The following is a 55,769-nucleotide window of genomic DNA, read 5'->3' as shown; positions in this document are numbered from 1 at the left end:
CAAAATGGAGAAATCAGTTAAGCGTTTTCTTTTAGGCATCGCATTGTTGTGCACATCCATTTTTCTGATCGGATGCGGTGCGGGTTCTACAAAAACAAGCAGTTCAGGCGGGGAAGATATTGGCGGAAAACGGAAATTGGTCGTCGGGACAGATGCAACATATGCACCGATGGAGTATATGGATGCAAAAGGCAATATTGTCGGGATTGATATTGAAATTGTAGATGCGATCGCAGAAGCTGCTGGCTTCGAAGTGGAATATAAAAACTATGGGTGGGAGCCGTTATTTCCCGCACTGGATAACGAAGAAATTGACTTTGCTGTCTCATCTATAACAATAGACGAGGAACGTAAGCAATCGTTTGATTTCTCTGATCCTTATTTTGTAGCTAATCAATTAATATTAGTTCAAGAGAGTTCGGATGTAGCCTCTTTCAATGATTTGAAAGATAAAAAGGTTTCCGTTCAAATAAATACTACAGGACATAAAGCAGTAAAAGACCTGCTAGGGAAAACGAGCAAAAATATCGTCGCAGCTGAAACAATGCCACTTGCAATCAGTGAAATGATTAATGGAAATGCCGATGCCGCTGTTGGAGATAATGCCGTCATTCTGGAATACAAAGTGAATAATCCGAAAGTGAAATTGAAAACTGTGGAAGATGATAGCTTTGAAAAAGAATATTATGGATTGATGGTTAAAAAAGGGAACAAGGAGATAGTTGATTTACTGAATGAAGGAATTCAAAAGATCAAGGAAAATGGAAAACTGAAAGAAATCACTGACCAAGACATGGAGTAATTGTTGGCATGTAAAGTACCATACACATCTTGGAGGTGATGATCATGGATTTTTTAGGTTTACGAATTGACATGTTCGAAAATATATGGAGTTACCGGGAGCTTTTCATCCGAGGAATTTGGGTAACACTTGGATTGACAGCGGTAGGATATGTCGGGGGATTCATTTTAGGCTTAATCGTCGGGATGGGCAAACTGTCGAAACGGAAGTGGATTCATATTCCTGCAAAAATGTATGTTGATTTTTTCCGGGGAACTCCATTACTCGTGCAAATCCTATTGATTCATACAGCGTTAATCCCTAGTATGTTTGGGCATTCTCTAGGATTTTTTGTGTCAGGATCACTTGCACTTATGCTGAACAGTGCCGCCTATAACGCAGAAATTATCCGTGCAGGGATTCAATCTCTCGATAAAGGGCAGATGGAAGCAGCCCGTTCACTTGGTATGCCGCATAACACCGCTATGAAATTGATCATTCTTCCGCAGGCATTTAGAAGGATGATACCACCGCTCGGTAATGAATTGATCGCTTTGCTAAAGGATTCCTCTCTAGTCACGGTCATTGCGGCGGGCGATCTGCTCTATGCAGGGAAAGTAGTCGCGGGCGCCTACTCAAGGTTCTGGGAGCCGTACTTAACGGTCGCCATCCTTTATCTACTATTGACATTTATCTGTGGGAAGCTGATCAATTATGTCGAAGACAGGTTCAGTAATAGTTACGTCCCATCCCCAAGAAGGCCATTGAAACGCTCGGTAGTGGGAGGGGGACCACGATGATAAAAATAAGAGATCTGCATAAATCATTCGGACAATTGGAAGTGCTGAGAGGCATTGATTATGACATTAAAGAAAAGGAAGTCATCTGTGTTATTGGTCCGAGTGGATCGGGGAAAAGCACTTTTTTGAGATGCATCAACCTACTTGAAGAAATTACTGCGGGCGAAGTGTTCATAGATGGCGTGAAGATCAATGACCCGAAAACGGATATTAATGATATCCGGCGGGAAGTCGGAATGGTCTTCCAACAATTCAACTTGTTTCCTCATATGCGAGTCATTGATAATATTACGATATCACCAATTAAAATTAGGAAAATGAGTCAGCAAGACGCGGAGGATTTGGCTCACCAACTGCTGAAAAAGGTCGGGCTGTCCGATAAGGCAAACGCCTATCCGGAACAACTATCCGGCGGGCAAATGCAGCGTGTTGCCATTGCAAGGGCGCTTGCAATGAAGCCAAAAGTCATGTTGTTCGACGAACCTACATCTGCATTGGATCCGGAAATGGTGAAGGAAGTGCTGGATGTCATGAAGCAGCTGGCCATGGAAGGGATGACGATGGTCGTCGTCACACATGAGATGGGATTCGCAAAGGAAATGGGAGATCGGGTGCTTTTCCTGGACCAAGGGTTACTAGTCGAGGAAGGGACGCCAGATGAAATCTTTTCGAATCCGAAAAATGAAAGAACGAAAGCATTTTTCAGTAAAGTTCTATAAAGAAATTGAGGGGCTGTCCAGAAAGTAAACTTTCTGCGACAGCTCTTTTTGTTATTTGAAAGGACGACGTCCAAAGCATCCGGTAATAATTTTCGCATCCCTTCCGGCATATCATGAATAAAGATCAAAAGTACAGGAGGGAAACCGTGTACTATCCATATATCCGTCAACAAGCCAGACAACCAAACCGTTCCATAACCGTTGTCGGTCAAGGGGAGGTTTTCGCCAAACCGGATATCGCAACAATCCAATTGGAAGTTAATACGACAAATGAACATCTTAGCGAAGCGCAGCGGGAAAATTCAACAACCATGATTAATATAATTCAATCATTGATTGCAATGGGCATTCCACAGGAAAATATCCAAACCGTCAATTACTCGATATTTCCAAGATACGATTATGTAAATGGCGAACAAATATTTAGAGGATATGAAGTCTCGAATTCTATCTCGGTGAAGCTTACTGATATTCAGCATGTAGGGAATGTTATCGACACGGCGGTTGAGCAGGGAGCAAACCGGGTTTCCAATATACAATTTTCAGTGGAGGATGTTGACCGGTATAAGCAGGAAGCAATCGTCCACGCTTTACAGAATGCACAGATGAAAGCACGTACCATTGCAGACACTTTACAACTCCAAATTGCGCCCCAACCTGTAAGAATAACTGAAGTTGAAAATGGTGGTCAGCCTACTCCTTTATTCAAAGCAACCATGTCAGAAAGCGTAATGACACCGATCGAAGGAGGACAGATTAGCGTCCGATCGACCATGAGAGTGCAGTATGAATATTAAGGATGAGCCAGGTTCTGCTACGAACTGGCTTTTTAAGTTAAGTAAATAATTAGGGATTTAAAGGTTTTTTGGGAAGCATTGTTGAATGAATACACAAGACACTAATTTACAGGGGGAGAGGAAATGGAATACATCGTCGAGCGGATAAACGATTTACGGGAAGTGGATATAGAAGAACTTGTTCAAGAAAGTGAAAAGGAAGGCTATCGTTTCGTCACCCGACTCGTAAATGAATTCGAGGACGGCAGCAATACCTTCAACAAGCCAGGCGAAATATTGTTTTGCGTCAAAAATAACGAAGGTTCTGTAGTGGGCATCGGCGGCATCAATCAATCGCCGTTTTCACAAGAAAGCGATGTGGGACGCCTGCGGAGATTTTATGTACTGGATGCTGTTCGACGCGAAGGGGTCGGTACGTTATTGCTTCAATCAATCATTGAACACGCGAAACAGTATTTCAAGGAAATTACCGTTCGAACTGATTCAGCAAAGGCAGATGCTTTTTACAGAGCATGCGGTTTTTCGTTCGACGATTCTGCTTCTGAAACGACACATATTTTGCGGTTTGGTTGAGGGGGATTTGAATTGCGTAAGGAGTACAAGGAATACGGCAATAAAGAAGGTCCGCTCCTCGTGTTCATTCACGGGGGCGGCGTAGGAGGATGGATGTGGGATAAGCAAATTGCCTATTTCAAAGAATACCATTGTCTAGTTGCGACATTGCAAGGGCATGGCGATAGAAGTGATGAAACCTCCTTCTCAATCCGTGAAAATGCACTGGAAATCATTCGGTTAATCGAGAAGAAAAGAGATAAGAAGCACGCATATATTATCGGTTTTTCAATCGGAGCTCAAATTTGTTTGGAAATCATAAGTCTGGAACCAAACTTGATAAAAACAGCGGTCATCAATAGTGCAGTTGTCATTCCTATCAAATACATGATCCCCTTCATTTCCCCGACAATCAAGATGACTTTTCCACTTATCAAGAACAAAACGTTCGCAAAAGCCCAAGCAAAACAGCTGTATATGGATGTCGAGTATTTTCAGCAATACTACGAGGATAGTTTGAAAGTGAAGCCAACTACATTGGTTGAAGTTCTTAAAGAAAATATGGCTTATTCACTCCCGGAAAATTTATCGAAAAGCTCAGCACAAATTTTAGTGACTGCCGGTGAAAAAGAAAAAGGGCTAGTAAAGAGATCGGTTCAGAAAATTGTAGAGGTGAATGAACATTTCGAACACTTTATCGTCCCTACTATAGGACATGGTTTTCCGGTAGCTGAACCGGAATTGTTCAATCGAGTGGTTGAAGATTGGATCATGCATCAGCAAGTACATAGGCAATAACGGAGGGAAAAGCGTTGGGGAAATGGAAAGTGTTGAACAGTGAATATAAGTATCAATCACCATTTGGCAATTTAAGAAGAGATACTTGTCAAATGCCCGATGGAAAAGTTATTGAAGATTACTACGTGAATGAGTATGCAGACTGGGTGAATGCAATCGTATTGACGGAGGAGGATGAAGTTGTTCTTGTTGGTCAATATCGTCATCCTGGAAACGATTTTTATCTTGAAATACCCGCAGGGAAAGTAGAAGAAGGCGAATCGTATGAGCAGGCGATTCGACGTGAAGTCTGTGAAGAGACTGGCTATGTTTCGGAACAAGGGCTGATTCATTTGGGGGAGTTCATGGTTAATCCTGCCACTCAGACAAATAAAGTGATTACTTTTTTAATGTTAGACGCAAAACGTTTATATGAACAGGAATTGGATGAAGCAGAAGTTGTGGAAGTGAAAGTCTTTCCTTTTGATAGTATTAGAGAAATGATCCTGAACAAGGAAATCACACAGTTGTTCACTGTGACAGCATACCACTTAGCAAAAGAATTCCATCCATCCAGTGAAAGACCGAGCTAGGGGGACGATTGTGCTAAAACGCAAATACGGCAGTCGATATGATTGGAAGCGAATTGTGAAGAGGGGATATGCTGAAAAATACATTTCCACACCACAATTCACTGGATATATAACTCTGCTAGAAATGAATGATGTAGCTGAGCCCCTTTACAAAACATATAAGGGAAGGGAAGTTTGCATCGCTGACAAAGGGTACAGCTGGCTTCAGCATTTTCCGGATGGAAAGCATTTTTCCGTGACGACGGTGTTTGATTCAGCCGGCCAAATTGTCCAATGGTATGTCGATGTTTGTAGGGAAAATGGCTATTGTTCAACGAATGGGCCGTGGATGGATGATTGGTTTTTGGATCTAATTCTACTGCCTGGCGGGGAAATAATAGAGAAAGATATTGACGAATTGGAAGCTGCGCTGAACAGTCAAGACATATCAGAAGATGAGTTTGCACTCGCCTGGGCAGAGTTTGACAGAATTAAAACGATGGTAGCTGAAGATAATTTTGAGCTTCTTGAGCTCTCAAAAGTTCATTTCGATGATATTTCTGCAATCAACTCATAGGAGGGCCAAGCTTTGAAACGACTATTGTTCGTCATCTTTTTTGTCTATCTAAGTCTATCGGGCTGCTCCAGCGTACAAGAGGCTTACAAAGGGAATCCTACTCCGAAGGATTTCCTTTCTCATGACAATGCCGATATTTTTATGTACGAAGGAATTGTTTATTCAAATGTTGAAGGAGTCAAATGGGTGCTTGAATTGGATTATACAATTGGTGAGCAGATACTGGAGATAAAAAAACAGAAAAAGAAGGCTTTTGGTTTCCGAAATGGTGCCGCAAATAAGCTTCCTATTGGCACCGTTATCTATGAGACAAATACACCAGTGTATATTGCAATTGTGGATGGTAAGGAAATACCTTACTTAGCAATGATTGAAGGATAAGAAAGGGAATGAACGATGGTGAAACTTAAAAAAGCTGTTTTATTGAGAAATGAAGGGAAACTCACCGAATCGAATGAAATTCTCGCAGCAATGGCAAAAGATGATCCGAAAAGTGCCGAGATCAACTACCAATGTGCATGGAGTTTTGACATTTTGGGAAAGGAAGCGGAAGCCGTCCCTTATTATGAAAAAGCGTTACGATTGGGGTTGAACGACGAAGATGCCTTAGGTGCAATTATTGGACTCGGAAGTACATACCGAACGTTGGGAAGGTTTAAAAAGTCAAAGACTGTCTTTGAAAGCGGGTTAGCGCGTTTTCCTGAAAACAATGCATTGAAGACGTTCTATGCCATGACTTTATATAACGTAGAAGAACATGTAAAGGCAATGGAAATCCTCCTCACTTGCCTTGTCCAAACTTCAAATGATCCGGATATTTTGTCATATAAGAGAGCGATTGGTTTCTATGCGGACAAGTTGGACAAGACATGGTAGGTTAGGTGACTACCAAAGATAAATACAAAGGAATGATTGAAATGGAAGATAGATTTCAAGTTACAGAATTAGAACGAGAGAAAGTATTGAAAAACTATTTTAGAAAAGGATTGAATGGTCCTCTTGATACGTTTCCAAGCAAAGACAAAAGAAAGTACATCATTGCCCAAGAAATAATAAAGCGATTTGAAGTTGGAAAAGTGTATTTGGAAAAAGAGATTAACGCAATTCTTAAAGAGATTCATCCTGATTTTGCAACGATTCGACGCTTTTTCATCGACTATGGCTTCATGAATCGCAGTGATGATGGGAAGGAGTATTGGGTTGAAAATTACGAAGCTGAAGCAAAATAATAAGGATGAAATGAATAACCTAAGTATTTTCATCAATAAAGTATTTTCCGAGAATAATGATTTGGTGGCGCGGATGAACAGTAGTATTTCAGCCAAACTCCATAATGATATATATTCTGTTCGAAAAAACGACGAAATACTTGCCATAGCTTCGACACATCAATCTACATGGCATCCAAATTGTATATATGTCCAACTTGCTTACGACTTGGATGGAGTCGATGAACAAGCACTTCAAACACTGATCACGGTCTTGGAAAATAAATATGAACAACCTTTGTTTTTTCTGCTGGACGAGAGATTTTACTTATTCAAAGAAATTCTTTCCCAAAATCAGTTCAGGATAATCAGAAAAACGGAAATCATACATATCGAGCTGCCTCCATCAAAGGGGGAAACAGTGCAGGATGAACGAATTTTCTCAATTAGAGAGATTCGTACGAATGAAGCAATAATGGATAGTTTTGTTCAGCTATGTGAAAAGACGTATACAGAAACACATACCGATAACCCCGTTGCAGACTTGCCGATTGAGAGCTGGAGGCATGCTGCAATGGATGGATTGTTGGAAGAACATAGTTATGTTGTTGTAAACGGATTTGAAGTTATTGCTTTTAGTCTTATGTATGAGTCTGATAAGAACAGCTGGGAGCTGGGATGGGTAGGCGTGGATGAAACTTCCAGAATCAATGATTTGAATAAGTTGATTCGTAAACAATTAGAGGACGCTGTAAAGCAAGGTGTTTCATTCATTGAAAAAGAAGTAGATTCAACTTGTCCATATTCGCTCCATATTTGTAAATTCGCCAAGTATGATGTGGCGGAAACATTATATGCTTACATGAAATGAGGAAAAAAGAATGAGTATCGTGTTAGAATCTCCAAGAAATAATCATGATTTGGCCGCATTTCTTGCGAAAATGAATTCAGTAACGAGCCGACATATCGGTTATTGTGGAGAATCAAAAGAGGAAATATACGACACACTCACAAGCGATTTTTCAGACTTGGACTTGGCTAACTCTTTTATAGTCGCTTATGAGAAAGAAGAAATTATAGGTGCAATCGGGCTAGATATTGATTTGGAAGACAGGAGCGCGGAAGTATGGGGTCCATTTGTAAGTGAGGCGTTTATTCGAACTGTTCTTGCCAACGAACTGTGGGAGAGAGTGACTGCGCTATCCGCATCGCAAGTGGATCGGTATCATTTTTTCCTCAACATCGAAAACGTACAGGCTAAAGAATTCTCCATTTCACAAGGGGGGAAATCCCAGGGTCAACATACAATTCTAGCAGCCAAGAAAAGTGATTGTAAGGAAACTGTTGAAGAAGGAGTAATAAAATTCTACTCCGCTTATGAAGATGGCTTTGCAAAATTGCATGGACAAGCTTTTCCTTCTTCATATTACAGCGCACAAACGATTCTTGAACGAATAAGTGAAAAAAATCGATTGTACATCGCCAGTATGGGCGACCAACTAACCGGTTATGTCTATCTCGAAGCCGATCCTCAACACGGGGAAGGCTCTATTGAATATATTGCAGTTTCGGATAGATTCCGTAGACAAGGGATCGGCAAGAAGTTGCTGACTTTTGCATTGAACCATTTATTTGCATATGAGGAGATTAAAGAAATCACCCTGTCTGTTGATAAAGAGAATGAGAAAGCAATAAAACTCTATCAAGCCGCAGGATTTAAGGTGAAGCATCAATTGATACATTTAACAATTGATAAAAAGGTAGTTAAATTATGATTCATAATGAGGAGGATGTCATCCGTTTGGTTTCTGAAGACGAATGGATGATGGATATTTTACGGAGAACACAATCTTTGAATTTACCGGATTGGTGGGTGTGCGCGGGTTTTGTGCGATCGAAAATTTGGGATGTGCTACATGAGTTTGATGAAAGAACACCTTTACCGGATATCGATGTGATTTATTTTGATCCATCCAACGTAGATGAAGAAACAGAAAAAAATTATGAAAATCTATTAAAAATGAGTCAGCCAACTATTCCATGGTCTGTAAAAAATCAAGCAAGAATGCATGCTGTAAACAATGACCGACCCTATTTATCATCCACTGAAGCAATAGCTAAATTTCCTGAAACAGCTACTGCATTAGGCGTAAAACTCGAATACGGAAAGGTAGTGTTGACTGCTGCGCATGGAATTGAAGATGTTGTCAACTTCCACATAAAACCAACGCCTTACTTCAGTGAAACAGTAGAGCGGATGAAATATTATCATCAACGCGTTAGCAAGAAGAATTGGAAGTCGATATGGAATAAGGTTGAACTATTACAAATGGAATAAATAGTAAGGGGCGTACTCCATGAAATTTACTATAAAAAATTCACTGTTTACAGCGATCGTTTCCGAATTGCATAAGATCTGTTCGAATAAAAGTCTTCTTCCGATTCTGTCTGGAATTAAAATTGAAGCAAACGATGCAGGTGTAGTGCTAACTGGCGGGAATTCAGAGTTATTTATTGAAAAGAAAATTCCTTTACAGATAAAAGGGGAAACTGTCGTTCAGGTGCATGAAGCAGGAAGTGTAGTTGTAGTGTCAAAGCATTTTATGAATCTCTTAAAAAAACTTCCTGATGACATTGAGATATCATCTGACCATATGCAAGCGGTACTCATCAAGTCCGGTGATATTGTAACGAGACTTAATGGCTTAGCTGCAGTCGATTATCCAAAACTGCCGGAGATTAAAATTCTTCATTCTGTTGAGGTTGAGTTTTCATCATTAAAAGATGTGATCAAGCAAACGATATTTGCTGTCTCTAAAAGTGAAGCAAAACCGGTGCTTACTGGTGTGAAGATGGAGTTTGATAAGAACAAACTTATTTGTACTGCAACTGACTCCCATCGCCTATCGCGTAGAGCGATACAAATCACTTTCCCAGAAGGGTCTCATTCAGTCATTGTTCCAAGTAAAAGCTTAATGGAACTATTGCATTTGAAGGAACCTAGCTTTGCAACCGTACATATCTCGATAGCGAATCAAATGATTTTGTTTTCGATAGAAAATACGATTTTGTATTCCATATTAATTGAGGGGAACTACCCTAATACCCAGTCATTAATTCCGACCGACTTCGTAACAAAGGTCACGACGAATACGAGAGCATTGATGGCAGGAATTGACCGAGCTTGTGTTTTCTCCGAGGAGTGGAAGCATAACAATGTACACTTATCTCTGATCGACAATAGCATTTTGAAAATAACAACAAACTCAGCGGGAATCGGAATGATTGAAGAACAGCAAAAAACAAGCAAGGTGGATGGGATACCCGCTATTGATATGACCTTCGACGGTCGATTTTTTCTTGAAGCGCTAAAAGGGATACAGGAAGAACAGGTGACAATCAGTTTTTGTGGTGTGATGAAACCGGCGGTCATTGAGCCGGAAAATGATGCATCTTACGTACAATTGATCTCGCCACTACGAACATAATTCAGGAGGTTTGGGAAATGGGGTATATTGGATGAATTTTTATTGAAGCATTATCCGGTTTTAAGCACGGTTAACTAGTATCCGTGAAAAGGAGATGTATTAATGAAGCAGTGGACTAAGGAAATTGAGATTGATGCGCCGATTGAGCATGTTTGGAAGTACCTAAATGGCTCGTTGGAAGACATGCAAAAAATCATGCCACAAGTTGTTTCGAATAAACCGGTCACCATTACAGAAGGAATGGTTGGAAGTGTGTATTTGCAGAAATATAGAGAAGGCAAGCGCGTAATGGAGTATGAGGTCGAGACACTCGACTATTTAGATACTCCGAATGAAAAAAAGATGAAAGTCGGTTTTACACTTGGTGGGATGTTTGAGATTACGGCGCAATATGAGCTTTGCCAGGTGAATGATAATAAAACCCGATTTATTTATTCGACTACAAATAAGCCACTGAAATGGTTTATAAAGTTATTATTACTATTTGCAAATGACAAAGTCGTCGTCGATTTTGTACAGCGAGTGAAGAGGGTTGCGGAAAATGAGAATAAGGAGGACAACTAATGAATCAAGTTGCAAAGGATTATTGGGAGCAATTTTGGGGAGAGAAAGAACGTCCTGCGTTAGTCAGTGCATGGAGGTTCGGCGAAGCACAGGACGAATTAGCGCAAGCGGTAATAGAAGGGAGAAAGACGGCGACTTGTTCAGCGCATATATTATATGAACTGGAAAATGAACCGATTCCAACAGTTGAGGAATACAGCATCATCTTGAATAGCCATGACGAGCCGGTTGCAATCATCAAAACAGTAGAAGTATCCGTAATCCCGATGAATGAAGTGACGGAAGAGTTTGCTTTGGCGGAAGGTGATGGATCGTATCGGAATTGGAAGGAAATCCATGAACGCTTCTTCAAACGGGAACTAGGCAAAGTTGGAATAGAGTTCACAGAAGATATGTTGCTTGTCTGTGAACGATTTGAATTGGTTGATGTGAAAGATAAGAGTGGGCTAATGAATACTAGATTACTAAGGGTTGGCACTACGTATATTCCTGTCTCCAATGTTGACCGGGCTGCAAAGTGGTATGTTGAAAAGCTGGATGCGCAATTGAATTATCAGGATGAAGACAAAGCGATCTTGAATCTTGCCGATCAAAGTTTCTTTCTCGTAAAAGCGGGAGAAAATGAGACTGCTAATTTTTACGATGTCAATGGAACTGAACGTTTTTCGCTCACTTTTGAAGTGGGCGGTCAGGAGGCATTAAGGGAGTTACATCAGGATTTTAATAAACGCGAGATTACTGTTGGAGAAATCGAACATAGAGGACATTCGGGAATTAACTTCGTTTTCAAAGACGTGGATGGAAATAAATTCGATGTTTGGAGCGAATTGAGCCCGTCGTTTAAGAAAGCAAATCATTGAAAAATTAGGGGGAAGGGTATGGGGTATATTAGCGAATTAAGGGAACTGATTGGATCTCGACCAATCATAATGGTCGGTGCGAATGTAATAGTAGTTGATTCAGAGGATCGATTGCTTTTACAACTACGGGCAGATAATAACTGCTGGGGGTTGCCCGGTGGTTCAATGGAACTCGGTGAATCCCTGCAAGAGGTGGCAAGGCGGGAGTTATATGAAGAATGCAATTTAGTAGCCAATCAACTAACCTTTTTGAATATTTTTTCAGGTGAGCAATATTATTATAAATATCCTCATGGAGATGAAATTTTTAATGTCATTGCCACTTTTATTTGTGCAGATTATGAAGGTGAATTAAGGGCAGATCAAGATGAAGTGTTGTCTTTACAATTTTTTTCGATTGACGAACTGCCAAGAAATCTAAACCCCCCGGAAATTTCAATAATACAAGAATATATTCAGACGAGGGGAATAAAGTTTGATAATAATTCGCTTAGATGAATTTTGGAAAAAGGAAAGGCCATGAAACGACAACAGATAAGGGAATGAAAGCAATTGTCATTGAACCCGATGAAATGGATATAGGCTTGTTTTAAATCGCTTAGTTATGATGATAGGGGTTGGTAAAATGAAGTGTTTTATTTGCGAAAAACATCGGGGAGAATTACAAACAGATGGCATTACAATCTATGAAGATGAATTCGTTTACGTAGGACATATTGATAATGATGGGGAACCCGGTTATCTCGGGCATCTGATGATAGATTTAAAAAGACATGTGCCGACACTTGGAGATATGAACGAAGAAGAAGCAAAAGCTTTTGGAAGTATAATGGCGCGAGTTAGCAAGGCACTTTTGGTGACTGAAGAGGCGGAGCATATTTACTCTCTCGTCTCCGGAAATTCTGTACCTCACTTGCACATGCATATCGTCCCGCGTTACCCGGGCACACCTGAACAGTATTGGGGACCAATGTCTGTTCGAGAATGGTCCGACGCTCCGAACGGAGGAAATAGTGAAATCATCGAACTGTGTGAACGAGTACGCTCATACTTAGGAGAAAACAATGGATAATAGGTTTTCATGGGTTGGAAGTGAAAAGAATTTTATCGATTCGAAAGATATTCAATCGATTGGTTGTATGACGGTTGGCCGATTTGGTGGAAACTCTTCCGCCGGTCAATATAAAAATGAAGATGGCTGCATTGTTTGGGTAGAAGAGGACTGGGAATTTGCTGTGATTTTAGACGCGCATGACAGTGCTGAAAGTGCTGAGCTTATCATTCATACATTAGAAGAATTTGAACATGAACTTATAGAATCGACATCTAAGCCAGGATTCCACCATGTGCAGAAAAAGCTTTTCGACATCTTCCAAAGTGATGAATTTCTTGATCAATGCAAGCAAGTCAAAGGAGAGACAGCCTGTCTGATCTGCATCCGAAAAGAAAACTACCTTTGGTGGTTTTCTGTCGGGGATTGTGTAGTGTTTGTTTTCCATCCTGATTTTATGGCACTAAACCAATTCCAGTTGAATCAAAGGCAGTTCTATGAATGGATCGGTCAAGTGAATACGTTCGATAAAGCTGTTACATGTTTCTCGTCTGGCGTTCGGGAATTACGGAAAGGCGTCAATCGCATCTTCATGACGACGGATGGATTGCTTGAATGTCCGGGAGAACCCTTTTCGGATCCAATTGACTTAGCGGAAAGTTTGGATACTGATCGACTTGAAGTGGCCTTCACCTTGATTCTGAACGAAATTGAAAGAAACAATGTAAGGGACAGTACGACTATGATTGGATGGACCGTTGATGTTTCGCAACAAGGCAGCATTCCAAGCGATGTTGTTGAAAATAAATGATTTATGTAATAAAAGCCTAATTCCTTGCAACTATGAAATTAGGCTTTTTAAATAACGTTCTACGATACAAGTTTCAGACCAATTGCTGCTCCCAAAACCATGCCTATAAAAACAAGTCGTTTCCAGTCTTTTGATTCCCCGAATAGCACCATTCCTAAAATTGCTCCGCCAGATGCGCCCATTCCCGTCCAAATTGCGTAAGCTGTGCCCATCGGAAGGGTTTTCATCGAATAGGCTAGGAAGATAAAACTTGCTCCAAACCCAGCAATCAATAACACTAATGATCGCCAACTTCGGTTCTTATGCAGTTGATTGATCATGACGACACCAAACATTTCACATAAGCCTGCTGCGATTAAAGAAATCCATGCCATTATGATTCATCTCCTTCCTTAATTTCGTCTGCTGTGACTAATTTCAAGCCAACAACGCCTGCTAATAAAACAACAATAAAGAGCACTTTTTCCACTTTGAATGGCTCCCCGAAAATTAGAATTTCAGAGAAAACTGTTCCTGCTGTACCAAGACCGACAAAAACCGCATACACCGTTCCGACGGGGAGCTTCCGTCCCGCCATGATCATTAAATAAAAGCTAGTAAAAATTGCAATAGCAGTTCCTATCCAAGTCCAAAAGCCATTTGCGTGTTTCAACCCAATCACCCAAAAGATTTCGAAGAATGCGGCAACCACTACTTTGATCCATTCTTTATTCATCTAAAGAGACACCTCCATAATTATTGATGACAAAAACAAAAAAAGCCTGGGAGACAACTGATAAACAGTTTCTCCCAGGCTTTTATCCTTCCGTGACACAGCTGAGCCGTGAGTTTTCTCTCGGACCAGACCGGCATTTGCCACGGAACCCTAGAAAACATTTTTACTTATACAATTCCTTTTGATTATACACGGTACATGAAGCTAGTCATGATGCTTCAAAAATATATCAATCATTTCCCAACTTATATGGTCATTTCGTGACTTTTAAACCACGCTTTTTGCCGTTTGCTAGAAGCCATGACTAAAAAAATTCATCAAGGGCATACTTGACATGACACTTGAAGGTGTCGTATTATAATCTCGAATAGGACACCTTTAAGTGTCGTGTTGAAAGATCAGGAGGAGAATGATCTTGAGCGAGACGAGACCTACAAGAGATGTGTATGAAGCAGTGGCCGATCCAACGCGTCGAAAATTGCTTCGTTTGTTGGCTGACGTGGAAGAATCGCCTCTCAATGAGCTAACGGTTCATTTCGAAATGGGTCGTACTGCAGTTTCAAAACATTTGGCAATCCTGAAAGAAGCGGGCCTTGTTACGAGCAGGAAAGTCGGCCGGGAAACGCGATTTAAGTTGAATGCCTCTCCGCTCAAAGAAATTCAAGATTGGGTCGCTTTCTACAACAAATTCTGGAGTGCGCGTCTGTCGCGACTGCAGCAACTTTTAGAGGAGGAAGAAGAATGAGTTTATCATTGGAAATGGATTTTCAGTACAACAAATCGATCGACAAAGTGTGGCATGCATTAACGGATTCGGATATGCTTGAAAAGTGGATTTGGAAAAACGACTTCAAACCTGTCGTTGGACATCAATTTACATTCCGCGCCGAGCCAAGTGAGTGGTGGGATGGCATCGTAAAAGGTGAAGTATTGGAAGTGGACGAGCCGAATAAGCTTTCCTACACTTGGGCGAGCGGTGGCGAAGAGCATGTTGTCACTTGGACGTTAACAGAAACGCCTGATGGAAACACTAACCTCCACCTCGATCAAACCGGAATCCATACAGAAGACGGATTAAAAGGTGCACAATATGGCTGGACCAATATGTCCGAACAACTTACAAAAGTGTTAGAGGAACAGTAAAAAATCGATTATAGGGCGCTTTTCGGTAATACGGAAAGCGTCATTTTTATGTGAACAGAAGGATTGGAAGTCTTACATACATGGCAATACTAATGTCAGAGATTGGAGAGGATGTCACAATGAAAATCAATCAATTAATCGCGAACAATATTAAACGATTGGATGCAGATCTGCCCGAAGATAAGTCGTTAGGGATTGCCGGATTGTCTGGATCCGGAAAAACGACATTTTGTCAAACGATCGGGGAGGAGTCGAAGAAGCGTCTCGTTTCCTTATTGCCAAAGGCTGAATACCAGTATTTATTCCCAAATATTATGGAAACCAATTTCAGCGCAATCAAAATGGAAGAGATGCCTTTAGTGCTTTTTCTCGGAAGATCATCAATATCCTCCAATCCGCGTTCGACAATCGGCACACATACCGGCGTATTCAAAGAAATTCGCGTATGCCTTGCCGACAAATTTAATCTTTCCCCGGAAGTCTTTTCATTCAACAATGAATTAGGCTGGTGTCCGAAATGTAAAGGGCGCGGCAGTACAAGCAATGTAGAATGTAAAACGTGTGGCGGTAAACGATATAATCCAAAGGTCGAGCAATATACAATCGAGTTATTTGGTAAACCGCATTCCATTTCCGATATTAACGACTTAAGCGTGGAATCCATCCTCTCGCTTGCAGAAGAGTTACAGATTAGTGAAGCGAAACAACTTATCCTTCAAAATATACTTAATATGAATGTCGGTTACTTAACGTTAAATCGTATTATGGGAACTCTTTCAGGCGGAGAGTTAACGCGCCTGTACTTGGGGGAATTCATGGCTGCAAGTGAGAATACCGTCATTATCATCGATGAAATTTCAGTTGGTCTTGATCGTCAAACGCTCCTGAAAATTTTGGAGCAGATTAAACGATTAGGTTATAAAAATCAAATTTGGCTTATCGATCATTCTGACACAGTGCTCGATCTAACGGATGAGCAATTGTTTTTTGGACCGGGCAGCGGAAAATACGGCGGAAGAATTGTCGAAGAATCACCGCGTCCGAAGCCTGTTTTCCAAGAACGGAATGAAAAGAAGCCGACAGAATTTTATCGGTTTGAGGATCTTTACTGCCGTAATATACAAATGGCTGAATTTGAAATTCCGAAAAATAGACTTGTAACAGTCACCGGCGAGTCTGGCTGCGGGAAATCCACACTCGTCAATGAATGTGTAGCGAAGGACTTTCTGAATCGATATCCAAAAGATAAATTAGTCATGGTCGGACAGGACCGAAACCAATCGATTACAAGCCGGTCCACCGTTGCAACTTTTCTTGACATCAAGCAGAAATTGAATAAATACAGTGAAGAAATTGACGATATTTTTGAGCGCTCGATTGAAGATATCATTGATGAATTACCAGAAGGAGACATCGCTCATAAACGATTGAGCTTATTGATCAAACTCGGACTCGGTTATTTGACGTTGGAGAGAAAAACACAGACGTTGTCGACTGGTGAATTCCAATGTGTCCATTTAGTTTCGGAGCTATTTGCGAACTCGAGAAAACCTCACACGCTCTTTATTTTCGATGAGCCTTCAAAAGGTTTATCCCAAAATATATTGAACCAATTCATTGATAGCATTCGGTTGATTTTGCAAGATGAAACCGTTTCAATCGTCATGATTGAGCATAATGAATATATGATGGAAAGCTCCGATTTCATCATCGACTTCGGGAAGCGGAAGAGTGAACCCGTCACGCATTTGGATATTGTCAGTCATCATGACTATTATGATCATAAAAATAGAGAGGATGCCGAGCTGCCGTTACCTATATCCTCCGCACTCAAGCAGCAAAACGGCATCCGCTATTTAAACGAAAATCATATCGATTACTATAAAAACGCGGAGAATATTTATAATGGCGGCATCTTGAAAAGCTTGTCCTCAATGGCCCATTTAATTTACGGCGAATATGAATCCGACACGATTGCACCTGTCATTGCCATTGACCTTGAAAGGCATTTGTATAGCCAATATAGCTTTCTTTATGAAATCGGCGGGTTGATCAACCATATCGTGGTGGCTCATCCGACGAACAAAGACACGAAAAGCTTCGATTTCTATAATAAAGACAATCATTGTCCATCATGCTCCGGACGTCTTCAGATAGAAAAATTTGATAAAGATCTTGTCATCCAAGACAAGGATGTTCCATTCTGGGATGGAATGTTGCATCCAGACGTAATGGAAGTATTAAAGTTTTATAAATACGAAAAGCTGGAGTTTCTATTTGGAGAAATAAAGAACGCATTAGGCCGTGATCTGACGAAAAGTTATAACGAGATGTCCGATGAAGAAAAGCACACATTTTGGTATGGATATTTTGATGAGTCATTTTACGATAAGGAAGGCAAGACGCGCAGAACGTGGGTTGGCTTCAATACAATCCTTGGGATGTATATGGTCGTTTCGAAATCTGAGATTAAAGAGCATATGAAAGCTTCAAAAGAAATGATTACATGCCCAATTTGTGAGGGGACTGTTTTAAACCACCATAAGCCTCTTTCATTTGATGGGACAGATATTCGTGAATTAATTAAACAGCCGATTGATAACGTATTGAAAACTGTGGGAGATGTACCCGTTCTCTTGAAACTGAAATCGATTGTCGGCGGCGACATGAGTTTGACGGAGGATGTCTCTTTGCTGCCTAGGGAAACCCAGGTTGCATTGAAAATGTTGGAATTGGACCAGGCCAGCTTTACGGGATATGAAATGGTATTGCAAAATGTCTTGCCGTTTTGGGATATCGTCAAGGGCAATATTGAATCGATCAGCAGCAATAACCAAGTGACGATCTGTGATTTCCCAACTATTAATGAAACAAGGGAAATGATCATCGATAAGTATTTCACAAACGGGAAATACAAAAAACTGACGTATGTATATGAAGCATTTGGCTACAAAAAATTAATTACCCAAATTAATAAAATCAGAAAGGCCAATCCATGTCCTTTCTGTAAAGGGAAAAAGGTGATTACCGAGGATAATTTACATGATGGCGTGTTCAAATTGACTATTCCGTGTGCAAGTTGTCAGGCGACAGGCATCAATGGGGAAGGTTTGAAGGAAATCGTCGATGGGGTTGACGTTCAAACATGGCTTTTGGGCAATGTAAGTGACGTCGTGGATGAAAGCTTGTATACAGAAGCTGTTTCTGACATTCCCATTTTCAATCGGATCCGGGAATTAGACAAACGGGAAATGATGGCGGTTTATGACTGTCTCGAGGATGGTGCAAAGGTCACCAGATGAGCATAACTTTGTGAGATTGCGCCATAACTGGTCCGAACTCGAGCAAAACCGACCCAAACTCGCGCAAAATTCCACCAAGTTGCGCCATAACACCCTTAAACTCGAGCAAAATATAAAACAAAGCCCCTACATCTGGGTAGGGGCATACGATTAAGGCCATCTAAAATTTTTCTTCTTTTTTGCCTGACGCAGCTCTGCGAATTCCTTTGCGATTTCCTCTTTCATATCACCGGGTTTTATCTTCTGATTTTTTGGCGTTTGCGGCAAGGAGTTAGTATTATTTCCGGTCTTATTGTTGTGATTATCTCTTCCCATAATTTTTCGCTCCTTTCATTCATCGTCGTTATTAATATGGCGCCCTTCAAACGTTTTATGCTGAATCGGACATCTGCATTATGCAGATGTGCCGTTTTAGAATCGAATGGAGAGGGTATGCTTAAAAGAAGCATATTATGAGGAGGTTCGGGATATATGTCACTTAGTGAAGAGCTGAAAAAACTGAAGGAATTCGAATGTGATTCCCGCTGCGTGTTGAGTGTGTACTTGAATACGAACCCTGCCGATCCGGAACAACAGAATGGAGCGTGGAGAATCCATTTGAAAAATGGATTGAAGCGCCTCGATGAGTATTTAGAAGCTTCCCAAGATGAAAAAGAAATGAAAGCGTATAAAAAACTGAAAGAAAAAGTGACGAAGGAAATCGAAGGCAATCAAAACGACTTGAATAAAGGGGTCGTTATTTTTGCGTCTGAAGATCCTGAATTATGGTCCGTCCACTATGTGCAAGTGCAAGTGAAAACAAGTTTCCACTGGGAGGACCATCCGGTAATTGAGGAAATGGAGTATATGTTGAAGGCGTATCCAGAGGCTGGCATCATCATGCCGAGCTTTGGGGAAGTTCGCATCTTGGATACCGCGATGGGATTCGTCAATGGTGAGAGGACTTACGAGTTCGACTCGGGTCTGGAAGTTTGGAAAGAACAAAAAGGCGTGCGATCATCCATATCACGCAGCACCGGAGGAAATCATAGCGACGGATTTGATGATCGTTTAAAAGAAAACCTCGAGCGATTTTATAAAGAAATGGGCATCATTGTCGAAAAAATGCGGAAAGAGCGTAACTGGAAGGAATTATACGTAGTCGGCGAAGCGGAACTGGCAAACTCGTTTGCCAAGACGCTACGGACCAAGCCGAACAATAGTATTTATAAAAACCTCAACAACTTCGAGCCGAGTAAAGTCCTTCAACAAGTTTTTGAAAAATGATATAAAGGCTAAATTCAAACCGTCTCTATTTTGGGACGGTTTTTTCATGATTGTACGAATATATACCTCCCGACATATCATAGAGAAAACGGTTGATGGGAGGTTGAACTATGGGATTGTTTTTTAATAAAAAGAACCATTTGGATCTATTTAAAGGCGATAACATTGCCGAAATGAACCAGGCCATCTATCGAACCGATTCCTTGTCTGAAGCTTTGAATGAACAAAAGAAATCATTCGACATGATGAATGAAAAATACAGCGAAATGGAAAAACAGCTTACTAAACAAAGAAGGATCCAATCCGATCGATGGAGGACGACAGGAATCCGCTTCGATGAAATATTGGATCATCAATCGCAACATCGCCAGTTTGAGAAAGAAGCACTGGAGACATTGGAACGTTTGGATCGAAAACATAAAGAACTGCAAAAAATGCTTGAAAACAAGAGGAGAATGAATGACGAGCTAGTTGAACAAATCAATATACTGAACCAATCGAACGCTGAAATAGCAGAACGGCTTGAAAAATTTGATGCCGATCAAGAAAAGCTTCTTACAAAAATGGATGCGCAAATCGAAAAACAGGATCAATTCTCCCTCTCGCTGGAAGAACAGAAGACGGCACAGACAGAAATAGCAGAACGGATTGAACAGCATGAAGGATTAATTGAAAAAATGATGAGGCAAATGGATTTCCTCAAATCGGTCATATTCGAGCGCTCACATTTTCTGGCGGAGAAAATCGACAAGAGCTACCAGCTCACGACAACTTATATTAGTAATTTAAGAGGGAAGTCCAATCAATCTGAATCCAAATGACCCCTTTCCCTAAAGTAAGTTTGCCTGCGACAGTGTCTTTGCCTGGAGCAGGCATCATTCTTACACCTGTTCAATATAATAGGGGGAAAAGGGGGTTATGGAAAATTGAATGAAAATGAAAAGAAAACACCGGCAACAATAGATCAGGAACCGGAAAAGACAAATAACCATTCCAAAGCTGAAGGCAATAAAACCTCTATCGGATTAACAGAGAATGTAGGAGGATTGCTCTGTTATATCTTTATCATCGGTCTTATTTTTCTGTTCGTTGAAAAAGAAAACCGTTTCATCCGATTCCATGCGCTACAATCCGTTTTTACGGCGATTGCCATCTTCCTGATCAGCATCATTTTAGGCTTCATACCTTTAGTTGGAGCGATCGCAAGCCTGCTATTAAGCCCGCTGGCGTTTGTACTAATGATTTTTATGATGTATCAAGCTTATCAAGGCAACTATTATAAGCTTCCATTCATTGGGGACATTGTGGAAAGTCAATTGGAAAAGCCATAATGAAAAGCCGCTTTTGGATGTTAACCATCTGAAGCGGCTTCCTTTTTTAATCGCCTAATAATTTATTCCTCCTAATAGGATGATGAATATCCAGAAGAATACTTTCATTGCCAACGTGATACTTCCTAATACAATACCGGCAACCGCCATACCTTTGCCATTCTGTATTTTATTCCCCGCAGCGCCGAAGATGATTGCCAAAATACCCAATAAATAAGGAATGACAGGAATCAGATTCAACACGACTCCCAATATCCCTAACACGAGTGAACTGATCGCCATTCCGTTTGTTTGCTGGTTTGCATTGTCCATCCATTTCACCCCCACTATGACAGCTTATGCAATAAGGAATGCAGATTTGAATGAAATGAATGATGCAATATTCAAAGAAGAATGTGAAATGGCATTCTTTCATAAGTATAGAAGTGCTATACTATTCAATGGATAGGAAATAGACAAGTAGCTTAGGAGGAGAATCATGATACCTTTTGCAAAACCGACAGTTGAGCAGTTTTTCCGGACGTACACGATTACCAATTTCGCTGTGAACAATGATGAAACGAAGCTGATCTTCAATACCAATTTAAATGGCAAGATGAATTTATGGGCAGTGGATTTGCCCGGCTCTTTTCCGTATTTATTTGCCCATCGTGACGAGTCATGCAACTTTATCAAATTCGATGCTGAAAATCAGTATGTGTTGGCTGGGTTTGATAATGATGGGGATGAAAACTATCAAATCTATTCGATCCCATTTGAAGGCGGTCTGCCGCAGCCGTTGATCACTGGAGAGTCGAGTGAGAAGTTCTATTTCAGTCATTTGAGCGATGATGGGAAGCGGCTTTATTATGTGACGTCTTTGGACAATCCGATGTACTTGAATACGCATATGCGTAATTTGGAAAGCGGCATCGATACGTTATTGCATATTGGAGAGACTTCGACGACTGAGCTTGCCGCAGTTTCGGATGATGAAAAGGCATTCGTCTATTCACAGGCCTTCGCAAACACTTATGTCGTCAGCTTTGTGAAAATCGGGGAAGATACCTTTACCTTAACACCGGATGCGTCAAAAGTGCATGTCGCTGGTGATCCGGTATTCACTGACGATAACACGATTCATTTCGTTACGGATTATGAGAGCGATCATACCTACATTGCAAAATTTGATTTGTCGACGAAATCGTTTTCCAAGGTTTTGGAAGTGGAAGGGGAAAGCGTCCAGACAATAAAATTCAATAAAGACAATGGGGAATTTTATTTCATCACTTCCAAGGGTGTAGCGGATAAATTATATCGCTATCATCTTGGGGTTGGAAAGCTAGCTGAGAGCACATTGCCTGTCGATGTAATTGATCAAGTAAGATTCGCCAAGTCAGGAAATCTCTATATTTTAGGTCGCAGTGCGACAGTCCCTCATAATATTTTCAAATCGACAGATGGGCAAGAGTGGGAGCAATTGACGGAAAACAGGGTATTAGGTGTCAGCCAAGATGGCATGGTCGAACCGGAAGTCGTTTCTTATAATTCGTTTGACGGATTGGATATCGAAGCTCTTTTATTCAAAGCGAAAGAGGAACATGCGAATGGCTACACGATCTTCTGGCCACATGGCGGTCCACAGTCGTCCGAACGAAAGATGTTCCGTTCGATGTTCCAATGCTTCCTGAATAGGGGCTATAATATTTTCGCTCCAAACTTCCGGGGAAGCACCGGCTACGGTTCGGAATTCACGAAAATGGTCGAACAGGATTGGGGAGAGGGCCCGCGCCTCGACTGTTTGGCGGGGATCGATTGGTTGTTTGACAATGGCATTACCGACCGTGATCGACTATTTCTCGTAGGCGGCAGCTATGGCGGCTATATGGCATTACTGTTGCACGGCAGACATGCCGAGTACTTCAAGGCGGTTGTGGACATTTTTGGCGTATCCGATCTGTTCACATTCGTCAATTCCGTTCCGGCGCATTGGAAGCCGATCATGGATCGTTGGCTAGGAGATCCGGAGCGGGATAAAGAGCGATTCGTCAAGGATTCGCCTGTCACGTACCTCGACGGAATGGTGAAGCCGATGTTGGTCATCCAAGGCGCAAAAGACCCGCGTGTTGTCAAAAAGGAATCCGATCAGATCGTCGCGAAGTTGACAGAGCTCGGCCGCGATGTCGAATATTTGGTGTTAGATGATGAAGGACACGGCTTCTCGAAGAAGGAAAATGAAATAACAGTGTACAGCCGGATGCTGGAGTTTTTGGAGAAACATCAGAAGTGATAATGAAAAGGCTGTCCGCCAGTCGTTGTGTGACTGCGGACAGCTTTTACTTATTCGGGTTAGGGTCCATTCTTTTGCACAAGGGTCTATTCTTTTCTACTCAAACTTCTCGTTCCTCTACCACATGTTCTCGTTCCCGTCGAAAGAGTTTTCCTTTAATCCCAATCCTGTCTCTGCATATCCTCTGCGACAAGTTGCAAGTCATCCGCTGTAATCGTCAGCACTTCATAATCGCTCGTCTCCGCAAATTTCAACGCCATTTTCTTCATAAACTTAGGAGACCCTTCATTGTCCTCGTCATATACGATTAAGATTCCATCCGAATTCCTTAATAAAAACTTATCCCGCTCAATGAATTGCCACGGGGCTTCGTATGGACGCTTCGTTAAACTGACTGAGTAATCCGCATGCGCAAGGATGAATTCATACGCTTCCTTTTTCGCTTCGTTCCAGTTTTTCTCCTGTTCCTGGAATGGGGTGATGACGGCAAATTTCAATTCCGGATACATGTCTTGCAAGTCGATCACTGCTTCCGCTGCCCATGTCTCGACTCCCGGCTGTCCGCTGACAATCACCCATTCGAGGCCGCTATCAAGAAGGGGAGTCAATCGGTCTTCCAGCGCCTTTTTAATGATGCCGATGCCTGGGTGCTTATCATTGAAGATGCCTAATTCATGCGCTTTATAACCAGTTATGACAAGCCTTTTGATCATTTGCGCATACCCTCGATTGCCGTATCCGCCAATTTCGAAATGACCATATCATCCATAGGCGGATTATGCAGCCCTGCCCGGACATCCCGGTAATAGCGTTGCAACGGATTGGATAACTCCAAGCTTTTCGCGCCGACGATCCGCATCGCTTGATCGACAATGTGGATTGCCGCATTTGTCACTGCATGCTTAGCCGCACCTAATTCCTGATTCATCGATTTACGTTGTTTCAAATTATCGTATGCCGCTGCAACACTGTATAGGAAATGCCGTGCTTTCATTAATTCCAGATCGATATGTCCGATATGACTTTGTACATTCGGCAATTCGGAAATGGTCCCTTGAATGCTATTTGGACTATATTCGACGGCAAACTTCACTGCATAGTCACGGGCGGCTTGCGCAATCCCTAAATAACATGCTGGAATATGAAGCAGCCACCCGTTCAATTTATCTCCGCGCCGGCTTTTGCTGAACTCGACGAAATCTTCCTCGTCGACTTTCACATTATCTAAAACCAGATCATGACTTTCCGTACCACGCATGCCGACCATATTCCATGTCTCTTTGATGGATACGCCTTCACTTGTTTGATCAATAAGGAAAAAGCCGATTCCTTCCCGTTCCTCGACCCAAGCGGATACAAGGGAATGGGTGAGGACAGGCGACATGGAAGTGAAGTTTTTCTGTCCGTTAATGACCCAATGCCCATCTTTTTTGACCGCCGTCGTTTGCGGACGGCCACCGCGTGTCGGGCTGCCGGTTTGCGCTTCACTTGCTGCGCGGTTCACTAAGGCGCCGTTCAAAACCTCTTTTGCAAACCGCTCCAAGTTGTTCTTATTCCATAGCTCATTTGCATAAAGGTCGCCGACAACGCCATGATACCAGCCAATCGATAATCCAGTTGCACCATCAAAGGAAGCGATCGTCTCCTGCATCAATATCATATCGGTAACGGTCATTCCTCCACCGCCATATTCTTTCGGAAGGGCGAGTGTCGTATAACCGATGTCGACAAGCGACTGTATATTTTCTTTCGGAAATTTAGCAAGTCGGTCCGTCTGTTCAGCCGAGTCCCGAAATTGCTGTTCAAGCTTGCTTAATTTATCAATCCATTCCCTTTGGAAGTCGGTTGTGATGAAAAGTTCCTTTGACATGTAGACACATCCTTTAGTTAACGTTCTTATGTATGTCTATTATACGGTACTAAATGTTGATTGCAGGAAAATTGCATTGAAAGGTAAAATGTATGTAGCTATTCAATTAATAGGAGGAGGATATCAATGAAAATTAGAAAATTAACACCACAAGATGCGGAAATTTATTTTCAAATTCGATTAGAGGCTTTACAAACGAATCCCGAAGCGTTCTCTTCAAGCTATGAAGAGGAGAAAAAACAAAGTGCCGACAAATATAAAGAAAGGTTTCAAGGAGATAAATCCTTTACATTCGGTGCTTTTGATGGATCGAAACTGATCGGCGTCATTACGTTATTAACTGAGAAAACGACGAAGCTCAGACATCGTGCAACAATTCTATCAATGTACGTGACCCTCGAAATGCGGGGAAGGGGCGTCGCAAAGGCGCTTCTGAATGAAGCGATCAAAAAGGCAAGGACTCTGAAAGGGATTGAGCAGATTCACTTAGCAGTCGTCAGCTCGAATGCATCTGCCATCAGGTTGTATTCATCACTCGGATTTGAAGCATACGGAACTGAGAAAAGAGCGTTGAAAATCGGAGAAGACTATTTCGATGAGGATTTTATGGTTTTATTCTTAGATGAAATAAATTAGGGCTTTGCAGGAATGTTCATATTTTCTCCTCCGTCGATCCTTTGATGTTTAGTTTCCCTTTTATATAGGAAAAGTTAAGGGAGACAATGAATTAGGAGTGATTGATATGGATGCAAAAGAAACAGCTCGAAAAATTCTGGATGAAAGCTATGTTGGAACGATGGCGACTGTCCAGCAAGGCCAGCCATACAGCAGATATATGACATTTTTCAATGAGGATTTCACGCTTTACACGGCAACTTCAAAACAGACCGAAAAAGTGGATGAGCTTGAAAAGAATCCGAATACGCATATTCTGATTGGCTATGAGGGAGATGGGTTTGGGGATGCGTATCTTGAAATCATGGGGACCGTCACGATATCCGATGAGGAAAGTTTGAAAGAGAAGGTTTGGAATGAGCATATGAAGCCATATTTTAATGGACCTGATGATCCGAATCTCGTCATCCTTAAAATCACCCCCGATTCCATGCGACTCATGAATAAAAAGGGGCAAGAACCCCAAGAGATTCAATTTTGAATGAAAATCCCTTGCCGGTTTTGGCAAGGGAATTCTTTACGATTAATTATTCAGCTTCCAAGTCGAATAATTGAGGGACAAAGCGAAAACGACCCAACCGATATAAGGAATCATCAGCGATCCTGCCGTCCGGTCGACTTGGTAGAATTCGTAAGTCGTCAATGCGATTGCTGCGAGTAAAATGGTCATCTCTACAAGGGCGGTGCCTCTCAATCCCCATCGGAAGTATAAGAAAGACCATAAATAATTGAGGCCGAGTTGTAATTCATAAATGGGGATTGCACTTGTATTCCCTTGTCCTTGCTCCTTTTTCCTTTCAACCCGATACTTCGCGAGTCCCATCATGCCATACAAGGTTGTCCATGCAATCGGGAATGTTGAAGGGGGCGGTGAGAAAAAAGGCTTTTCGAGCTTTTTATATTTTTCCTGAGCATTCCGGTTTGCCAACCACCCGGTGATCGACCCGCCGATAATTGGCATTAGAATGCCGAAAGCTAACCGCTTCCTATCAATTCGACCATTAACTTTTATAAGTTCCAATAGTACCACCTCCCTAATTACTTACATATTTCCCTTTAGCGAGATAATAAAACAAAAACAGTGGAAAATGCACAATAATAAGATAGTATGGATTCTGTTTATTCTACGTTATACTAATACAATGTTCATCGGAGAAAATGGGAAAAGTGAGTGATTGTATGAGACAACGTGAGCAATGGACATCGAAAATCGGATTTGTATTGGCGGCTGCCGGAAGTGCGATCGGACTTGGCGCCATTTGGAAGTTTCCTTATATGGCGGGCACGAACGGCGGAAGCGTTTTTGTGTTGCTATTCATCATTTGTACATTGGCAATTGGATTGCCAATCCTGCTGGCCGAATTTGTCATCGGGAGAAGGGGGCAGCATGATGCCGTCACATCGTTAAAAAAGCTGGCGCCTGGTAAACCGTGGTTTTTCATCGGTTGGATGGGTCTGCTTAGCTCATTTATCCTTTTATCCTTCTATAGCGTCGTCGGTGGGTGGATTCTTTCCTATTTGGCAAGGGCGTTGTTTTTCCGTCTTGATGTTGCCGATTATGGCGGGCTTTTCAATGCGATCATTGCGAATCCAGGAGAAGTGCTGATCGCTCAGGCCGTATTCATGATTATGACGATATGGATTGTGCAAAGCGGCATCCGCGGTGGGATTGAACGTGCAAGCCGTTGGATGATGCCTTTGCTTTTCATCTTTTTCATCGTCCTGGCTATTCGTTCATTGACACTCGAAGGTGCGATGGAAGGGGTTCGCTTCCTATTCGTGCCGGATTGGTCGTATTTGACAGGGAAGACCTTCTTGCTTGCACTCGGACAGGCATTCTTTTCGTTAAGCGTCGGTGTAACCGCGATGATGACATATGCATCCTATTTGCCGAAAGAGGAAAAGCTTGGCCAATCGGCATTCAATGTCTCGATATTGAATATTTTCATTTCGCTACTTGCGGGTATTGTTATTTTTCCGGCTGTATTCGCGCTCGGACAATCGCCTGCTGAAGGACCTGGATTGATCTTTGTTGTGCTGCCGGCAATCTTCAATGAAATCCCGTTCGGAGGATTTTTCTTGATTCTGTTCTTTATTTTATTATTATTTGCGACATTGACATCGTCCATCTCCATGTTGGAGATTGTCGTCTCAACAGGGATTCAAAAGAAGCTGGAACGGAGAAAAACAGCTGCTTGGGTATTTGGATTATTGATTTTCATCGTTGGAATTCCAAGTGCTTTATCATTCGGAGTGCTATCGGATGTGAAGCTGCCGGGGGGCACTTTCTTCGATTTCGCGGATATCCTGACAAGCCGGATCGGTCTGCCGGTAGGAGCGCTTCTCATTTCCATATTTGCAGGATTTGTGCTGTCGACTGCCGAAACCGATGATGAGCTGCGAATGAAACCATTCTTAAATCGTGCATGGAAGTTCATCGTCCGTTTTATTGCACCGCTAGCGATCATCATTATTTTCATCGCATCGTTTATTGATTAAACTCCTGAAAAAGCATCTCTTCCTCGTGGAGAATGCTTTTTTATTTCCATTAATCGATAATTATTTATTGATTATCGATAAATAGCTTGTTATAATCAACTTGAAAATAAATTCGATGAGGTGCTTTTATGAAGCGAGAAACACTCTTTTTAAAGTTTGCTGTTGTTCTTATGGGACTCCCAGTACTTGCGTTATGTATATTTATTTTGCCTAAAATAGCTAAGTTCTTCGCGATATTGATTCCGAATTTATCGTACTTGCAATATCCCTTCTTAATCGGACTGTATGCAACGGCTATCGCATTTTTCATAGCTTTGTACCAGACGTTTAAACTGTTAAGCTATATTGACAAGAACTTGGCGTTCTCAGATGTAACTGTCAAGGCGATAAAAAATATCAAATGCTGCGCCATTACGATCAGCGCGTTGTATGTCCTATTCATGCCGCTTCTTTATCTCATAGCCGAGGTTGACGATGCTCCAGGGATGATCTTAATTGGAATGGCCATCATTTTTGGTTGCTTGGTCGTCTCAGTGTTTGCAGCTGTTCTTCAAAAGTTATTACAAAATGCCATCGATATTAAATCGGAAAATGATTTGATGGTCTGAGGTGAAGACGATGACGATAATAGTCAATATTGATGTGATGCTGGCCAAAAGGAAAATGAGCGTAACGGAGTTATCGGAGAAGGTTGGAATTACGATGGCGAACCTGTCCATCTTGAAAAATGGCAAGGCGAAAGCGATCCGGTTTTCGACATTAGAGGCGATTTGTAAAGCACTGGATTGCCAACCCGGCGATATTTTGGAATATCAAAATGATGAAGACGAATAAAATACCTCCAGTGCAATGATGCACTGGAGCATTTATCATGATGATTTTTCATAGACCGAGGATGGATTCCCGAAAAGATCAAAGCACTCTGCAATCTTCGACCAACCATATTTCTCGTAATATCCGACATGGTCTGTCGTCAAATAAAGCTTTTCAAAGCCTTTTCGTCCAGCCTCGGCAATTGCATGGTCAAGTAACTGGGACCCAATCGCTTGTCCGCGGAATTTAGGATCCACATACAGACAAGCCAACCATGGAGAAAGGTCTTGCCTGCTGACAAGGTCATTTCGCAAAATCGCATACGTTCCAATGATTTCGCTGCCTTCAACTGCGATATAAAAGGAAGGGACCCCTTCAGCTGTAACGGATGAATGCTTCATGCAATCTTCGTAAAACCGATAGTTAGATTCATTTCCCCATTGCCCCCAAAATGTTTGTACCGCTTCCGCGAAAATCTCTTCTCGCTCATGTATCGAAAAAACATCCACCTGAAATTCCCCCTTTTTATTATTACTATAAAGGAAGGAGTATCAAAAACAAATGGCGAATTTAAGAGGAAATAGTAGTAAAGGAGAGATTGCATGGAAGTAAAAACGATTGCCACGTTTGAATGTGAAGTTATTCAGAAGGAGTACGAATTGGTTGGACAGAGCATAACAGCGAATTTTCCAGAATCATTCCCGGATGCAGCCATTAAGGTTCAAATGGATTTTGAAAAACGAATCGATGAAATCAAAAATTGTAAAAACAAACATGTCTTACTCAGTCCGTATATGTGCAATGATATCGTCGCCACTTATTTCGCATGTGTGGAGGTAGGGGTGCTTACTGAAATACCTGAAGGGATGATCGGATTTAATCTTCCAATGACCGAGTATGCCAAAATCAGCTGTTCCAATAAAACAATCGATCAAGGGTATACCAAAATATTTGCATGGATGGGCGAGAATGGCTACAAGCAAAAATGGTATGACAAATCATTTCCGATTGAGATTTACTATTTGGAAGAGGGAGCCGAGGAAGAGGTCGTAGAAATTTTAATACCGATTCAATAATTCCGGAACCGGCTATCCCTTAGGGAGAAGCCGGTTCAATATCTCCTGAAAATATTACAAGTGAATAACGTTTGAATCCGCATATAATTGTATAAAAGACGCGCATGCCTTCCCATCAGCGTGTCGTCATCTAAATAGGGTCGGAGGCGTCGAAGTAATTCATTATCACAATGGCATCGGTCGCCATATCGGCGATAACATTTATCATGTGCTTTGCATGCAGCATCCACTGCATTCACTGGATCTTCCGGCCCGTTACACCCTGGACCGCACCAGTTATATTTAGGGAAAATACAAAACCGGAATCCTCTATTTTCTCTGTGTGACAAGCAAAAAACCTCCTGCTTACTAATAAAGTATACCACTCTAGTTTATTCAACTATGTGCGATAACACATAAGCAGGAACCTATCGAAATGACAAAAATCCCTTAATGCTATGTACGTAGCGTTAAGGGATTTTGGCATTTTGAATGAAGTGCAATTACTTATATAGTTTTAAACCCTAAGTGAACCGCGGAAGCCCCTTGCGGCATAGTAGGAATCTGCTCCGTTGTGATACAAAAAGACAGTATTGTAGCGGCGGTCGCAAAAGACAGCCCCGCCGAGTTTTCTAATATTGGCAGGTGTTTGCACCCAGCTTGACGTTTTCAAATCGAAATTTCCGAGTGTCTGCAGCATCCGATATTCGTCTTCCGTCAATAGCGCAATGCCCATGTCAGTTGCCATATCCATCGCACTGTTTTCCGGTTTATATTTTTTTCTAGACTCCAATGCTTCACGATCGTAGCAAACACTTCTACGGCCTTTCGGACTTTCCGCCGAACAATCGAAAAAAACGTATTCATCCTTTTCCACGTCGTAGCCGACAACGTCCGGTTCGCCGCCGGTACTTTCCATTTCATTGAGCGACCACAATTTTTCAGGATTGGCTTCAAGTTTTGCCTCAACTTTAGCCCATTCGATTCCTTCGTGTCGGTCCATGTGCTTCTCAAAGCGAGCTTTCAATACCCCGAGTATTTCTTCACGTTGTTCTGTTGACAAATCCATCTGAATTTCCTTAGTCATATTTCGTTTCCTCCTTTATCTGTCCTTAGTATAGCAAAGCATCTTTTGATTCGTATGTAAATGAACTAACACAAAGTAATATTGGAATATATTTCATTACTTTTAAATAAAAAGTTGTCAATTAGTTGTACAAAATGTGTCCATTCTATTGACGTTTCGTGAAGATGTTATGAAGTGCTAATCTGCTAATTGTTTTTGGGATTTTATTATATTAAGATATACCAATCTCGAGTACGAGAGATTGCAAAATACGATTGCTTAAGACGCTGTTTCTATCGCATATAGAACAATAGAAAGGGGTACTTCCATGAAAAAGAAATGGGCTTTAGTTAGCTTAGCTATCGGTGTATTAGCATTGTTGGCGGGCTGCGAACCGTTGATGGTTCTAGATCCGAAAGGACCACAAGCTGAAACGACTGCCAATGTCATTTGGATTTCGATTGCAACGATGGCAATTGTTGTCATTGCCGTTTTTGCCTTAATGATATATGTCGTAGTTAAATATCGAGCTTCAAAGCAGAGTGAGGATTATGAACCGCCACATATCGAAGGGAATCCGATTGTTGAATCGATTATCGTTGGAATTCCTGTAATCATCATCATTTTCCTTTCCATTGTCACTGTCAAATCAAATTATGAAGTTGAGGCGACACCAAAAGGATATGAGGGCCAGAAACCATTGGTCGTCTATGCTTCCTCCTCTAACTGGAAATGGCATTTCAGTTATCCGGAAGAAAATATTGAAACAGTGAACTATTTGTATATCCCGACGGATCGACCGTTGGAATTTAGACTGTACTCATATGGTCCGATTACAAGCTTCTGGATTCCGCAGCTCGGCGGACAAAAGTATGCGATGTCGGATATGATCACCACATTACATTTGGCAGCTGAAGTCCCTGGTGAATATATGGGAAGAAATGCGAACTTCAGCGGAAAAGGCTTTGCTGAAAACATCTTCCATGTAGAGGCAATGCCAGCAGAGGAATTTGATAAATGGGTGGAAGAAGTAAAATCGACTGCCGAGCCTTTAACAAAAGAGAGGTTTGATGAGTTATTGGAACCTGGCCATCTAGGGCAAATGACGTTCAATGGAACACATTTGGGCTTCTTGCCACCGCCCGAAGGTCACGATCATGGTGCTGGCCACGCTGATGAACATGAACATCATTCCGAAGATGTGCATGCCAAAGCAGAGATGGATCATTCGGATCATCATTAATATCACTTGAAAAATTTTTTTCCATATGTGTCACGAATTAATTTTCCGAAAGGAGTACAACAAGTATGGACTACTTTGATCGATTTGCCATACCTCATCCTAGTCCTGCGATTTACGCATCGATGGTAGCCATTGCACTTACCATGATTGCGATTCTCGTAGGCTTAACCTATTTTAAAAAATGGGGTTATTTATGGCGCGAATGGCTGACAACAGTCGACCATAAACGCATCGGTATTATGTATCTCATCGCTGCATTGCTTATGTTATTCCGCGGCGGGGTGGATGCACTCATGATGCGGGCGCAAACTGCTGTACCTGACAACAAATTATTGGATGCCCAACACTACAATGAAGTGTTCACGACCCACGGGGTTGTCATGATCATCTTTATGGCGATGCCATTTATCTATGCACTCATGAACTTCGTTGTGCCTCTACAAATCGGGGCTCGCGATGTAGCGTTTCCTCGTTTGAATGCGCTCAGTTTCTGGTTGTTCTTCATGGGTGCAATGCTATTCAATATTTCATTCGTGATCGGCGGTTCTCCTGACGCTGGTTGGACTTCGTATTTCCCGCTTGCAGGGAATGACTTCAGTCAATCTGTCGGGACGAATTATTATTTGATATCGATTCAGATTGCCGGTATTGGTACGTTGATCTCCGGCATTAACTTCATGACAACGATCTTTAAGATGAGAGCACCAGGCATGAAATTGATGAAAATGCCGATGTTCACTTGGACAGCACTTATCACAAATGCGATTGTCGTATTCGCATTCCCAGTCCTCACAGTCACACTATTGCTCGGAACAATGGACCGTCTATTCGGCACCCATATCTTCTCCATGACAAATGGCGGGATGGATATGCTTTGGGCGAACCTGTTCTGGGTTTGGGGTCATCCGGAAGTGTACATCTTGATCCTGCCGGCTTTCGGTATTTACAGTGAAATCATTTCAACGTTTTCGCAACGTAACCTATACGGCTATAAATCGATGGTCGCTTCAATTGTGATCATTTCATTCTTCTCCTTCTTAGTTTGGACGCACCATTTCTTCACGATGGGGCAAGGGCCTTTAACGAATAGTATTTTCTCCATTACGACAATGGCCATTGCGATTCCAACGGGAATTAAGATCTTCAACTGGCTGTTGACGATGCGGAAAGGGAAAATCAAATTCACAGTTCCGATGCTGTATTCCGTAGGGTTCATCCCGATCTTCACGATCGGCGGGGTGACAGGGGTCATGCTCGGTATGGCAAGCGCCGATTATCAATACCATAATACGATGTTCCTGGTTGCTCACTTCCATTACACAATCATTCCGGGTGTCGTATTCGCGATGCTTGCCGGTCTTACGTACTGGTGGCCGAAAATGTTCGGTTTCATGCTCAATGAACGAATCGGTAAATGGGCATTCTGGTTTATCGCCATCAGCTTCAACGTCACATTCTTCCCGATGTTCTTCACGGGCTTGGATGGACAAGCACGTCGGATGTACACATACTCTGAAGCATCTGGGTTTGGTCCGTTGAACATGCTTTCCTTTGTAGGAGCGGTTGGTTTGGCGATCGGATTTGCGTTGATTGTTTATAACGTCTATTACAGTACACGCTATTCATCCCGGAATATTAGTTCCGATCCGTGGAATGCCCGTACACTTGAATGGGCGACACAGACTCCGGTTCAATCATATAACTTTGCGCGGACGCCTCATGTCGATTCCATAGAAGCGTTCTGGGATCATAAGAAAAAAGGTACGCCGTTGTTCAAAGGTGAAATTGAGAAGATTCATATGCCGAATAACAGCGGTGTGCCGTTCATCATGAGCTGTATCTTCTTCGTCTGGGGCTTCTCGTTCATATTCAGCATGTGGATTCCGGCAATCATTACGACCATTGCAATCTTTGCATGCATGGCTCACCGTTCATTTGAAAAAGACGACGGTCATTACATTTCCGTTAAAGAAATTGAAGCAACAGAAAAAGACAGCGAGGTGTTAACAAATGAAAATTGATAACTCGCTTCCACTTGAATATGGCACCGAACAGAATAAGTTGAACATACTCGGTTTCTGGATTTTCCTTGGGGCTGAAGTGATGCTGTTTGCGACGCTTTTTGCAACCTATTTCACATTGGAGCATCGTACGGGGAGCGGACCAGCAGGGGCAGAAATCTTCGAACTCACCCCGGTGCTCATTGAAACGATTTTGCTGCTGACAAGTAGCTTTACAATCGGTCTTGGTGTACATGCGATGCGGATCGGTAGAAAAAATGCGATGATGACGTTCTTTGCCATCACGTTGCTTCTCGGTCTTTCATTCTTAGGTGTCGAAATTTATGAGTTTACACATTATGCCCATGTTGGAGCCGGTCTTCAAGTGAGTGCTTTCACGGGCATTCTGTTGACGACATTAGGGACGCACGGTGCCCACGTGACACTAGGGCTCTTCTGGGGATTATTCATTATCCTGCAAGTGAAAAAACGTGGCTTGACGCCTGAAACGGCTAATAAATCATTCATCTTCTCTCTTTACTGGCATTTCTTAGATGTCGTCTGGATCTTCATCTTCAGCTTCATCTACTTGAAAGGAATGATGTGAAATGAGTGAATTATTCCCACGTAAACAAGTAATGGGATTTGTCTTTTCGTTAGTTCTGACAGCTGCAGCACTGACCGTCTACTTCTTGGATGTGTCATTTGCGGTAGGGATGACGATACTTTTGGCAACAGCATTCATACAAGCAGCTGTTCAGCTTGTCGGCTTTATGCATGCTGGCGAATCGGAAGACAAAGTGGCGATTTACGCAAATATCTACTACGGAATTGCCATCGCCCTCGTCACCATCTTCGGAACGTTATTGATCATGGTTTGGGATATGTAATAAAAAGGAAAGGAGCGCCGTTATGGACGCTCCTTTCTTTTTTAATGAATGCCCCGCATTCCTTTATCCGTCTTTTCCAACATTTCTTCCGTTGCAACGAAGAAGACCCCCATCAGGAAGATGAAAATCGCCCCCATCACAGTCCCGATTCCGATGCCAGTGACGGCACTGTAATCGCTTACAAAAAATCCATACAAGAAAATGGAGATTCCGATCGTTAGCACTGTGAGTCCGACAACTTTAACTGCATTCAACATCTTCAATTTGGATTCCACTACCAACACCCCTTTTCTCTATTATTTATCTTGTTCACAAAGTTGTCAAACTTATTTTGGTGTTGTTTGAAGAATGCGAGCGGCTTCTCATTGCAGAATCATATTTGAAAATCGGAATAGCACATGACCGGGATGGAAAAGCTTGAGGAAAGCCTATTCGTAAGTGATTGGAGTCGTGGTGAATGGAGAATAACATAGCAAAGCTGGATGAGATGATCAAAGCGCTAAATGCCAAGTTCTATGAGCGGGAAGCTGAGATTGAAGCACTTCTGATAGCGGTATTAGCCCGCCAGCATATCCTGATCATCGGGCCTTCGGGTACGGCAAAATCCGCATTGGCCATCTCGCTTGCAAAAATGATACAAAGCACCCGCTATTTTCAATGGCTGCTGACGAGGTTCAGCACACCGGAGGAGTTGTTCGGCCCTTTATCATTAAAGCACCTCGAACAAGGTGTATACAAGCGGAATACGGCAACAAAAATGCCAGAAGCGAATATTGTGTTTTTGGATGAAATTTTCAAGGCGAACAGCGCTATACTAAATAGTTTATTAACCATCATGAATGAAAGGATTTTTTACAACGATGGAAATCCGATACAAGTTCCTCTAATGACGGTCATTGGGGCTTCGAATGAATTCCCGGAAGAGGGGGAGGGGCTTGAAGCGTTATACGACCGTTTTCTGTTTCGGTTTGACGTTGACTATATTAAAGAAGACTCGAATTTTATTTCCATGATGAAAAATGAAGGAAAACAAATGCAATTGCCGACCATGACGCTTGATGATTTGACGCAATTTCAACTTTTAACGGATCGGGTTGTTATCCGAGACGATGTATATATGGCCCTGTCAACACTACGCAAGGAGTTGAGGGATGAAGGGATTCAACCGTCTGATCGACGATTCAAGCAATCCCTTCGTCTGCTTCAGGCGCGAGCGTTGATCCGCAAAAGAAATGCCGTAGCAGTAGAGGATATGATCATCCTTGAACATACCCTTTGGGAGACGATTGACCAAAAAGACACCGTTTCACTCATCGTTCGTAGACATGCACAAGACACGGTTATTCAGGCGCTTGATTCTATACGGGCTGAAGCGAAAGAAATTTTTTCGATGATAAAGCAAGATACTTCGGTGGAAGCGGGAATGGAAGCAAACCAAAAAATGAACGCGCTTGAACGCGATTTGGAAGAGCTCAAAAAGCTCCATGGAAATCAGGAAGCGGAAATCAATGCGTTGCATGTCAACGTGAAATCGATGCAACAAGAAATCCTCAACGCCATTTTAGAGCCTATGTATTTTATTGGCCAAAATGAGATCTAGATCATTAGCAGTTGGGATGTGAAAATCAGGTGGCAAACAGGAAGGTATGCGAAGAGAACAGGTCAGTATTAAATACAGATGCGTTTGATAGAAGGCGTTTTAAAGAGATCCTCGAAATTTCGCCGAGGCTTCAAAAGGTGAGAGATGAAGCGATATTGCCGAAGTTTGAACCTTTGCTAGGTGATATTTGGGCTTCCTTCTTTAAAATGAAACCGACGATCATTGCTAACGATAGTGAAGAATTCCTTTCAGTCAATAAAACAATTATGGAAATCATAATGGCGGATGAACAATTTTCCTACTTTCGAAACTTCACTCGATTAAATGACTTGACATCCGCCATCAGTACGATCGTATTTGGGGAGAAAATAAACGACTGGTTCGTTCAGCTAGTGGAGCAAGATGCTGATCTTCAAGAACAAGCATGCCAATTTCAATTGCTGGTCAGGCAATCGCGAAATCAGCAACTACCAGAGAGTGGTCGGGTAGCACTCATTGAATTGAATGCGAAGTTACAGCAAACAGTTCAAAGTAATAGCGAAAGCCTCTTACAAGTAATTGACCGAGCTAGACATGAAGCCAAGCATGTGAAAGAGGGATTAATCTCTTTACTCGGTGGCCTATCTGCCGGCAATGCTGAAGCTGAGTTGAAAAAAGTTCCATTGCGCGACAAGATAAGATTAGCAGAGAAAATTGCATCCACTAAAAAGATGAAAGAAATAGCGGATTGGGCCGGTCGATTCAAACAAATTGCCAGAAGTAAACAAAAGTCAAAAAAGGGTGCATCTCCGGCAAGAAAAGGGGTTACATTTGGAAACGACATTGAGAATTTACTACCGGTCGAGCTCTGTTATTACACCCATCCGGTCATGAAAACGGATTTCCTTCGCCGTTTTTCCGAAATGCAAACGATGCAATTTGAACGGGGAGGGCCGGAAGTTTTGAAGAAAGGGCCGATTGTCCTTTGCCTTGACCAATCAGATAGTATGAGCGGCCTTGACAGTCAATCAAAAGGGTTTGCATTAGCCCTAATGTCAATCGCGAGGAAGCAGAGAAGGGATTTGTGCCTAATCGTATTTTCTTCGCGCATTCAAACGTTCAAGTATGTAAAAGGGAAAATATGCGTTTTAGAAATGATGAAACTCGCACAGACCTTTTTAAGGGGAGGAACGAACTTTGAATCGGCACTTACCGAGGCGCTAAGCGTAATCAGTGAAAGTCGTTTTAAACAGGCAGATGTTGTATTTATCACAGATGGCGAAGATCACTTAACGACTTCGTTCTTAGCTTCTTTTCATAAAAAGAAACGTGAGAAAGCATTCAATGTCCTTTCCCTTGTCATCGGGTGCAATCGAAATACAGTGGCACAGTTCTCCGATCGGGTGATTACGGTTGAAGAGTTTGATGACGAAGGCAGCTATACGGCATTTGAATTGTAAGTGGAGGTTATTCTGTGTTTTGATTTAAAGTTATCGGCCATACTAAAAATTCAACTATAGATAGGAGTGATTAGTGAATGGATATGAAAGACAAAGTGCAAAAGGAATTAGCCAAAGTGAAAGAGGAGACAAAGGATGAAATACTGGAAAACTTCAATCAGTTTAAACAGTACCTGGCTGAAAAAGTCGAATTAGGGGAGAACATGGGGTTAAGTGAAGAAAAACTCGCTAAGACAACTGAAATTGTTGCAAATTATCTTGCCAAACATGAAAACCCACGGAATAGGGAAGAAAAAGTGTTAATGGAACTTTGGAATGCAGGGACAAAAGAAGAACAACATACACTTGCGCATTTGCTTCTGAAGATGGTAAGGGAAGCGTAAGCTCAACGTAACTGAGGCGTCACTATCAAATGAAATCAGGCGAAGAACTTTTCGTCTGATTTTTTTGTATAAGGAGTCGTTGAGCCTATTCTCTTATCGTTACACACAAAGCAACTGGAATATTTATTAGATTACGTATTAAACAAAAAAACAGACCCTAGGCCTCAAGCCAAGCAGGTCTGTTCTGGAAAAATAAATGTTGGTGTTGCAGGGAAGAGTCGTAATGTGGATTTAGATATCCTTACTTGCCTGAAGGTGCTTTGATGGCGGTTTGGACGATATTACGAAATAAACGGTTGTCCTTTAAAGCTTCGGGCGAGGTGAACTTAATAGAATCCCTTGCCGAAAAAGCCGGAAGCACCCACGATGATTAAAAGAATGAACAGAACGACGATCAAAGTGAAGTTATTACCAAATCCATATCCATATCCATATCCACCTGCGCTCATAACTAACACCTCCTCAGTTGATGCTTTTACAGTATATGTAGGGGAAGTAGTAAGGATTGGACATACATCAGGTTATAAACGGATTTATTAAAACAGCCCTTATGCATTCGGGTTTTTTAACCAATCGGTGAAGAGTAAATCAAGAAACCAAGTGACTGCAAATACAGTTACTTGGTTTTTTTGTGCAGAACCAACCTATTTTTTTGTAACTTACATACAATTATCGATTTAGACCAAAGTAAAGAAACATGTAAAAAACAATGATGAGGAGGGGAAAGTTAAAATATGGGCATGTTCAAAATTAATATATTTTTGATCTGCTTCTGTGTTATCCTATCCACTTCAGTCTATGCGGCAGAAAATGAGGACAGTGTATTTCAGGAAGTATTCTTAAACTATCAACGAAAAGTCTTGAATATAATCAACATCGGCGTAGAACCGTTGAAGAAATTTGATGGGGTTGTTGATGATCATGAGCTTTATGATCTTGCTTTATCGGCGGAACATAAGCTTGCCGAAAGTTCCCGAATGCTATCGGAACTGAAAATCCCGATTGCATTGCCTGATGATACAAAGACGCTCCTTGGCAGGTCCAAGGAAGAGCTAACCATCGGTCTAAAGTCATTGAGTGAAAGCATGAATTATTTTGTAAGGTTCATCGAGAACCCAAGCCCACCACTGTACGATAACTACATCGTAAAACGTGATAAGGGCATTAATTATGTTCATGGCGGTTTAACCACGTTGACCACAGCGAAATTGCAGTTGGATGCACCAGACGAACCAACTCAAATTGTACAGGAAATTCTAAAGACATTATCATCAATTGAATTTCCAGAACGACATTTACCAAATCACAATTAACCCAGACTTAAGATAGTTGCCATACTACAGACATTCGATAAAACGACAAAAAAACAGCCCCTAGGCATCCGGCCTAATAGGACTGTTTCTGGAGAAGGTTGTTGTTCCGACAACCTTCCTACGGGTTTGGCACCCAATGATTCCGACTGGGCTCGAACCAGCGACCTCTACCCTGTCAAGGTAGCGCTCTCCCAGCTGAGCTACGGAATCGGGAATATGTGTTGCTTGCTTACTGCACATTTATTATTATAGCTTGTTTGCCATAGAAGTCAACACTATTTCTAAAAGTTTTTTATAAGCACGAAAAAAAGGTAGAATATGAAGAAAAGAGGTGATCATGATCGATACACAAATTACACTTCCGTTTGCCTATGACTTTGAACGGGCACTTGAACGATTGGCGGGCGATCCGGTGAACGCCGTTGATTTGGCGAAGCGAGAAATCCGCATTCCGATGGAAGAAGGGAATGTCATCAGGCTCAGTGGCACCGGCACAACCGCTTCTCCTACGTTCGTGCTGGAAAATTTAATCGATGACGGACAAGCAGATAAAATCAAATCCATTTTTCATTTCGACCGGCCCTTGGATACTATTGCAAACCATTTCGAGGGCACCGATCTTGAACAGCTTTTCAAAGATCATGCCGGTACGCCTCTTATCCAAAGCTTTTCGCTCTACGGAACGTTAATGAAAAACATTATTCACCAGCAGTTGAATCTTGCATTCTCGCACGTTTTGACGATGCGCTTTGTAGAATCATTCGGATCTGAACAGGATGGCGTATGGCGGTATCCAAAGCCGGCAACGATTGCAACCCTGGAAGTGGACGATTTACGTAAGCTTCAATTCAGCGGAAGGAAAGCGGAATATGTCATCGGGTTGTCGCGTTCCATTGTCGATGGGAAGTTGGACCTTGAAAAGTTTTCAGGAATGGACGATGAAGAGGTGACAAGAGAAATGGTCATCCATCGTGGGGTCGGCCCGTGGACGGCTCAGAATTTCCTCATGTTTGGATTAGGCCGGCCGAATTTATTCCCGTTGGCCGATATCGGTCTCCAAAATGCATTAAAACGTTTATGGAATCTTGATCGGAAGCCGACTGCTGATGAAATGCTTGCGCGTTTTCCATCATGGTCACCCTATTTAAGCTATGCTGCACTTTATTTATGGCGAAGCATCGAATAACAAAAGCTGAGGACGCCCGAAGCTGGACGAAAAAAGCTTCCCCGCAGTAAGGGAAGCTTGGTTCATTAATGTGTATGAGCTTGTTGGCTATCTTGTTCCATTCCAAGTTCGTTGTCAAAGTAGAGGAAAGTTTCATTGTCGAGGTCTGTGATGCGCTCCTTGTTGAGACCTAATGAAAGATTTCCTTCAAAAATTGTTTCCCACCAAGTTTCTGTTGTTGTCATGTTCATTTCCTCCATTTCAATGATTTTCGGTTTGTGGCTATGTGATATGTCTTTACCCTCGGCTCAGCGCAACTAAAACGCAAACTGCTTAAAAAGGACCGTTAGACCTATTGCTTGCGGACCTGTAAAACAAGCCGTTTTTCATTGAGGCTATAAGCGGATGTATCTAAAAATCAGGAACAAAATAATGAATTATGTAATCATAGTATATGTTGGCGTCCAATTTCCCAAACTGCGTAATTGGTCGGAATTTGGCGAAGTGAATTCAGTTCTTTTGCTATATTGACAATTTGTTTTGTTGAAGGAGGAGGGTTTTTGTGGAAATTGCTCATGAAATCGATTCAATGATCGCTTTACAGCGGAACTTTTTTGATTCTGGAATGACGAAACATGCTGAATTCAGGTTGGACATGTTGGAGCGCTTGAAAAAAGCAATCATTTTAAAAGAAGATGAAATCCATGAAGCGTTGCGGAAAGACTTAGGGAAAAGTCAGTTTGAATCATACGTGACGGAAGTAGGATTCGTCCTCTCGAGCATTTCTTTCATGATGAAGCATTTGGAGGAATGGATGGAGCCCGAGTCAGTAAAGACGCCTGCATATTTGCAACCTGCAAAGAGTTTCATCGTTCGGGAACCATATGGAAGCGTGCTGATCATCGGTCCATTCAATTACCCATTTCAGTTGATCATGGATCCATTGGTTGGTGCAATCGCAGCTGGAAACTGCGCAATCGTCAAACCTTCTGAGTCGACAATCCATACAAGCGAAGTCATTAAGGACATCTTAACGGAAATATATCCCCAAGATTTTGTCCGAGTCGTTGAAGGTGTGGTCGACGAAACTACTGCACTCATCCATGCACCATTCGATTATATCTTTTTCACCGGAAGTGCGACTGTAGGAAAAATCGTCATGAAGGCTGCGGCGGAACGTCTGACGCCAGTCACTCTGGAATTAGGCGGGAAAAGTCCAGTCATTGTCGACCAGACAGCGAACTTGAAAAGGGCGGCGGAACGGATCGTTTGGGGGAAGTTTGTGAATAACGGGCAAACTTGCGTTGCTCCCGACTTTGTCCTCGTCCATGACACCGTAAAGAACAAGTTTTTGAAGGAAATGATCACCTGCATCCGTGACTTCTATGGGGAAGACAGTGCTAAAAGCGTTGATTATGGAAGGATTGTCAACGTAAAGCATTTTGTTCGTCTAACTGAAATCATTAACAAGGAACAAAGGCATATCGTATTTGGTGGAAAAATGGATCGTGATGATCTCTATATCAGTCCGACGATTTTGGATGGTGTGTCATGGACCGGTCCTGCAATGGATGATGAGATATTTGGACCTGTACTTCCGATTTTGACATACAACAATTTAGGTGAGGCGATCCACCGCATACGCCAAATGCCGAAACCGTTGGCTGCGTATTTGTTCTCTGAAAACGAGCAGGCACATGAATATTTCTTGGAGCATCTTTCGTTCGGAGGAGGCTGCATTAACGATACGATATCGCACGTCGGGAATATCCATCTTCCTTTTGGCGGCGTCGGTGCATCCGGCATGAATGCGTACCATGGAAAGGCGAGTTTTGATCTGTTTACCCATTCGAAGTCAATTTTGAAGAAAAGCACAAAAGTACCAATCCGCCTTGGATATCCGCCATATGGCAATAAACTGGCCATCGTAAAAAAACTATTAAAATAATCGCCAAATACTAGGCGAAGGAATACGTTACATTTTCCTTCGCCTTTCATATGGCGCGAAGCTCATCTTTCATTGATCTTCATAAAGTCCTGATATTTATTCGATGAGTAAATAGGTAATTTCACAATCAGTTCAGCACCTATTTTTCGATATCCATTAAATTCAATGTTGCCGCCATGATCTAGCACTATTTTTTTTGTAATGACTAGCCCCAGTCCTGTCGCTCCATCTTTCGTCGTGAAAAATGGTAGGAATAATTGTTTGTAAGTCTCCTCGTCCATCCCGTGGCCATTGTCGCTCAGCGTAATGGAAAGCATATTATTGACGATTGAATTGAAGAAAGTAATATTGCCGCCATCCCGGACCGCTTCCATGGAATTTCTCATCAGATTAATAAACACCTGTTTCAGACTTTCTTCGTTGCCAAAAACTGTCGTCTGATATTCTGCCAAATAAAGTGAGCATTCAATTTGCCGATGCTTAAGCTCCTCTTCAAAAAGGCTAATGACTTCTATGATGATATTTTCTACATCAAGTTCTTTTCGTTTTTTAATATTCGGCTTCGATAAAATCAAAAATTCGTTCGCAATCAAATTGATTCTCTCAATTTCACTTTCCATAATTTCTGTATACATTCGGTAAGGATTTTCGGGATCTTCATTCATCAATTGTACAAATCCATTTACTGAAGTCATCGGGTTTCGCACTTCATGGGCAACGGTAGCGGCAATCTCGCCGATTGCATTCAGTTTAATGGCTTCGATCCTCAGCCGCTCCGCTTGCAGTTTTTCTGTTATGTCGCGGGTGATAAGTGATAGTGCGACGATTTTATTGTTTTTATCATAGATCGGTGCAACTGTCGTTTCGGCTTCAAAAATAGTGCCGTTCTTACGGATTTCTTTTGAACGGATATTTTTAAAGCTCCTCCCTTGCAAAAGGTATTTTTGACGCTCAGCAATTTCTTCGAATTGCGAGGGGGGCGTCAATTGAATGGATTTACCGATGCACTCCTCTTTTTTCCATCCATACATCTCTTCAAATGCAGGGTTGACAGCGAGCAGCTTTTGGTCAAGATTGAAAACTGCAATCGAATCATGTGAATGTTCGAACAAAAGGTCCAAATAGCCCTCCTTTGAAGACAGGGTTACGCTCATCACTTCTTTTTCGATGAGCAGCTTTTTCATTTGTGGACCAATTTTCACTGTGAGAATGAAAAGGAGCAACATGACGATAACAAATAGGAAACTAAAATGGATGACCATTTTTGCGTCTCTGATAGGATGGAAATAAGGGCCTAATAGGCGTAATAAGATGGTCATTTCAATTGTTGTCACACTTAACATGGTTAGTTGCAAGTACTTATCACTGTAAATGAGGGACATGATGATCGGGAAAAATAAAAAGAAGAGATAAGGAAAGTCTGCGTTGACGAACAACAAGGAAAGGATATAAATATTGCTTCCCAAAATGATTAGCCAGCTAATGATCTTCTGGTTTATCTTGCCATAATGTATTAGCCCAAAGAGGCTTATATTGAACACTGCTGCGGCTGTAATTGGCAACAGATATTGCAATTCATCAACATAGAGGGAAGCAATCAACTGAAAGAAAACAATAAAACCGAAAGAAATGAGGAGATATTTATTTTTCGATTGGATGGGCTGACTGTTTTCCATTGATACACCTCAGAAAGTAGTAGTATTATAAGTATCATACATCATTTGTTTTATTATGGAAACGGAAATTTCAGAAAAAGAAAAGGGGATATGAAGATGCATCAATTTAACGAGTCGAAGACAATTGAAGTGTTAAAAAGGCTGGTAGAGACGCCAAGTCCGTCCGGTTTCACGGAAAAAGTCATGCAAGTCATCATCGACGAACTAGGGAGCATAGGGGTTCCGTTCAAACGGACGAATAAAGGGGCGGTTATCGCGACAATAAAGGGAAAAGATGATTCTCGCCACCGTTTATTGACTGCGCATACCGATACGCTAGGAGCGATGGTGAAAGAAATTAAAAGTAACGGAAGACTGAAACTGACGATGATTGGCGGATTTAACTGGAATGCTGTGGAAGGCGAGTATTGCCATATACATACTGCTTCCGGCAAGGAAGTTCGCGGTACGATTTTGATGCATCAGACAACGGTCCACGTATACCGCAATTCAGGAAGCGCGGAAAGGAATGCCGACAATATAGAAGTGCGAATCGATGAAAAAGTGACAAATGCAGCTGAAACGAGAGCGCTTGGCATTGAAGTGGGGGATTTCGTTTCCTTTGATCCGAGATTTGAAGTGACGCCAACCGGTTTTATCAAATCAAGACATCTTGACGATAAAGCGAGCACTGCACTTCTATTGGAATTAATCCGTTCATTGAAGGAAAACGGGACGGAACTTCCGAATACGACTCATTTTTACATCTCGAACAATGAAGAGATCGGCTATGGCGGGAATTCCAATATCCCGGACGAAACAGTCGAATATATAGCTGTCGATATGGGAGCGATCGGTGATGGACAAACTTCCGATGAGTATACCGTATCCATTTGCGCGAAAGATTCAAGCGGGCCGTACCATTATGCATTGACGCGCCATTTGACAGCTCTATGTGAAAAAGGGAACGTTCCATACAAGTTGGATATTTACCCTTATTACGGGTCTGATGCATCAGCTGCAATCCGGGCAGGCTTCGATGTGAGGCATGCATTGTTCGGGCCTGGAATCGAATCGTCACACGCGTTGGAAAGAACGCATGTTGATTCATTAAAGGCGACTGCACAATTACTGCATGCATATGTAACATCTGAAATGATGGAGTAAAAGCGGAAGGCGCTTGCTCAGATGCGACAGGCATAAGGCAAGGATGCGTCGTGGCGTTTTTTGCCACAGAGCAACATTGACTTATGACCCAAGCAAATCGAACAGCGAAGGGTTCGTTTTGCCGTATTTCTGCGGTTTTTGCAGAAATTAAGGCATCGATCTAGCGCCTGAAGCTAGATAATGCGAAGAAGTTAGGAGGACTGGTGATGGAAACCGGTTATTTATTTTCATGTTTGCCAATAAAGAAAGTGGAAGGGGTTTTACCTGATACCGTTACAGACATCGCGGTAGATTCACGCGCTGTCCATGCAGGTGGCGTCTTTGTCTGCATAAAAGGATTTACCGTGGATGGACATGCGTTCGTTCCGAAAGCGATTGACAATGGTGCAAGAGTGATTGTCGCATCCAGTCAACTCAAGGTGGACTCGGACAAAGTTGCAGTCGTCTATGTGGAAGATACGTCAAGGGCGATCGCCTTGCTTGCTCCCCGATTCATGAACTACCCTTCCAAAAGGATGACAATGATCGGCGTGACAGGGACAAACGGAAAAACGAGTGTCAGCAATATGCTTCATTCCGTATTGCACCATGCAGGCGAAAAATCTGCAGTGACAGGAACGATCGGATTTAATTTGGATGGCGTTTTATTTGAAACGGAAAATACGACGGCCGATGTACTGACAACTCAACAAATGATCAAACAGGCAGCCGACGCAGGATGCTCGACGATGACGATGGAAGTATCTTCACATGGACTTGTCGAAGGCAGATTGGCGGGAACCGAATTTGATATTGCGATTTTCACGAACTTATCGCATGACCATTTGGACTTCCATGGGACGATGGAGAATTACGGGCATGCAAAAGGGCTTTTATTCGCGCAGCTTGGACAAGATCTGGAACAGGCGAAGTTCGGCGTTGTCAATGTGGACGACCCGTGGGGAGTGCGGATGAAGGAAATGACCTCGTTTCCGGTATTGACCTATGGTGTTCACAATGAAGCGGATTTCCGTGCGATGGACGTCCAACTGACTGTTGACAGCACTTCATTTTACTTGGATTCGCCTGCCGGCGGCTTCGATGTGAAAATGTCGTTGATCGGTGAATTCAACGTATACAATGCACTCGCCGTTATTGCAGCTTTATATGCGAAAGGACTTGAAATGGAAGTCATCCTTGAAGGGCTAGCCGTCATTCCTTCCGCAAAAGGCAGGATGGAGAAGGTTGAGACAGAATTGCCGCTGACAATCTATGTCGATTACGCTCATTCGCCCGATGCGATCGAAAAGGCGATCCAGGCGGTTCTTCCATATAAAGACGCCGCCAGCAAATTGATATTCGTCATCGGGACCGGGGGCAACAGGGATCGGATCAAACGCCCGATTATGGCAGAGAAGGCGTCAATCGCCGATTATGTTGTTTTGACGACAGACGATCCGAGAGATGAAGCATATGAGACGATTTTGTCGGAGCTTGAAGCAGGCATGCAGCACGATCAATATGCATGCATCGGAGATCGTGAAGAAGCCGTCCGTCATGCTGTCTCGGTTGCTGATGAAGGGGATATCATCATCTTTGCCGGGAAAGGTCATGAAGACTTTCAAATCATCGGCAGAGAGAAGCTGCCCCATTCCGATGCCGACATCGCATTGGAAGAAGCGGAAAAGAAATTCGGAAGAGGTTTTATTGAAAAATAAGGGGATGAAGAGCTGTCATTTAGGCGGCTCTTTTCCTTTTCACAAAAGACTTTGGTTGGCGGAGAAAAAATGGTTGAAAATGACTCGCAATCTGACTATGCTAAGAAAAGCGGAAAAGAAGGAGTTCAGACAAAATGCTAAAACCTATAAAAGAAGAGATTGCATCACGGCGCACGTTTGCAATCATTTCCCACCCGGACGCCGGGAAAACGACAATGACGGAAAAACTGCTCTATTTCGGCGGTGCCATCCGTGACGCAGGTACCGTAAAAGGAAAAAAGACGGGCAAATACGCGACATCAGACTGGATGGAAATCGAAAAGCAACGGGGAATTTCAGTAACATCTTCCGTGTTGCAATTCGACTACGACGGCAAACGCGTCAATATTCTAGATACACCGGGACACGAAGATTTCAGTGAAGACACATATCGTACGCTCATGGCGGTCGATGCAGCTGTCATGATGGTCGACTCTGCAAAAGGGATCGAGCCTCAGACGATCAAACTATTCAAAGTCTGCCGGATGAGAGGAATTCCGATTTTTACGTTCATGAACAAAATGGATCGTCAAGGGAAAGAGCCGCTTGAACTGATGGAAGAATTGGAAGAAGTACTGGAAATCGAATCATATGCAATGAATTATCCTATCGGGATGGGAAAAGAATTCATCGGCGTATATGACCGATTCAACAATCGCATCGAGCAAGCACGTGTGGAAGGGGATAGCCACTTCCTTCCGTTGAATGAAGAAGGGGAGCTGGCGGTCGAGCATCCGATGACTGAAACTTCCTATTACCAGCAAGCGCTTGAAGACGTTTTGCTTTTGAATGAAGCTGGAAATGAGTTCGACGTGGAGCGGGTTGCCAATGGGGAACTGACTCCTGTATTTTTCGGCAGCGCTTTGACGAATTTCGGTGTCCAGACATTTTTGGAGACATTCCTGCAGTTTGCACCTTCACCTCAGCCGAGGAAAACAAAAGATGAACAACTTGTCGATCCGAATTCAGAAGAGTTTTCAGGATTCATTTTCAAAATCCAAGCGAATATGAACCCGGCTCACCGGGACCGTATCGCTTTTGTCCGGATCGTTTCCGGCGGATTTGAAAGAGGAATGTCGGTCACCGTGCCTCGTATTTCAAAGACGATCAAATTATCACAGACGACGCAATTTTTGGCGGATGACCGTGAAACGGTAAATGAAGCAGTTGCAGGCGACATCATCGGCTTGTACGATACGGGGAACTATCAAATCGGTGACACAGTCGTCGGAGGGAAGTCGAATTTCCAATTTGAAGCTCTACCGCAGTTCACGCCTGAATTGTTCGTCCGTGTCACAGCTAAAAACGTCATGAAATCAAAGCATTTCCATAAAGGGATCCTTCAATTAGTTCAGGAAGGCGCCATCCAATATTACAAAACGCTGCATACCGAAGAAGTCTTATTGGGCGCGGTCGGTCAACTTCAATTTGAAGTGTTCGAGCACCGTATGAAAAACGAATACAACGTGGAAGTCCATATGGAACATATCGGTTCCAAAGTCGCTCGCTGGATTGAAAATGAAAGCGACGTGAAAGAATCGATGACTGGTCAACGATCCATGCTCGTGAAGGACCGGTACGACAATCTCGTGTTCCTGTTCGAAAACGACTTTGCACTCCGTTGGTTCGGTGACAAATATCCGGACATCCGATTGTACAGCTTGTTATAATTTATCAATTTAACCGGGGGACTTGGTCTCTCCGGTTTTTTATTGGCTTTCGGATGGGTCATAGGTCATGAAATGACGATAACTCTTGTGAAGTGATTGATAACTTCTTTAGATTGACCGATAACTCGCCCGGATTGATCGATAAAAGTCGGGAAATGATCGATAAATCCCGGAAAATGATCGATAACTTTCCAAGTGCGTTTATATGAGGAGTTTTTATGCTCAAGATTGATGTTACCACCGTCTTTCAATATGATAGAAGTAAGTGTTTTTTCATGAAAGGGATGTGCAAATGAAAATCAGTAACTTCTCCATAAAACGACCTGTCTTTACGATTGTGACAATGTTTTTAGTTATCATCCTAGGGGCAGTTTCCTTTTTTAAAATACCAGTGACGCTCATTCCCGAGCTGAATCCGCCGGTAGCAGTCGTCGTTACCAACTATCCAGGCGCATCCTCCACAGAGGTGAGTGAAAAACTGACAAAGCCGCTTGAGGCGAGTTTGTCGACTGCTCCTGGCTTAAAATCTATGCAATCATCGTCCCAAGAAGGCGCGAACTTCATTCTGCTCATGTTTGACTGGTCCACAAAAATCGATGATGTACAACTAGACATCATGCAAAGGATCGACCAGGTGCCTGTTCCTGAAGGTGCGAATGCTCCAAGGTTCATGAAATTCGACCCTGCACAGTTTCCGGTCATCCAGTTGTCGCTTCGGACGAGCTCGGAAGAAGCGGATATACGTGATATTGCCGAGCGTCTGGAAACAGAGCTGCGCCGGACAAAAGGCGTCGCAAGCGTCACCGTTACAGGAAAATTGGTGGAAGAAGTTCAAGTCATATTGGATCAGAAAAAGCTTGAGAATTTTGGACTCGTCCAATCAGATATTGTACAGGCAATCCAAGCGAACAATGTATCGATGCCCGGTGAGCCTATTGAAACAAATGGCGGAAAGCAACTGACGACTAGGATCATCAGCACGTTGACGACCATTACAGATATTAAGGAAGTCGCGGTAGGGGTCAATCCGCTAAACGGACAAAAAGTGAAAGTGAAGGATGTAGCGGATGTTGCCATGCTCGAAGCGAAAGCGACTTCCGAAACGAGGGCGAATGATCAACAGGCTGTCCTGATGTCCGTGCTCCAAGAATCCGGCGCCAATACTGCAACCGTATCCACTGAGTTCAAAGCTGCTTTGGATCGTTTACTCGCACAAGAGGAATACAAAGATGTCGAGGCGGACATCCTGTTCGACCAAGGTGATTACGTGAAGCTCGCGGTCGGAAATATCGGGCAATCATTATTGCTTGGTGGATTATTCGCGATGATCGTCTTGTTCTTATTCCTTAGGGGAATCAAAAGCCCGATCATCATCGGCATTGCCATCCCTTATTCGGTCATCGTTACGTTCGTCCTCATGTTTTTCGCCGATTTCTCACTCAACATCATGACGCTTGGTGCGTTGGCGTTAGGGATCGGGATGCTCGTCGATAATGCAATCGTCGTCATTGAGAATATCGAAAGGCATATCGCGATGGGGAAAGACCGTGCAGAAGCGGCAAGGGATGGTGCGAAAGAGATCAGCGGTGCTATCACCGCTTCGACGTTGACAACACTAGCCGTATTTGTGCCTGTCATTTTCATTAGTGGTTTGATCGGACAGATTTTCACGGAGTTTGCGTTGACGATTTCGTTCAGTCTTTTCGCCTCCCTCGTTGTCGCATTGACAGTTGTTCCGATGATGGCGAGCCGAATGCTTACTAAACCACGGAAGAATATCGAAGCTAGAAGGCGTCGCTCGAAGACGTTGAACAGATTTGAACGATCCGTCAAATGGTCGCTCAGACATAGGGCCGTCATTTTAATCTTGACACTTGTTCTATTGGCTGCCAGCGGTTTCGGATTATTCAAGGTAGGTACGGAATTCCTGCCGCCGACCGATGAAGGATTCTTTAGCATCTCGATTAAGATGCCGAATGGGTCATCATTATCATCCACAAATTCGGTCGTTAAAAAGATTGAGACGAGACTGAAAGAGGAAAAGGATATCGATGTTTACGTCAGCCTAATTGGAGGGACGCAGCGAAGTATGGCGCAAGGCGGCTCAAAATCGGATCGAGCCGAAATGTACATTAAACTTATGCCACTTGCGGAGAGGAATCGTTCAGTATTCGAGTTCGTCGATGATGTTCAACCTGATGTTCTTGCACTTGTAGGTGAAGAGGCGGATGTCAGTTTTGAAATGCAGACTGCGGCTGGTTCGAGTCCGAATACATTATCCTTCACGTTGAAAGGTACGAACGAGGAAAGATTGAACGAATCCGTGAGTAGGCTTGATAAAGAGCTGCAGAAATTGAATTCGGTTCTTGAAATATCAAACGACCTACAAGATACTGTAGAGGAAATCCATATTGAAGTGAATCGCGAAAAGGCATCAGACCTAGGGTTGGCGCCTTATCAAATCGCACAAACTGTCAATTCAATTACTCGGGGCCAAATCGCATCTCAATTTGTAGATGAAGAAGAGAATGTCGTCTCGGTCATCGTCCAATATGACGAAAGGTATCGGGACAGTATAGAAAAGTTGAAACAAATCAAATTGCGGACACCGACTGGCGGTTTTGTCGCACTGAAAGATGTTGCGACGATTTCCATAGCGGAAGGGCCAGCTTCCATCCGGCGGGTCGACCAAGCCCATTCAGTCTCCTTCGATATCAAATATGCATCTTCATTATCACTTGGGGATATGACCGACAAAGTGAATGAAATCGTGGAGCGCATCAATTTGCCGGAAGAGACGGAGATGTCTTATGGAGGCGATCGCGAACTGTTCGAGAGTGCTATCGATGACATGCTCATGGCCATTATCCTTGCCGTCGTTCTCGTCTACATCGTGATGGCGGCACAGTTCGAGTCATTCAAATATCCGTTTGTCATCATGTTCTCCGTGCCATTGATGGTGATAGGGGTGGCGGTAGGATTGTTCGTAACGAATACCCCGGTCAGTGTGACCGCGGTCATTGGCATTCTCGTGCTTGTCGGGATAGTCGTCAACAATGGAATTGTCCTCGTCGACTATATTAACCAACGGAAAGAGGCGGGAATGTCTTCGTATGATGCAATTATTGCATCGGTCAGGGATCGTGTCCGACCGATTCTGATGACCGCCTTGACGACAATCTTAGGACTGTTGCCATTGGCGCTCGGCATTGGCGAAGGGACTGAAATGAATCAACCGATGGGGATTGCCGTAATCGGCGGACTAATCAGCTCCACGTTCCTGACACTGTATATCGTTCCGATCATCTATAGCTTGTTCGATCGACAAACCAGAAAACATGCGGTTGAAACTGAATAAATGAAATTCCGGGGATACAAGTCTCCGGATTTTTTCTGTATTTATTCTTAGCTAATGAATTGTACCCAGGCATTTTTAATGGTATAATTTTTTGGTAAGCACTCAACAACTAAATATTTCTTTGACAGTTGTCAAAGGGGAGTAGCTATAGGGCAACCTATTTCATAGTCGTCAATACATGGCAAGCGCCATCGGTTATGATAGCAGGATTTTATACATAATAATTTCTGACTTAGCGAGACCTTTGCCTATTATTAGGTGAGGGTTTTTTTATTTGGAAAAATAAGGAGGAAATCAATTGGAAGCAATATTATTAGAATACGCATGGGTACTTGTTGTATTGATCGCACTAGAAGGGTTGTTGGCAGCGGATAACGCTGTTGTAATGGCCGTCATGGTGAAGCACCTTCCAAGACCGCAACAGAAAAAGGCATTGTTCTATGGATTGCTTGGTGCGTTCGTCTTCCGCTTTGCGGCATTGTTCATGATTACGTTCTTGGTGAATATTTGGCAAATACAAGCGTTAGGGGCAGCCTATCTTTTATTCATTTCCATCAAAAGCTTATTGGATAGAGGAAATGATGATCACGATGTGAAGAAGCCGCGGAAGCAATCAGGTTTTTGGATGACGGTGTTCAAGGTAGAACTGGCAGATATCGCATTCGCTCTAGACTCGATGCTAGCAGCGGTCGCATTGGCAGTCACTTTGCCTGAGCTTGGCGATTTTCATATCGGTGGCATTAACGGCGGACAATTTGTGGTCATGCTGCTTGGTGGAATTATAGGCTTGGTCATCATCCGTTTTGCAGCGCGACAGTTCGTTGTGTTGCTCGAAAAATATCCATCACTCGAAACAGCGGCTTTCCTAATTGTCGGCTGGGTAGGGGTCAAATTGGTCGTACTGACATTGGCACATCCGAAGCTGCAAATAATCGATGAAGCATTTCCGCATTCGACGATGTGGAAGTCCACATTCTGGATTGTTCTTGCGGCAATCGCTGTCGGCGGTTACTTGACTGCAATGGCAAAAAATCGAAAAAAAGCATGAACGAATCGACCGGTACATGGTAAAATGTACCGGTCGAATATTTTGTTGTAGTGGTTTTCTTTCCTTTTAAGCGAAAGTTCACTAAAATGGAAAGATGATTCCCTCTTTTTAGAAAGGTTATGATTGCATGAAACTCACAAGGGAAAGTCTGCATAGGTTCACACCCGCTCAAGTTATCGTCTTTTATTATTTTTTGGCGATCGGATTTTCCTTCCTGCTGTTAAACTTACCGGGCGTTTATTTGCCTGGAGTTGAAGTCAGCTTCATAGATAGTCTGTTTACCGCGGTAAGTGCGGTAAGTGTGACTGGATTGACTGCTGTCGACATCGGGGGTACATATTCGGTCTTCGGGATATGCATGATCATGCTCGTCCTGCAATTGGGCGGGATCGGCATTATGTCTATTGGTACATTCTTCTGGCTTTTGGTCAAGAAGAGGATCGGCCTGCGAGAACGGCAACTCATTATGGTCGACCATAACCAATATTCGTTGGCAGGAGTCGTAGGGCTCATTAATCAGATTGTCCGGATCATCTTTTTGATTGAAGTTACAGGTGGAATCATTTTGACATTATATATTATGCGATATTACGACACGTTCAGTGAAGCCTTGCTGAATGGGATGTTCATGGCGGTTTCGGCAACGACGAATGCTGGTTTCGATATTACGGGATCTTCTTTGCTTCCTTATTTCGATGATTATTTTTTACAAACGGTTACGATGATTCTGATCGTCCTTGGGGCCATCGGTTTTCCGGTGCTGATCGAAGTCAAAAGCTTTTTCTCGAAAAAAGTACCGAATTTCCGTTTTTCGCTCTTCACTAAAATTACGACCGTCACGTTCGGGCTGTTACTCGTATGGGGTGCATTACTCATTTTCATTTTGGAGTCATTCCACTCGTTTAAGGGACTTTCATGGCATGAAAAGATTTTTGCTTCATTGTTCCATTCCGTATCTTCACGATCTGCGGGATTGACGACTTATGATATTACACAATTCAGTGATGCAACGGATATTTTCATTTCCTCCTTGATGTTCATCGGGGCTTCCCCTAGTTCGGTAGGAGGGGGGATCCGGACGACGACATTCGCCATCGCGCTCCTATTCCTCATCAACTTTGCGCGGGGCAATAATGTCATCAATATCTTCCGGCGCGAAATCAAGCTTATTGACGTTTATCGGTCATACGCAGTCATTTTGCTTGCTGCAGTTATGGTCATGACAGCATTGCTTATTTTGCTCATTACCGAAAAGAATGTTCCGGTTGTTGCACTCCTGTTTGAAATCACTTCAGCTTTCGGTACGTGCGGCATGTCACTCGGAATTACTTCTGACCTTTCAGTGATCGGGAAATTGATCATAATGGTTCTGATGTTCATCGGGCGAGTCGGTCTTATTTCATTCCTGTATACATTGGGTGGAAAGACAAACAAAATACCTTACACATATCCTAAAGAACGCGTTATCATCGGATGAAAAAAGCATCTTTCTAGACTGACCTAGCCATATGAGACACATATAAAACACCTTGATTAGGCTGCCATTACACCATATTTTGCAGGTGTCAGGTAGCCTAATTTTTCTTGGATACG

The 55,769-nt window shown here is 42.6% G+C and carries 63 protein-coding genes, 1 tRNA gene, 1 pseudogene and 1 riboswitch; of the genes and pseudogenes, 50 read left to right on the top strand and 15 right to left on the bottom strand.

The window, feature by feature from the left end:
* The first annotated feature begins 4 nt into the window (after positions 1-4).
* The 21 genes and pseudogenes from ACFPTP_RS03315 (at position 5) to ACFPTP_RS03215 (ending at position 13,557) form a co-directional block, all read left to right on the top strand.
* Positions 5-802, top strand: coding sequence for a basic amino acid ABC transporter substrate-binding protein (locus ACFPTP_RS03315; protein ID WP_381442201.1), 798 nt, complete (start codon positions 5-7; stop codon positions 800-802).
* Between the two features lie 44 nt (positions 803-846).
* Entirely contained in the window at positions 847-1,581 is a 735-nt protein-coding gene (locus ACFPTP_RS03310) for an amino acid ABC transporter permease (RefSeq protein WP_381442199.1), read from the top strand.
* Positions 1,578-2,300 (top strand): amino acid ABC transporter ATP-binding protein, encoded by a 723-nt coding sequence (locus ACFPTP_RS03305; RefSeq protein WP_381442197.1) that lies wholly within the window; start codon positions 1,578-1,580, stop codon positions 2,298-2,300. Before ACFPTP_RS03310 ends, ACFPTP_RS03305 begins: the two co-directional genes overlap by 4 nt.
* 146 nt (positions 2,301-2,446) lie before the next feature.
* Positions 2,447-3,097 (top strand): SIMPL domain-containing protein, encoded by a 651-nt coding sequence (locus ACFPTP_RS03300; protein ID WP_381442194.1) that lies wholly within the window; start codon positions 2,447-2,449, stop codon positions 3,095-3,097.
* A gap of 123 nt (positions 3,098-3,220) precedes the next feature.
* Positions 3,221-3,670 carry a GNAT family N-acetyltransferase gene (locus tag ACFPTP_RS03295; protein ID WP_381442189.1) on the top strand — a complete coding sequence of 150 codons (450 nt, stop codon included), beginning with the start codon at positions 3,221-3,223 and terminating at the stop codon, positions 3,668-3,670.
* A 12-nt stretch (positions 3,671-3,682) separates the two neighbouring features.
* Entirely contained in the window at positions 3,683-4,447 is a 765-nt protein-coding gene (locus tag ACFPTP_RS03290) for an alpha/beta fold hydrolase (RefSeq protein ID WP_381442187.1), read from the top strand.
* 14 nt (positions 4,448-4,461) lie between these two features.
* Positions 4,462-5,019, top strand: coding sequence for an NUDIX hydrolase (locus ACFPTP_RS03285; RefSeq protein ID WP_381442184.1), 558 nt, complete (start codon positions 4,462-4,464; stop codon positions 5,017-5,019).
* Positions 5,020-5,029: 10 nt separating this feature from the next.
* The gene (locus ACFPTP_RS03280) at positions 5,030-5,575 is read left to right on the top strand and encodes a ribonuclease FAU-1 family protein (protein WP_381442181.1); all 546 of its coding nucleotides are present in this window, start codon (positions 5,030-5,032) and stop codon (positions 5,573-5,575) included.
* 12 nt (positions 5,576-5,587) lie between these two features.
* Complete coding sequence (locus tag ACFPTP_RS03275) at positions 5,588-5,956, top strand: hypothetical protein (protein ID WP_381442179.1); 369 nt, start codon at positions 5,588-5,590, stop codon at positions 5,954-5,956.
* A gap of 15 nt (positions 5,957-5,971) precedes the next feature.
* Positions 5,972-6,451, top strand: a complete 480-nt coding sequence (locus ACFPTP_RS03270; protein ID WP_381442176.1) for a tetratricopeptide repeat protein — start codon at positions 5,972-5,974, stop codon at positions 6,449-6,451.
* Positions 6,452-6,492: 41 nt separating this feature from the next.
* The gene (locus ACFPTP_RS03265) at positions 6,493-6,804 is read left to right on the top strand and encodes a DUF2087 domain-containing protein (RefSeq protein ID WP_381442174.1); all 312 of its coding nucleotides are present in this window, start codon (positions 6,493-6,495) and stop codon (positions 6,802-6,804) included.
* A complete protein-coding gene (locus ACFPTP_RS03260) occupies positions 6,776-7,654 on the top strand; it encodes a hypothetical protein (RefSeq protein ID WP_381442171.1) in 879 nt (292 codons plus the stop codon). The genes ACFPTP_RS03265 and ACFPTP_RS03260 overlap by 29 nt, the downstream gene beginning before the upstream one ends.
* Before the next feature lie 10 nt (positions 7,655-7,664).
* Positions 7,665-8,558 (top strand): GNAT family N-acetyltransferase, encoded by an 894-nt coding sequence (locus ACFPTP_RS03255; protein WP_381442169.1) that lies wholly within the window; start codon positions 7,665-7,667, stop codon positions 8,556-8,558.
* On the top strand, positions 8,555-9,121 hold the full coding sequence (locus ACFPTP_RS03250; protein ID WP_381442165.1) for a nucleotidyltransferase family protein: 567 nt from the start codon (positions 8,555-8,557) through the stop codon (positions 9,119-9,121). The genes ACFPTP_RS03255 and ACFPTP_RS03250 overlap by 4 nt, the downstream gene beginning before the upstream one ends.
* 19 nt (positions 9,122-9,140) lie before the next feature.
* Positions 9,141-10,271 (top strand): DNA polymerase III subunit beta, encoded by a 1,131-nt coding sequence (gene dnaN, locus ACFPTP_RS03245; RefSeq protein ID WP_381442162.1) that lies wholly within the window; start codon positions 9,141-9,143, stop codon positions 10,269-10,271.
* Between the two features lie 102 nt (positions 10,272-10,373).
* The gene (locus tag ACFPTP_RS03240; protein WP_381442158.1) at positions 10,374-10,835 is read left to right on the top strand and encodes an SRPBCC family protein; all 462 of its coding nucleotides are present in this window, start codon (positions 10,374-10,376) and stop codon (positions 10,833-10,835) included.
* Positions 10,835-11,275 (top strand): annotated as a pseudogene (locus ACFPTP_RS03235) (ASCH domain-containing protein); the annotation flags it as partial. The gene ACFPTP_RS03240 and the pseudogene ACFPTP_RS03235, both read left to right, overlap by 1 nt.
* Before the next feature lie 9 nt (positions 11,276-11,284).
* Positions 11,285-11,695, top strand: a complete 411-nt coding sequence (locus ACFPTP_RS03230; protein ID WP_381442342.1) for a VOC family protein — start codon at positions 11,285-11,287, stop codon at positions 11,693-11,695.
* Positions 11,696-11,713: 18 nt separating this feature from the next.
* Entirely contained in the window at positions 11,714-12,193 is a 480-nt protein-coding gene (locus ACFPTP_RS03225) for an NUDIX hydrolase (protein WP_381442155.1), read from the top strand.
* Between the two features lie 127 nt (positions 12,194-12,320).
* A complete protein-coding gene (locus ACFPTP_RS03220) occupies positions 12,321-12,767 on the top strand; it encodes an HIT family protein (RefSeq protein ID WP_381442152.1) in 447 nt (148 codons plus the stop codon).
* Positions 12,760-13,557 carry a PP2C family serine/threonine-protein phosphatase gene (locus ACFPTP_RS03215; RefSeq protein ID WP_381442150.1) on the top strand — a complete coding sequence of 266 codons (798 nt, stop codon included), beginning with the start codon at positions 12,760-12,762 and terminating at the stop codon, positions 13,555-13,557. The genes ACFPTP_RS03220 and ACFPTP_RS03215 overlap by 8 nt, the downstream gene beginning before the upstream one ends.
* Positions 13,558-13,616: 59 nt before the next feature.
* Here ACFPTP_RS03215 and ACFPTP_RS03210 read toward each other — a convergent pair whose 3' ends face one another.
* Both ACFPTP_RS03210 and ACFPTP_RS03205 read right to left on the bottom strand, forming a co-directional pair.
* Positions 13,617-13,931, bottom strand: a complete 315-nt coding sequence (locus ACFPTP_RS03210) for a DMT family transporter (RefSeq protein ID WP_381442147.1) — start codon at positions 13,929-13,931, stop codon at positions 13,617-13,619.
* Positions 13,931-14,272, bottom strand: a complete 342-nt coding sequence (locus tag ACFPTP_RS03205; RefSeq protein ID WP_381442144.1) for a DMT family transporter — start codon at positions 14,270-14,272, stop codon at positions 13,931-13,933. The genes ACFPTP_RS03210 and ACFPTP_RS03205 overlap by 1 nt, the downstream gene beginning before the upstream one ends.
* Positions 14,273-14,341: 69 nt before the next feature.
* A riboswitch (guanidine-I (ykkC/yxkD leader) is annotated at positions 14,342-14,437 on the bottom strand.
* Positions 14,438-14,687: 250 nt separating this feature from the next.
* Between ACFPTP_RS03205 and ACFPTP_RS03200 the strand changes: the two genes are divergently transcribed.
* The 3 genes from ACFPTP_RS03200 to ACFPTP_RS03190 all read left to right on the top strand — a co-directional run bounded on the left by ACFPTP_RS03200 (position 14,688) and on the right by ACFPTP_RS03190 (position 18,717).
* Positions 14,688-15,017, top strand: coding sequence for an ArsR/SmtB family transcription factor (locus ACFPTP_RS03200; RefSeq protein ID WP_381442141.1), 330 nt, complete (start codon positions 14,688-14,690; stop codon positions 15,015-15,017).
* Positions 15,014-15,415, top strand: coding sequence for an SRPBCC family protein (locus tag ACFPTP_RS03195; protein ID WP_381442139.1), 402 nt, complete (start codon positions 15,014-15,016; stop codon positions 15,413-15,415). The genes ACFPTP_RS03200 and ACFPTP_RS03195 overlap by 4 nt, the downstream gene beginning before the upstream one ends.
* A gap of 119 nt (positions 15,416-15,534) precedes the next feature.
* Entirely contained in the window at positions 15,535-18,717 is a 3,183-nt protein-coding gene (locus ACFPTP_RS03190; protein ID WP_381442136.1) for an ATP-binding cassette domain-containing protein, read from the top strand.
* A 150-nt stretch (positions 18,718-18,867) separates the two neighbouring features.
* Here the strand turns inward: ACFPTP_RS03190 and ACFPTP_RS03185 are convergent, their stop codons facing one another.
* Positions 18,868-19,032: a YfhD family protein gene (locus ACFPTP_RS03185; RefSeq protein WP_381442134.1), complete on the bottom strand. Its 165-nt coding sequence runs from the start codon at positions 19,030-19,032 to the stop codon at positions 18,868-18,870.
* A gap of 156 nt (positions 19,033-19,188) precedes the next feature.
* Between ACFPTP_RS03185 and ACFPTP_RS03180 the strand changes: the two genes are divergently transcribed.
* The 3 genes from ACFPTP_RS03180 (at position 19,189) to ACFPTP_RS03170 (ending at position 21,314) form a co-directional block, all read left to right on the top strand.
* A complete protein-coding gene (locus ACFPTP_RS03180; protein WP_381442131.1) occupies positions 19,189-19,983 on the top strand; it encodes a VLRF1 family aeRF1-type release factor in 795 nt (264 codons plus the stop codon).
* A gap of 110 nt (positions 19,984-20,093) precedes the next feature.
* Positions 20,094-20,804 carry a hypothetical protein gene (locus ACFPTP_RS03175; RefSeq protein WP_381442127.1) on the top strand — a complete coding sequence of 237 codons (711 nt, stop codon included), beginning with the start codon at positions 20,094-20,096 and terminating at the stop codon, positions 20,802-20,804.
* A gap of 105 nt (positions 20,805-20,909) precedes the next feature.
* The gene (locus tag ACFPTP_RS03170) at positions 20,910-21,314 is read left to right on the top strand and encodes a DUF4870 domain-containing protein (RefSeq protein ID WP_381442124.1); all 405 of its coding nucleotides are present in this window, start codon (positions 20,910-20,912) and stop codon (positions 21,312-21,314) included.
* 54 nt (positions 21,315-21,368) lie between these two features.
* On the opposite strand, the gene ACFPTP_RS03165 is transcribed toward ACFPTP_RS03170, so the two are convergent.
* Positions 21,369-21,626: a DUF4190 domain-containing protein gene (locus tag ACFPTP_RS03165; protein WP_381442122.1), complete on the bottom strand. Its 258-nt coding sequence runs from the start codon at positions 21,624-21,626 to the stop codon at positions 21,369-21,371.
* 166 nt (positions 21,627-21,792) lie between these two features.
* Between ACFPTP_RS03165 and ACFPTP_RS03160 the strand changes: the two genes are divergently transcribed.
* Positions 21,793-23,583 carry a S9 family peptidase gene (locus ACFPTP_RS03160; protein ID WP_381442118.1) on the top strand — a complete coding sequence of 597 codons (1,791 nt, stop codon included), beginning with the start codon at positions 21,793-21,795 and terminating at the stop codon, positions 23,581-23,583.
* A 155-nt stretch (positions 23,584-23,738) separates the two neighbouring features.
* Here the strand turns inward: ACFPTP_RS03160 and ACFPTP_RS03155 are convergent, their stop codons facing one another.
* Together ACFPTP_RS03155 and ACFPTP_RS03150 are read right to left on the bottom strand one after the other, a co-directional pair.
* Entirely contained in the window at positions 23,739-24,296 is a 558-nt protein-coding gene (locus ACFPTP_RS03155; RefSeq protein WP_381442116.1) for an SLOG family protein, read from the bottom strand.
* Complete coding sequence (locus tag ACFPTP_RS03150) at positions 24,293-25,453, bottom strand: acyl-CoA dehydrogenase family protein (RefSeq protein WP_381442113.1); 1,161 nt, start codon at positions 25,451-25,453, stop codon at positions 24,293-24,295. The genes ACFPTP_RS03155 and ACFPTP_RS03150 overlap by 4 nt, the downstream gene beginning before the upstream one ends.
* Before the next feature lie 126 nt (positions 25,454-25,579).
* Here ACFPTP_RS03150 and ACFPTP_RS03145 point away from each other — a divergent pair, with 126 nt between their 5' ends.
* Both ACFPTP_RS03145 and ACFPTP_RS03140 read left to right on the top strand, forming a co-directional pair.
* Entirely contained in the window at positions 25,580-26,089 is a 510-nt protein-coding gene (locus ACFPTP_RS03145; protein WP_381442111.1) for a GNAT family N-acetyltransferase, read from the top strand.
* Positions 26,090-26,195: 106 nt separating this feature from the next.
* Entirely contained in the window at positions 26,196-26,609 is a 414-nt protein-coding gene (locus ACFPTP_RS03140) for a pyridoxamine 5'-phosphate oxidase family protein (RefSeq protein ID WP_381442108.1), read from the top strand.
* Between the two features lie 42 nt (positions 26,610-26,651).
* On the opposite strand, the gene ACFPTP_RS03135 is transcribed toward ACFPTP_RS03140, so the two are convergent.
* Positions 26,652-27,149, bottom strand: coding sequence for a TspO/MBR family protein (locus tag ACFPTP_RS03135; RefSeq protein ID WP_381442106.1), 498 nt, complete (start codon positions 27,147-27,149; stop codon positions 26,652-26,654).
* A gap of 158 nt (positions 27,150-27,307) precedes the next feature.
* Here ACFPTP_RS03135 and ACFPTP_RS03130 point away from each other — a divergent pair, with 158 nt between their 5' ends.
* The 3 genes from ACFPTP_RS03130 (at position 27,308) to ACFPTP_RS03120 (ending at position 29,461) form a co-directional block, all read left to right on the top strand.
* Positions 27,308-28,627: a sodium-dependent transporter gene (locus ACFPTP_RS03130; protein ID WP_381442104.1), complete on the top strand. Its 1,320-nt coding sequence runs from the start codon at positions 27,308-27,310 to the stop codon at positions 28,625-28,627.
* Between the two features lie 128 nt (positions 28,628-28,755).
* On the top strand, positions 28,756-29,235 hold the full coding sequence (locus ACFPTP_RS03125) for a DUF2975 domain-containing protein (RefSeq protein ID WP_381442102.1): 480 nt from the start codon (positions 28,756-28,758) through the stop codon (positions 29,233-29,235).
* Positions 29,236-29,245: 10 nt separating this feature from the next.
* Positions 29,246-29,461 (top strand): helix-turn-helix domain-containing protein, encoded by a 216-nt coding sequence (locus ACFPTP_RS03120; protein WP_381442099.1) that lies wholly within the window; start codon positions 29,246-29,248, stop codon positions 29,459-29,461.
* Positions 29,462-29,496: 35 nt separating this feature from the next.
* On the opposite strand, the gene ACFPTP_RS03115 is transcribed toward ACFPTP_RS03120, so the two are convergent.
* Positions 29,497-29,949 (bottom strand): GNAT family N-acetyltransferase, encoded by a 453-nt coding sequence (locus ACFPTP_RS03115; RefSeq protein ID WP_381442097.1) that lies wholly within the window; start codon positions 29,947-29,949, stop codon positions 29,497-29,499.
* Between the two features lie 93 nt (positions 29,950-30,042).
* Between ACFPTP_RS03115 and ACFPTP_RS03110 the strand changes: the two genes are divergently transcribed.
* Positions 30,043-30,516 (top strand): GyrI-like domain-containing protein, encoded by a 474-nt coding sequence (locus ACFPTP_RS03110; RefSeq protein ID WP_381442094.1) that lies wholly within the window; start codon positions 30,043-30,045, stop codon positions 30,514-30,516.
* 35 nt (positions 30,517-30,551) lie between these two features.
* Here ACFPTP_RS03110 and ACFPTP_RS03105 read toward each other — a convergent pair whose 3' ends face one another.
* The gene (locus ACFPTP_RS03105) at positions 30,552-30,881 is read right to left on the bottom strand and encodes a phospholipase (RefSeq protein WP_381442091.1); all 330 of its coding nucleotides are present in this window, start codon (positions 30,879-30,881) and stop codon (positions 30,552-30,554) included.
* Between the two features lie 131 nt (positions 30,882-31,012).
* Complete coding sequence (locus ACFPTP_RS03100; protein WP_381442089.1) at positions 31,013-31,582, bottom strand: DUF4256 domain-containing protein; 570 nt, start codon at positions 31,580-31,582, stop codon at positions 31,013-31,015.
* A 307-nt stretch (positions 31,583-31,889) separates the two neighbouring features.
* On the opposite strand from ACFPTP_RS03100, the gene qoxA reads away from it, so the two are divergent.
* The 4 genes from qoxA (at position 31,890) to qoxD (ending at position 35,694) form a co-directional block, all read left to right on the top strand.
* A complete protein-coding gene (gene qoxA / locus ACFPTP_RS03095) occupies positions 31,890-32,804 on the top strand; it encodes a cytochrome aa3 quinol oxidase subunit II (RefSeq protein WP_381442087.1) in 915 nt (304 codons plus the stop codon).
* A gap of 65 nt (positions 32,805-32,869) precedes the next feature.
* Positions 32,870-34,825: a cytochrome aa3 quinol oxidase subunit I gene (qoxB, locus tag ACFPTP_RS03090; RefSeq protein ID WP_381442084.1), complete on the top strand. Its 1,956-nt coding sequence runs from the start codon at positions 32,870-32,872 to the stop codon at positions 34,823-34,825.
* On the top strand, positions 34,815-35,411 hold the full coding sequence (gene qoxC, locus ACFPTP_RS03085) for a cytochrome aa3 quinol oxidase subunit III (protein ID WP_381442082.1): 597 nt from the start codon (positions 34,815-34,817) through the stop codon (positions 35,409-35,411). The genes qoxB and qoxC overlap by 11 nt, the downstream gene beginning before the upstream one ends.
* 1 nt (position 35,412) lies before the next feature.
* Positions 35,413-35,694, top strand: coding sequence for a cytochrome aa3 quinol oxidase subunit IV (gene qoxD, locus ACFPTP_RS03080; RefSeq protein ID WP_381442080.1), 282 nt, complete (start codon positions 35,413-35,415; stop codon positions 35,692-35,694).
* Between the two features lie 41 nt (positions 35,695-35,735).
* Here qoxD and ACFPTP_RS03075 read toward each other — a convergent pair whose 3' ends face one another.
* Positions 35,736-35,969: a hypothetical protein gene (locus ACFPTP_RS03075; protein WP_381442078.1), complete on the bottom strand. Its 234-nt coding sequence runs from the start codon at positions 35,967-35,969 to the stop codon at positions 35,736-35,738.
* 182 nt (positions 35,970-36,151) lie between these two features.
* Here ACFPTP_RS03075 and ACFPTP_RS03070 point away from each other — a divergent pair, with 182 nt between their 5' ends.
* The 3 genes from ACFPTP_RS03070 (at position 36,152) to ACFPTP_RS03060 (ending at position 39,116) form a co-directional block, all read left to right on the top strand.
* A complete protein-coding gene (locus ACFPTP_RS03070; RefSeq protein WP_381442076.1) occupies positions 36,152-37,294 on the top strand; it encodes an AAA family ATPase in 1,143 nt (380 codons plus the stop codon).
* A 29-nt stretch (positions 37,295-37,323) separates the two neighbouring features.
* A complete protein-coding gene (locus tag ACFPTP_RS03065) occupies positions 37,324-38,733 on the top strand; it encodes a VWA domain-containing protein (RefSeq protein WP_381442074.1) in 1,410 nt (469 codons plus the stop codon).
* A gap of 77 nt (positions 38,734-38,810) precedes the next feature.
* Entirely contained in the window at positions 38,811-39,116 is a 306-nt protein-coding gene (locus tag ACFPTP_RS03060) for a DUF3243 domain-containing protein (RefSeq protein ID WP_381442072.1), read from the top strand.
* A 326-nt stretch (positions 39,117-39,442) separates the two neighbouring features.
* On the opposite strand, the gene ACFPTP_RS03055 is transcribed toward ACFPTP_RS03060, so the two are convergent.
* Positions 39,443-39,565, bottom strand: coding sequence for a YjcZ family sporulation protein (locus ACFPTP_RS03055; protein ID WP_381442070.1), 123 nt, complete (start codon positions 39,563-39,565; stop codon positions 39,443-39,445).
* 285 nt (positions 39,566-39,850) lie between these two features.
* On the opposite strand from ACFPTP_RS03055, the gene ACFPTP_RS03050 reads away from it, so the two are divergent.
* Positions 39,851-40,429, top strand: coding sequence for a hypothetical protein (locus ACFPTP_RS03050; RefSeq protein WP_381442068.1), 579 nt, complete (start codon positions 39,851-39,853; stop codon positions 40,427-40,429).
* Positions 40,430-40,566: 137 nt separating this feature from the next.
* Here ACFPTP_RS03050 and ACFPTP_RS03045 read toward each other — a convergent pair.
* Positions 40,567-40,639: transfer RNA gene (locus ACFPTP_RS03045), tRNA-Val, on the bottom strand.
* A gap of 127 nt (positions 40,640-40,766) precedes the next feature.
* Here ACFPTP_RS03045 and ACFPTP_RS03040 point away from each other — a divergent pair.
* On the top strand, positions 40,767-41,615 hold the full coding sequence (locus ACFPTP_RS03040; RefSeq protein ID WP_381442066.1) for a DNA-3-methyladenine glycosylase family protein: 849 nt from the start codon (positions 40,767-40,769) through the stop codon (positions 41,613-41,615).
* Positions 41,616-41,680: 65 nt separating this feature from the next.
* Here ACFPTP_RS03040 and ACFPTP_RS03035 read toward each other — a convergent pair whose 3' ends face one another.
* Positions 41,681-41,839, bottom strand: a complete 159-nt coding sequence (locus tag ACFPTP_RS03035) for a hypothetical protein (protein ID WP_381442063.1) — start codon at positions 41,837-41,839, stop codon at positions 41,681-41,683.
* A gap of 317 nt (positions 41,840-42,156) precedes the next feature.
* On the opposite strand from ACFPTP_RS03035, the gene ACFPTP_RS03030 reads away from it, so the two are divergent.
* On the top strand, positions 42,157-43,542 hold the full coding sequence (locus ACFPTP_RS03030) for an aldehyde dehydrogenase (protein WP_465269802.1): 1,386 nt from the start codon (positions 42,157-42,159) through the stop codon (positions 43,540-43,542).
* A 62-nt stretch (positions 43,543-43,604) separates the two neighbouring features.
* On the opposite strand, the gene ACFPTP_RS03025 is transcribed toward ACFPTP_RS03030, so the two are convergent.
* Positions 43,605-45,218, bottom strand: a complete 1,614-nt coding sequence (locus ACFPTP_RS03025) for a two-component system sensor histidine kinase NtrB (protein WP_381442061.1) — start codon at positions 45,216-45,218, stop codon at positions 43,605-43,607.
* Positions 45,219-45,314: 96 nt separating this feature from the next.
* On the opposite strand from ACFPTP_RS03025, the gene ACFPTP_RS03020 reads away from it, so the two are divergent.
* The 6 genes from ACFPTP_RS03020 to ACFPTP_RS02995 all read left to right on the top strand — a co-directional run bounded on the left by ACFPTP_RS03020 (position 45,315) and on the right by ACFPTP_RS02995 (position 55,653).
* Positions 45,315-46,364 carry a M42 family metallopeptidase gene (locus tag ACFPTP_RS03020; RefSeq protein ID WP_381442059.1) on the top strand — a complete coding sequence of 350 codons (1,050 nt, stop codon included), beginning with the start codon at positions 45,315-45,317 and terminating at the stop codon, positions 46,362-46,364.
* Between the two features lie 206 nt (positions 46,365-46,570).
* Positions 46,571-48,061 (top strand): UDP-N-acetylmuramoyl-L-alanyl-D-glutamate--2,6-diaminopimelate ligase, encoded by a 1,491-nt coding sequence (locus tag ACFPTP_RS03015; RefSeq protein ID WP_381442057.1) that lies wholly within the window; start codon positions 46,571-46,573, stop codon positions 48,059-48,061.
* 134 nt (positions 48,062-48,195) lie between these two features.
* The gene (locus ACFPTP_RS03010) at positions 48,196-49,770 is read left to right on the top strand and encodes a peptide chain release factor 3 (protein ID WP_381442054.1); all 1,575 of its coding nucleotides are present in this window, start codon (positions 48,196-48,198) and stop codon (positions 49,768-49,770) included.
* 292 nt (positions 49,771-50,062) lie between these two features.
* Positions 50,063-53,128 (top strand): efflux RND transporter permease subunit, encoded by a 3,066-nt coding sequence (locus ACFPTP_RS03005; protein WP_381442052.1) that lies wholly within the window; start codon positions 50,063-50,065, stop codon positions 53,126-53,128.
* A 298-nt stretch (positions 53,129-53,426) separates the two neighbouring features.
* On the top strand, positions 53,427-54,176 hold the full coding sequence (locus ACFPTP_RS03000) for a TerC family protein (protein WP_381442049.1): 750 nt from the start codon (positions 53,427-53,429) through the stop codon (positions 54,174-54,176).
* Positions 54,177-54,303: 127 nt separating this feature from the next.
* A complete protein-coding gene (locus ACFPTP_RS02995) occupies positions 54,304-55,653 on the top strand; it encodes a TrkH family potassium uptake protein (RefSeq protein WP_381442047.1) in 1,350 nt (449 codons plus the stop codon).
* The last annotated feature ends 116 nt before the right edge of the window (positions 55,654-55,769 follow it).

The sequence above is a fragment of the Sporosarcina koreensis genome, assembly GCF_042655825.1.
In the GTDB taxonomy this organism is placed as follows: Bacteria; Bacillota; Bacilli; order Bacillales_A; family Planococcaceae; genus Sporosarcina; species Sporosarcina koreensis.
Note: the sequence above shows the minus strand (reverse complement) of the source record. Positions and strands in the feature narration are given on the sequence as shown.

What these genes read in the sequence shown, in the direction of transcription:
- ACFPTP_RS03165 (WP_381442122.1), bottom strand. Translation starts at nt 21,626, where the DNA reads ATGGACAATGCAAACCAGCAAACAAACGGAATGGCGATCAGTTCACTC.
- ACFPTP_RS03265 (WP_381442174.1), top strand. Translation starts at nt 6,493, where the DNA reads ATGGAAGATAGATTTCAAGTTACAGAATTAGAACGAGAGAAAGTATTG.
- dnaN (WP_381442162.1), top strand. Translation starts at nt 9,141, where the DNA reads ATGAAATTTACTATAAAAAATTCACTGTTTACAGCGATCGTTTCCGAA.
- ACFPTP_RS03205 (WP_381442144.1), bottom strand. Translation starts at nt 14,272, where the DNA reads ATGAATAAAGAATGGATCAAAGTAGTGGTTGCCGCATTCTTCGAAATC.
- ACFPTP_RS03295 (WP_381442189.1), top strand. Translation starts at nt 3,221, where the DNA reads ATGGAATACATCGTCGAGCGGATAAACGATTTACGGGAAGTGGATATA.
- ACFPTP_RS03025 (WP_381442061.1), bottom strand. Translation starts at nt 45,218, where the DNA reads ATGGAAAACAGTCAGCCCATCCAATCGAAAAATAAATATCTCCTCATT.
- ACFPTP_RS03005 (WP_381442052.1), top strand. Translation starts at nt 50,063, where the DNA reads ATGAAAATCAGTAACTTCTCCATAAAACGACCTGTCTTTACGATTGTG.
- ACFPTP_RS03020 (WP_381442059.1), top strand. Translation starts at nt 45,315, where the DNA reads ATGCATCAATTTAACGAGTCGAAGACAATTGAAGTGTTAAAAAGGCTG.
- ACFPTP_RS03190 (WP_381442136.1), top strand. Translation starts at nt 15,535, where the DNA reads ATGAAAATCAATCAATTAATCGCGAACAATATTAAACGATTGGATGCA.
- ACFPTP_RS03120 (WP_381442099.1), top strand. Translation starts at nt 29,246, where the DNA reads ATGACGATAATAGTCAATATTGATGTGATGCTGGCCAAAAGGAAAATG.
- ACFPTP_RS03220 (WP_381442152.1), top strand. Translation starts at nt 12,321, where the DNA reads ATGAAGTGTTTTATTTGCGAAAAACATCGGGGAGAATTACAAACAGAT.
- ACFPTP_RS03040 (WP_381442066.1), top strand. Translation starts at nt 40,767, where the DNA reads ATGATCGATACACAAATTACACTTCCGTTTGCCTATGACTTTGAACGG.
- ACFPTP_RS03310 (WP_381442199.1), top strand. Translation starts at nt 847, where the DNA reads ATGGATTTTTTAGGTTTACGAATTGACATGTTCGAAAATATATGGAGT.
- ACFPTP_RS02995 (WP_381442047.1), top strand. Translation starts at nt 54,304, where the DNA reads ATGAAACTCACAAGGGAAAGTCTGCATAGGTTCACACCCGCTCAAGTT.
- ACFPTP_RS03125 (WP_381442102.1), top strand. Translation starts at nt 28,756, where the DNA reads ATGAAGCGAGAAACACTCTTTTTAAAGTTTGCTGTTGTTCTTATGGGA.
- ACFPTP_RS03055 (WP_381442070.1), bottom strand. Translation starts at nt 39,565, where the DNA reads ATGAGCGCAGGTGGATATGGATATGGATATGGATTTGGTAATAACTTC.
- ACFPTP_RS03240 (WP_381442158.1), top strand. Translation starts at nt 10,374, where the DNA reads ATGAAGCAGTGGACTAAGGAAATTGAGATTGATGCGCCGATTGAGCAT.
- qoxB (WP_381442084.1), top strand. Translation starts at nt 32,870, where the DNA reads ATGGACTACTTTGATCGATTTGCCATACCTCATCCTAGTCCTGCGATT.
- ACFPTP_RS03210 (WP_381442147.1), bottom strand. Translation starts at nt 13,931, where the DNA reads ATGGCATGGATTTCTTTAATCGCAGCAGGCTTATGTGAAATGTTTGGT.
- ACFPTP_RS03155 (WP_381442116.1), bottom strand. Translation starts at nt 24,296, where the DNA reads ATGATCAAAAGGCTTGTCATAACTGGTTATAAAGCGCATGAATTAGGC.
- ACFPTP_RS03050 (WP_381442068.1), top strand. Translation starts at nt 39,851, where the DNA reads ATGGGCATGTTCAAAATTAATATATTTTTGATCTGCTTCTGTGTTATC.
- ACFPTP_RS03100 (WP_381442089.1), bottom strand. Translation starts at nt 31,582, where the DNA reads ATGACTAAGGAAATTCAGATGGATTTGTCAACAGAACAACGTGAAGAA.
- ACFPTP_RS03140 (WP_381442108.1), top strand. Translation starts at nt 26,196, where the DNA reads ATGGATGCAAAAGAAACAGCTCGAAAAATTCTGGATGAAAGCTATGTT.
- ACFPTP_RS03015 (WP_381442057.1), top strand. Translation starts at nt 46,571, where the DNA reads ATGGAAACCGGTTATTTATTTTCATGTTTGCCAATAAAGAAAGTGGAA.
- ACFPTP_RS03255 (WP_381442169.1), top strand. Translation starts at nt 7,665, where the DNA reads ATGAGTATCGTGTTAGAATCTCCAAGAAATAATCATGATTTGGCCGCA.
- ACFPTP_RS03060 (WP_381442072.1), top strand. Translation starts at nt 38,811, where the DNA reads ATGGATATGAAAGACAAAGTGCAAAAGGAATTAGCCAAAGTGAAAGAG.
- ACFPTP_RS03250 (WP_381442165.1), top strand. Translation starts at nt 8,555, where the DNA reads ATGATTCATAATGAGGAGGATGTCATCCGTTTGGTTTCTGAAGACGAA.
- ACFPTP_RS03230 (WP_381442342.1), top strand. Translation starts at nt 11,285, where the DNA reads ATGAATACTAGATTACTAAGGGTTGGCACTACGTATATTCCTGTCTCC.
- qoxA (WP_381442087.1), top strand. Translation starts at nt 31,890, where the DNA reads ATGAAAAAGAAATGGGCTTTAGTTAGCTTAGCTATCGGTGTATTAGCA.
- ACFPTP_RS03175 (WP_381442127.1), top strand. Translation starts at nt 20,094, where the DNA reads ATGGGATTGTTTTTTAATAAAAAGAACCATTTGGATCTATTTAAAGGC.
- ACFPTP_RS03185 (WP_381442134.1), bottom strand. Translation starts at nt 19,032, where the DNA reads ATGGGAAGAGATAATCACAACAATAAGACCGGAAATAATACTAACTCC.
- ACFPTP_RS03010 (WP_381442054.1), top strand. Translation starts at nt 48,196, where the DNA reads ATGCTAAAACCTATAAAAGAAGAGATTGCATCACGGCGCACGTTTGCA.
- ACFPTP_RS03110 (WP_381442094.1), top strand. Translation starts at nt 30,043, where the DNA reads ATGGAAGTAAAAACGATTGCCACGTTTGAATGTGAAGTTATTCAGAAG.
- ACFPTP_RS03070 (WP_381442076.1), top strand. Translation starts at nt 36,152, where the DNA reads ATGGAGAATAACATAGCAAAGCTGGATGAGATGATCAAAGCGCTAAAT.
- ACFPTP_RS03225 (WP_381442155.1), top strand. Translation starts at nt 11,714, where the DNA reads ATGGGGTATATTAGCGAATTAAGGGAACTGATTGGATCTCGACCAATC.
- ACFPTP_RS03195 (WP_381442139.1), top strand. Translation starts at nt 15,014, where the DNA reads ATGAGTTTATCATTGGAAATGGATTTTCAGTACAACAAATCGATCGAC.
- qoxD (WP_381442080.1), top strand. Translation starts at nt 35,413, where the DNA reads ATGAGTGAATTATTCCCACGTAAACAAGTAATGGGATTTGTCTTTTCG.
- ACFPTP_RS03305 (WP_381442197.1), top strand. Translation starts at nt 1,578, where the DNA reads ATGATAAAAATAAGAGATCTGCATAAATCATTCGGACAATTGGAAGTG.
- ACFPTP_RS03035 (WP_381442063.1), bottom strand. Translation starts at nt 41,839, where the DNA reads ATGACAACAACAGAAACTTGGTGGGAAACAATTTTTGAAGGAAATCTT.
- ACFPTP_RS03270 (WP_381442176.1), top strand. Translation starts at nt 5,972, where the DNA reads ATGGTGAAACTTAAAAAAGCTGTTTTATTGAGAAATGAAGGGAAACTC.
- ACFPTP_RS03160 (WP_381442118.1), top strand. Translation starts at nt 21,793, where the DNA reads ATGATACCTTTTGCAAAACCGACAGTTGAGCAGTTTTTCCGGACGTAC.
- ACFPTP_RS03130 (WP_381442104.1), top strand. Translation starts at nt 27,308, where the DNA reads ATGAGACAACGTGAGCAATGGACATCGAAAATCGGATTTGTATTGGCG.
- ACFPTP_RS03315 (WP_381442201.1), top strand. Translation starts at nt 5, where the DNA reads ATGGAGAAATCAGTTAAGCGTTTTCTTTTAGGCATCGCATTGTTGTGC.
- ACFPTP_RS03145 (WP_381442111.1), top strand. Translation starts at nt 25,580, where the DNA reads ATGAAAATTAGAAAATTAACACCACAAGATGCGGAAATTTATTTTCAA.
- ACFPTP_RS03215 (WP_381442150.1), top strand. Translation starts at nt 12,760, where the DNA reads ATGGATAATAGGTTTTCATGGGTTGGAAGTGAAAAGAATTTTATCGAT.
- qoxC (WP_381442082.1), top strand. Translation starts at nt 34,815, where the DNA reads ATGAAAATTGATAACTCGCTTCCACTTGAATATGGCACCGAACAGAAT.
- ACFPTP_RS03180 (WP_381442131.1), top strand. Translation starts at nt 19,189, where the DNA reads ATGTCACTTAGTGAAGAGCTGAAAAAACTGAAGGAATTCGAATGTGAT.
- ACFPTP_RS03150 (WP_381442113.1), bottom strand. Translation starts at nt 25,453, where the DNA reads ATGTCAAAGGAACTTTTCATCACAACCGACTTCCAAAGGGAATGGATT.